General features: G+C 64.4%; 53 protein-coding genes and 1 tRNA gene (2 of these 54 only partly in view). 19 read left to right on the top strand and 35 right to left on the bottom strand.

Going from position 1 to position 56,009, the window contains the following annotated elements; genetic code table 11:
• Positions 1-126: the final stretch of a chromate resistance protein ChrB domain-containing protein gene (locus tag JJC00_RS18080; RefSeq protein WP_200473823.1), read on the top strand. Its footprint begins 693 nt before the window's first position; only the last 126 of its 819 coding nucleotides appear in the window; its start codon lies off the left edge, out of view; the stop codon is at positions 124-126.
• Positions 126-1,511: a chromate efflux transporter gene (gene chrA / locus JJC00_RS18075; protein ID WP_200473822.1), complete on the top strand. Its 1,386-nt coding sequence runs from the start codon at positions 126-128 to the stop codon at positions 1,509-1,511. The genes JJC00_RS18080 and chrA overlap by 1 nt, the downstream gene beginning before the upstream one ends.
• A 1,022-nt stretch (positions 1,512-2,533) precedes the next feature.
• Here chrA and parC read toward each other — a convergent pair.
• The 11 genes from parC to rpoZ all read right to left on the bottom strand — a co-directional run bounded on the left by parC (position 2,534) and on the right by rpoZ (position 13,387).
• Positions 2,534-4,792: a DNA topoisomerase IV subunit A gene (gene parC, locus JJC00_RS18070; RefSeq protein WP_200473821.1), complete on the bottom strand. Its 2,259-nt coding sequence runs from the start codon at positions 4,790-4,792 to the stop codon at positions 2,534-2,536.
• A gap of 60 nt (positions 4,793-4,852) precedes the next feature.
• Positions 4,853-5,131, bottom strand: coding sequence for a hypothetical protein (locus JJC00_RS18065; RefSeq protein ID WP_200473820.1), 279 nt, complete (start codon positions 5,129-5,131; stop codon positions 4,853-4,855).
• 113 nt (positions 5,132-5,244) lie between these two features.
• Positions 5,245-5,997 carry a DNA repair protein RecO gene (recO, locus tag JJC00_RS18060; protein ID WP_200473819.1) on the bottom strand — a complete coding sequence of 251 codons (753 nt, stop codon included), beginning with the start codon at positions 5,995-5,997 and terminating at the stop codon, positions 5,245-5,247.
• Between the two features lie 66 nt (positions 5,998-6,063).
• Positions 6,064-6,444, bottom strand: coding sequence for a hypothetical protein (locus tag JJC00_RS18055; protein WP_200473818.1), 381 nt, complete (start codon positions 6,442-6,444; stop codon positions 6,064-6,066).
• A 21-nt stretch (positions 6,445-6,465) separates the two neighbouring features.
• Positions 6,466-7,392 (bottom strand): GTPase Era, encoded by a 927-nt coding sequence (gene era / locus JJC00_RS18050; RefSeq protein ID WP_200473817.1) that lies wholly within the window; start codon positions 7,390-7,392, stop codon positions 6,466-6,468.
• A complete protein-coding gene (gene rnc, locus JJC00_RS18045; RefSeq protein ID WP_200473816.1) occupies positions 7,382-8,275 on the bottom strand; it encodes a ribonuclease III in 894 nt (297 codons plus the stop codon). The genes era and rnc overlap by 11 nt, the downstream gene beginning before the upstream one ends.
• Entirely contained in the window at positions 8,272-9,036 is a 765-nt protein-coding gene (gene lepB / locus JJC00_RS18040) for a signal peptidase I (RefSeq protein WP_200473815.1), read from the bottom strand. Before lepB ends, rnc begins: the two co-directional genes overlap by 4 nt.
• 249 nt (positions 9,037-9,285) lie before the next feature.
• Entirely contained in the window at positions 9,286-9,705 is a 420-nt protein-coding gene (gene acpS, locus JJC00_RS18035) for a holo-ACP synthase (protein ID WP_200473814.1), read from the bottom strand.
• Positions 9,702-10,454, bottom strand: a complete 753-nt coding sequence (locus tag JJC00_RS18030) for a pyridoxine 5'-phosphate synthase (RefSeq protein WP_200473813.1) — start codon at positions 10,452-10,454, stop codon at positions 9,702-9,704. Before JJC00_RS18030 ends, acpS begins: the two co-directional genes overlap by 4 nt.
• A gap of 45 nt (positions 10,455-10,499) precedes the next feature.
• Positions 10,500-12,785: a RelA/SpoT family protein gene (locus tag JJC00_RS18025; protein ID WP_200473812.1), complete on the bottom strand. Its 2,286-nt coding sequence runs from the start codon at positions 12,783-12,785 to the stop codon at positions 10,500-10,502.
• Between the two features lie 209 nt (positions 12,786-12,994).
• Positions 12,995-13,387 (bottom strand): DNA-directed RNA polymerase subunit omega, encoded by a 393-nt coding sequence (gene rpoZ / locus JJC00_RS18020; RefSeq protein WP_014494742.1) that lies wholly within the window; start codon positions 13,385-13,387, stop codon positions 12,995-12,997.
• 328 nt (positions 13,388-13,715) lie between these two features.
• On the opposite strand from rpoZ, the gene JJC00_RS18015 reads away from it, so the two are divergent.
• Positions 13,716-14,351, top strand: coding sequence for an NYN domain-containing protein (locus JJC00_RS18015; RefSeq protein WP_200473811.1), 636 nt, complete (start codon positions 13,716-13,718; stop codon positions 14,349-14,351).
• Positions 14,332-15,006 (top strand): uracil-DNA glycosylase, encoded by a 675-nt coding sequence (locus tag JJC00_RS18010; protein ID WP_200473810.1) that lies wholly within the window; start codon positions 14,332-14,334, stop codon positions 15,004-15,006. The genes JJC00_RS18015 and JJC00_RS18010 overlap by 20 nt, the downstream gene beginning before the upstream one ends.
• A gap of 19 nt (positions 15,007-15,025) precedes the next feature.
• Here JJC00_RS18010 and JJC00_RS18005 read toward each other — a convergent pair whose 3' ends face one another.
• The 4 genes from JJC00_RS18005 to dapA form a co-directional block, all read right to left on the bottom strand.
• Positions 15,026-15,607: a peroxiredoxin gene (locus JJC00_RS18005; protein WP_200473809.1), complete on the bottom strand. Its 582-nt coding sequence runs from the start codon at positions 15,605-15,607 to the stop codon at positions 15,026-15,028.
• A gap of 4 nt (positions 15,608-15,611) precedes the next feature.
• Positions 15,612-16,085, bottom strand: a complete 474-nt coding sequence (smpB, locus tag JJC00_RS18000) for an SsrA-binding protein SmpB (RefSeq protein WP_200473808.1) — start codon at positions 16,083-16,085, stop codon at positions 15,612-15,614.
• Positions 16,086-16,159: 74 nt separating this feature from the next.
• Positions 16,160-16,576, bottom strand: coding sequence for a large conductance mechanosensitive channel protein MscL (gene mscL, locus JJC00_RS17995; RefSeq protein WP_200473807.1), 417 nt, complete (start codon positions 16,574-16,576; stop codon positions 16,160-16,162).
• A 57-nt stretch (positions 16,577-16,633) separates the two neighbouring features.
• Positions 16,634-17,524, bottom strand: a complete 891-nt coding sequence (gene dapA / locus JJC00_RS17990; protein ID WP_200473806.1) for a 4-hydroxy-tetrahydrodipicolinate synthase — start codon at positions 17,522-17,524, stop codon at positions 16,634-16,636.
• A 296-nt stretch (positions 17,525-17,820) separates the two neighbouring features.
• Between dapA and JJC00_RS17985 the strand changes: the two genes are divergently transcribed.
• Positions 17,821-20,250 (top strand): lytic transglycosylase domain-containing protein, encoded by a 2,430-nt coding sequence (locus tag JJC00_RS17985; RefSeq protein ID WP_200473805.1) that lies wholly within the window; start codon positions 17,821-17,823, stop codon positions 20,248-20,250.
• A gap of 427 nt (positions 20,251-20,677) precedes the next feature.
• Here the strand turns inward: JJC00_RS17985 and JJC00_RS17980 are convergent, their stop codons facing one another.
• Positions 20,678-22,243 carry a porin gene (locus JJC00_RS17980; RefSeq protein ID WP_200473804.1) on the bottom strand — a complete coding sequence of 522 codons (1,566 nt, stop codon included), beginning with the start codon at positions 22,241-22,243 and terminating at the stop codon, positions 20,678-20,680.
• A gap of 674 nt (positions 22,244-22,917) precedes the next feature.
• Between JJC00_RS17980 and JJC00_RS17975 the strand changes: the two genes are divergently transcribed.
• A tRNA-Ser gene (locus JJC00_RS17975) sits at positions 22,918-23,010 on the top strand.
• Between the two features lie 264 nt (positions 23,011-23,274).
• Here the strand turns inward: JJC00_RS17975 and JJC00_RS17970 are convergent.
• From JJC00_RS17970 to JJC00_RS17930, 9 genes are all read right to left on the bottom strand, one after another.
• A complete protein-coding gene (locus JJC00_RS17970; RefSeq protein WP_200469653.1) occupies positions 23,275-24,480 on the bottom strand; it encodes an IS481 family transposase in 1,206 nt (401 codons plus the stop codon).
• A 516-nt stretch (positions 24,481-24,996) separates the two neighbouring features.
• Positions 24,997-25,263 (bottom strand): hypothetical protein, encoded by a 267-nt coding sequence (locus JJC00_RS17965; protein WP_200473803.1) that lies wholly within the window; start codon positions 25,261-25,263, stop codon positions 24,997-24,999.
• A gap of 1,587 nt (positions 25,264-26,850) precedes the next feature.
• Positions 26,851-28,329, bottom strand: a complete 1,479-nt coding sequence (gatB, locus tag JJC00_RS17960; RefSeq protein WP_200473802.1) for an Asp-tRNA(Asn)/Glu-tRNA(Gln) amidotransferase subunit GatB — start codon at positions 28,327-28,329, stop codon at positions 26,851-26,853.
• On the bottom strand, positions 28,326-28,628 hold the full coding sequence (locus JJC00_RS17955; protein WP_200473801.1) for a hypothetical protein: 303 nt from the start codon (positions 28,626-28,628) through the stop codon (positions 28,326-28,328). Before JJC00_RS17955 ends, gatB begins: the two co-directional genes overlap by 4 nt.
• Positions 28,619-30,094 carry an Asp-tRNA(Asn)/Glu-tRNA(Gln) amidotransferase subunit GatA gene (gene gatA / locus JJC00_RS17950; protein ID WP_200473800.1) on the bottom strand — a complete coding sequence of 492 codons (1,476 nt, stop codon included), beginning with the start codon at positions 30,092-30,094 and terminating at the stop codon, positions 28,619-28,621. Before gatA ends, JJC00_RS17955 begins: the two co-directional genes overlap by 10 nt.
• A complete protein-coding gene (locus JJC00_RS17945; protein ID WP_200473799.1) occupies positions 30,091-30,303 on the bottom strand; it encodes a hypothetical protein in 213 nt (70 codons plus the stop codon). The genes gatA and JJC00_RS17945 overlap by 4 nt, the downstream gene beginning before the upstream one ends.
• 18 nt (positions 30,304-30,321) lie before the next feature.
• Positions 30,322-30,609 (bottom strand): Asp-tRNA(Asn)/Glu-tRNA(Gln) amidotransferase subunit GatC, encoded by a 288-nt coding sequence (gene gatC, locus JJC00_RS17940; RefSeq protein ID WP_007611211.1) that lies wholly within the window; start codon positions 30,607-30,609, stop codon positions 30,322-30,324.
• Between the two features lie 91 nt (positions 30,610-30,700).
• Positions 30,701-31,777: an NAD(P)H-dependent flavin oxidoreductase gene (locus JJC00_RS17935; protein ID WP_200473798.1), complete on the bottom strand. Its 1,077-nt coding sequence runs from the start codon at positions 31,775-31,777 to the stop codon at positions 30,701-30,703.
• A 17-nt stretch (positions 31,778-31,794) separates the two neighbouring features.
• On the bottom strand, positions 31,795-32,772 hold the full coding sequence (locus tag JJC00_RS17930; RefSeq protein WP_246774249.1) for an NAD(P)H-dependent flavin oxidoreductase: 978 nt from the start codon (positions 32,770-32,772) through the stop codon (positions 31,795-31,797).
• 95 nt (positions 32,773-32,867) lie between these two features.
• Between JJC00_RS17930 and JJC00_RS17925 the strand changes: the two genes are divergently transcribed.
• Positions 32,868-33,758, top strand: a complete 891-nt coding sequence (locus tag JJC00_RS17925) for a LysR family transcriptional regulator (protein WP_200473796.1) — start codon at positions 32,868-32,870, stop codon at positions 33,756-33,758.
• On the opposite strand, the gene JJC00_RS17920 is transcribed toward JJC00_RS17925, so the two are convergent.
• Positions 33,745-33,960 (bottom strand): hypothetical protein, encoded by a 216-nt coding sequence (locus tag JJC00_RS17920; protein WP_128966660.1) that lies wholly within the window; start codon positions 33,958-33,960, stop codon positions 33,745-33,747. The two genes, JJC00_RS17925 and JJC00_RS17920, sit on opposite strands and share 14 nt — an antisense overlap.
• A 47-nt stretch (positions 33,961-34,007) precedes the next feature.
• Here JJC00_RS17920 and ruvX point away from each other — a divergent pair, with 47 nt between their 5' ends.
• Together ruvX and JJC00_RS17910 are read left to right on the top strand one after the other, a co-directional pair.
• The gene (gene ruvX, locus JJC00_RS17915; protein ID WP_200473795.1) at positions 34,008-34,499 is read left to right on the top strand and encodes a Holliday junction resolvase RuvX; all 492 of its coding nucleotides are present in this window, start codon (positions 34,008-34,010) and stop codon (positions 34,497-34,499) included.
• A gap of 3 nt (positions 34,500-34,502) precedes the next feature.
• Positions 34,503-35,426, top strand: a complete 924-nt coding sequence (locus tag JJC00_RS17910; RefSeq protein ID WP_200473794.1) for an AEC family transporter — start codon at positions 34,503-34,505, stop codon at positions 35,424-35,426.
• A 105-nt stretch (positions 35,427-35,531) separates the two neighbouring features.
• Here JJC00_RS17910 and JJC00_RS17905 read toward each other — a convergent pair whose 3' ends face one another.
• The 3 genes from JJC00_RS17905 to JJC00_RS17895 all read right to left on the bottom strand — a co-directional run bounded on the left by JJC00_RS17905 (position 35,532) and on the right by JJC00_RS17895 (position 38,813).
• Positions 35,532-36,299, bottom strand: coding sequence for a CPBP family intramembrane glutamic endopeptidase (locus JJC00_RS17905; RefSeq protein WP_200474150.1), 768 nt, complete (start codon positions 36,297-36,299; stop codon positions 35,532-35,534).
• 23 nt (positions 36,300-36,322) lie between these two features.
• Positions 36,323-37,966 carry an acyl-CoA dehydrogenase family protein gene (locus JJC00_RS17900; protein WP_200473793.1) on the bottom strand — a complete coding sequence of 548 codons (1,644 nt, stop codon included), beginning with the start codon at positions 37,964-37,966 and terminating at the stop codon, positions 36,323-36,325.
• Positions 37,967-38,063: 97 nt separating this feature from the next.
• A complete protein-coding gene (locus JJC00_RS17895) occupies positions 38,064-38,813 on the bottom strand; it encodes a M15 family metallopeptidase (RefSeq protein ID WP_200473792.1) in 750 nt (249 codons plus the stop codon).
• A gap of 183 nt (positions 38,814-38,996) precedes the next feature.
• On the opposite strand from JJC00_RS17895, the gene JJC00_RS17890 reads away from it, so the two are divergent.
• The 4 genes from JJC00_RS17890 (at position 38,997) to JJC00_RS17875 (ending at position 43,230) form a co-directional block, all read left to right on the top strand.
• Positions 38,997-39,944 carry an aspartate carbamoyltransferase catalytic subunit gene (locus tag JJC00_RS17890; protein ID WP_148754911.1) on the top strand — a complete coding sequence of 316 codons (948 nt, stop codon included), beginning with the start codon at positions 38,997-38,999 and terminating at the stop codon, positions 39,942-39,944.
• Positions 39,945-39,949: 5 nt separating this feature from the next.
• Positions 39,950-41,251, top strand: a complete 1,302-nt coding sequence (locus JJC00_RS17885) for a dihydroorotase (protein ID WP_200474149.1) — start codon at positions 39,950-39,952, stop codon at positions 41,249-41,251.
• Positions 41,252-41,283: 32 nt separating this feature from the next.
• Positions 41,284-41,880 (top strand): glycerol-3-phosphate 1-O-acyltransferase PlsY, encoded by a 597-nt coding sequence (gene plsY / locus JJC00_RS17880; protein WP_200473791.1) that lies wholly within the window; start codon positions 41,284-41,286, stop codon positions 41,878-41,880.
• A gap of 150 nt (positions 41,881-42,030) precedes the next feature.
• A complete protein-coding gene (locus JJC00_RS17875; RefSeq protein WP_200473790.1) occupies positions 42,031-43,230 on the top strand; it encodes a patatin-like phospholipase family protein in 1,200 nt (399 codons plus the stop codon).
• On the opposite strand, the gene JJC00_RS17870 is transcribed toward JJC00_RS17875, so the two are convergent.
• Complete coding sequence (locus tag JJC00_RS17870; RefSeq protein WP_200473789.1) at positions 43,222-44,466, bottom strand: amidase; 1,245 nt, start codon at positions 44,464-44,466, stop codon at positions 43,222-43,224. The two genes, JJC00_RS17875 and JJC00_RS17870, sit on opposite strands and share 9 nt — an antisense overlap.
• Before the next feature lie 90 nt (positions 44,467-44,556).
• Here JJC00_RS17870 and dprA point away from each other — a divergent pair, with 90 nt between their 5' ends.
• Positions 44,557-45,699, top strand: a complete 1,143-nt coding sequence (dprA, locus tag JJC00_RS17865) for a DNA-processing protein DprA (RefSeq protein ID WP_200473788.1) — start codon at positions 44,557-44,559, stop codon at positions 45,697-45,699.
• Here dprA and JJC00_RS17860 read toward each other — a convergent pair.
• A complete protein-coding gene (locus JJC00_RS17860) occupies positions 45,696-46,106 on the bottom strand; it encodes a winged helix-turn-helix transcriptional regulator (protein WP_200473787.1) in 411 nt (136 codons plus the stop codon). The two genes, dprA and JJC00_RS17860, sit on opposite strands and share 4 nt — an antisense overlap.
• Positions 46,107-46,189: 83 nt before the next feature.
• On the opposite strand from JJC00_RS17860, the gene JJC00_RS17855 reads away from it, so the two are divergent.
• Complete coding sequence (locus tag JJC00_RS17855) at positions 46,190-46,798, top strand: FMN-dependent NADH-azoreductase (RefSeq protein WP_200473786.1); 609 nt, start codon at positions 46,190-46,192, stop codon at positions 46,796-46,798.
• Positions 46,799-46,855: 57 nt separating this feature from the next.
• On the opposite strand, the gene JJC00_RS17850 is transcribed toward JJC00_RS17855, so the two are convergent.
• Positions 46,856-47,038 (bottom strand): hypothetical protein, encoded by a 183-nt coding sequence (locus tag JJC00_RS17850; protein WP_200473785.1) that lies wholly within the window; start codon positions 47,036-47,038, stop codon positions 46,856-46,858.
• 177 nt (positions 47,039-47,215) lie between these two features.
• Positions 47,216-47,989, bottom strand: a complete 774-nt coding sequence (locus tag JJC00_RS17845; RefSeq protein ID WP_200473784.1) for a glucose 1-dehydrogenase — start codon at positions 47,987-47,989, stop codon at positions 47,216-47,218.
• A gap of 121 nt (positions 47,990-48,110) precedes the next feature.
• Between JJC00_RS17845 and JJC00_RS17840 the strand changes: the two genes are divergently transcribed.
• A complete protein-coding gene (locus JJC00_RS17840) occupies positions 48,111-48,578 on the top strand; it encodes a winged helix-turn-helix transcriptional regulator (RefSeq protein ID WP_200473783.1) in 468 nt (155 codons plus the stop codon).
• A gap of 118 nt (positions 48,579-48,696) precedes the next feature.
• On the opposite strand, the gene JJC00_RS17835 is transcribed toward JJC00_RS17840, so the two are convergent.
• A complete protein-coding gene (locus JJC00_RS17835; protein ID WP_200473943.1) occupies positions 48,697-49,968 on the bottom strand; it encodes an IS110 family transposase in 1,272 nt (423 codons plus the stop codon).
• A 432-nt stretch (positions 49,969-50,400) separates the two neighbouring features.
• Positions 50,401-50,640: a hypothetical protein gene (locus tag JJC00_RS17830; protein WP_200473782.1), complete on the bottom strand. Its 240-nt coding sequence runs from the start codon at positions 50,638-50,640 to the stop codon at positions 50,401-50,403.
• A 226-nt stretch (positions 50,641-50,866) separates the two neighbouring features.
• Between JJC00_RS17830 and topA the strand changes: the two genes are divergently transcribed.
• The 3 genes in view from topA to JJC00_RS17815 are tightly spaced (at most 8 nt apart) and all read left to right on the top strand, a layout consistent with a single transcriptional unit that may run on beyond the window.
• The gene (topA, locus tag JJC00_RS17825; RefSeq protein ID WP_200473781.1) at positions 50,867-53,605 is read left to right on the top strand and encodes a type I DNA topoisomerase; all 2,739 of its coding nucleotides are present in this window, start codon (positions 50,867-50,869) and stop codon (positions 53,603-53,605) included.
• A gap of 8 nt (positions 53,606-53,613) precedes the next feature.
• Positions 53,614-55,959: a ribonuclease R gene (gene rnr / locus JJC00_RS17820; protein ID WP_200473780.1), complete on the top strand. Its 2,346-nt coding sequence runs from the start codon at positions 53,614-53,616 to the stop codon at positions 55,957-55,959.
• Positions 55,953-56,009 carry the 5' portion of a DUF983 domain-containing protein gene (locus tag JJC00_RS17815; RefSeq protein ID WP_200473779.1) on the top strand. 384 nt of this gene lie beyond the right edge of the window, so only the first 57 of its 441 coding nucleotides appear in the window; the start codon lies at positions 55,953-55,955; its stop codon lies off the right edge, out of view. The genes rnr and JJC00_RS17815 overlap by 7 nt, the downstream gene beginning before the upstream one ends.

Below are 56,009 nucleotides of genomic sequence, written 5' to 3'. Positions count from 1 at the left end.
CGGATGTACGACGACGATCTCGAACAACTCGAAGCCGGCATGCTGCTCTACGACGCGTTCTATCGCTGGTGCCGCGACGCGACCGGCGAGACCCATAACTGGCCGACCAACAAGGTGAAGGCGTAGTGGATATCCGTAACGCCCAAGCAAAAGCTGATGCCGGTCACGGCATCAGCTTCGGCGAAGCCTTTCGCGTCTGGCTCCGTGTCGCGTCCTTGAGTTTTGGCGGGCCCGCGGGCCAGATCGCTGTGATGCATCGCATCCTGGTCGAGGAGAAGAACTGGATCTCCGAGGGCCGCTTTTTGCATGCGCTGAATTACTGCATGCTGCTGCCGGGACCGGAGGCCCAGCAGCTCGCGACCTATGTCGGCTGGCTGATGCACAGGACCGCCGGCGGGCTGATGGCGGGCGGGCTGTTCATCTTGCCGGGCATCATCGCCATCATGGGCCTGAGCTACATCTATGCGGCCTACGGCAATGTCAGCTTCGTCGAGGCGCTGTTCTTCGGGTTGAAGGCGGCCGTGCTCGCCATCGTCGTCGAGGCCGTGGTCCGCGTCGGCAAGCGGGCGCTGAAGAACCGCATCATGATCGCGCTGGCGGCGATCGCCTTCGTCGCGATCTTCTTCTTCGCGGTCCCCTTCCCGATCATCATCATCGCCGCCGGCGTGATCGGCTATGCCGGCGCACGCGCCGGCCGTCCGGAATTCGCACCCGCCGGTCACGGCCATGGCGGCAGCAACGCGGCGATCGACAGCATGCTCGGCGAAGCCGTGCCCGAGCATGTCCGTCCCGACACGGCGCGCACGATCCGCGTCGGCGCGCTATGGCTGGCGCTCTGGCTAATACCAGTGATCGTGTTGTTGCTCGCTCTCGGGCAAGGCAATGTGTTCAGCCAGATCGCGCTGTTCTTCTCGAAAATGTCGCTCGTCACCTTCGGCGGCGCATACGCCGTGCTGGCCTATGTCGCCCAGCGGGCGGTGGAGCATTATCACTGGCTGAAGCCGCAAGAGATGCTCGACGGCCTCGGCATGGCCGAGACCACACCGGGCCCGCTGATCATGGTGCTCCAGTTCGTCGGCTTCATGGCCGCCTATCGCGACCCAAGCGGCCTCTCGCCGATGCTGGCGGCAACCTTGGGCGGACTGCTCGCGACCTGGGTCACCTTCACGCCCTGCTTCCTCTGGATCTTCGTCGGCGCCCCCTACATCGAGCGGCTGCGCGGCAACACGGGACTCGCCGGCGCACTCGGTGCGATCACCGCCGCCGTCGTCGGCGTGATCCTCAACCTCTCGATCTGGTTCGCGCTGCACACGCTGTTCCGCGAGACCGTGCCGGTGCACGCCTTCCCGCTGGATTTTGACAGGCCGGTGCTGACGAGCGTCGATGTGCCGGCGCTCGTGTTGTCGATCGCGGCGGCCACCGCGATCTTCCGGTTTAAGCTGGGGATGCTGACGGTGCTGGCGGGCAGCTGCGCGGCGGGTGTGGCGTTGCGGATGATGGGAGTGATCTAGGGCCTGTACTACTCGCGGGCTCGTCGCGTCTGGCTTGCCATCGGAAGCCGACGTTGACGCCCACAGCGCTGCCTCGCGCTCGTCGATTCATCGAGCAACGGGACCATGGGTCACAAGCGGTCGATGATGACCAAGCGGGCGCCTTCCGCTTTGCTCTTAGACGCTGCCGTTCATGAGGCCGTCCTCAAAGCAAACGCTCCTCACCGCGCCCCCGTCGACCGTTACCCGTCGGGCAAAACAGCCGCGATCGGGATGATCCCACGCGTCAAGCCCCACCGCGCAAAATATTCCACTTTACCGAAATTCGGATTTGTCGTACAAGCGAAACACCCTGGCCCGAGACAAGGGGCGGATCGCGATCGTCACGAACCGCGGGCTGGGTAGCGATGGACGCGACGGCGTCGGGTGCGAGCGGCATTGCAGGGCGGCTTCGGCCGTGAGCGATTGCTTCGCGCCGACGACACGGCGCTGACAGCGTCTTCGCATGGCTTCGGGCGCGAGCACACGCCAGCTCCCGAAGATGCATGCGAAGACGTGCGCGGACGAACAAGTCGTGTGGTCCTGACGCCCGGGGTCTGTGCGTCAAGTCCTGTGGTGATGCCCACTGCCCGACCGGGCGGAAGCATCAGCTATCCGCAGGGCGACGGGGGCAATAGTGCATCGCTCCCCGAGGAGAGCACGAAGGACACGTTAAAACCATCGCGCAGGGAAGGCCGGGCGATCGGCAACACCTGTGGTCCACCCCGTGTGCATTTCTATGGCGCACGGATCTCGGGTGCCAGCCGGCGCCCGGCCTTCCCTGCGCCCTTGTCTCAATGAGGGCGCACCGTGAAGCAAAGCTCGGGCGGACGACGCCGCGAGAACGCGAAGATGTGCCTGTTATCTGAAATGTGAATTGGAGAACGATGGCCGCACCGCTTGCTCCGTCATTGCGAGCGCCGCGAAGCAATCCAGAGTCTTTCCGCGGAGGGATTCTGGATTGCTTTGCTACGCTCGCAATGACGACGTGGAAGCGATTGGCCCTACCCGATCACCTTGCCGAACTTGTTCGACTTCGGGAAACCCTTCGGCGGCAGGCGGCCGGCGTCGGCGCGGGTGCCCTGCCACTCCGCGAGCTCCTTCATGGTCGCGGAGAATTCGCGGCCAGCGGAGTCCTTCCAGGTCAGGCCTGCCTTGGCTTCGAACACAGCGACGTCGGAGAGACCGCCGTCCTTGTACTTCTGCAACCGCACGCCGCGACCGCGGGCCATCTCCGGCACCTGGTCGAGCGGGAAGATCAGCATCTTGCGGTTCTCGCCGATGACCGCGACGGTGTCGCCAATCACCTCGGTGACCGTGCGCGCCTCGTTCGGCATGTCGACGTTAAGAACCTGCTTGCCCTTCTTGGTGGTGCCGACGCAATCGTCCTCGTTGACGACAAAGCCCTGGCCCTCGTGGCTCGCGACCAGGAATTTGCGACCGCCCTTGTTGACGAACAGTGCGACGGGCGCGGCCTCCTGCTCGAGGTCGATGAACAGGCGGATCGGCTCGCCGTGGCCGCGGCCACCCGGCAGCTTCGCGACGTCGAGCGAGTAGAACTTGCCGTTGGTGGCGAACAGCAGCAGCTTCGAGGTCGTCTCCGCGAAGAAGGCGAAGCCGAGCTTGTCGTCCTGTTTGAAGGCGAGCCCCGAGAGATCCTCGACATGGCCCTTCATGGTGCGGATCCAGCCCTTGTCGGAGACGACGACGGTCACCGGCTCGCGCTCGACGAGGGCTTCCTCCATCGCAGCGAGATCGTGCTCGGGCGCGTCCGCAAAGGTGGTGCGGCGCTTGCCGAGCGGCGTCTTCGGTCCGAACATGTCACGGACCTTGCCGACCTGCTCGCCGACCTTCTTCCACTGTTCGGGCTCGGAAGCGAGGATCGCGTTGATGCCCTTGAGCTCGGCACGGAGGTTCTTGTCCTCAGTGCGGATCTCCATCTCTTCGAGCTTGCGCAGCGAGCGGAGCCGCATGTTGAGGATGGCTTCGACCTGCACCTCGGTCAGCTTGAACGCCTTCATCAACGCTGGCTTCGGCTCGTCCTCGGTGCGGATGATCCTGATCACCTCGTCGAGGTTCAGATAGGCGATGAGCAGGCCGCCGAGAACTTCCAGCCGGTGCTCGATCTGCGCCTTGCGGTAATTGCTGCGGCGGATCAGCACGTCGCGCAGATGGTCGAGCCATTCGCGCAGGCACTCCGCGAGCCCCACCACCTTGGGGACGCGGCCCTTGATCAGCACGTTGAGGTTCAGCGGGATCTTGTTCTCGAGCTCGGTGAGCCGGAACAGCGACTCCATCATCAGCGCCGGATCGACGTTCTTCGACTTCGGCTCGATCACGATGCGGACGTCTTCGGCCGACTCGTCCCTGATGTCGCCGACCAGCGGCAGCTTCTTCTGGTCCAGCAGCTCGGCGACCTTCTCGATCAGGCGCGACTTCTGCACCAGAAAGGGGATCTCGGTGACAACGACGACCCAGGCGCCGCGCGCGCCCTCTTCCTGCTCCCACCTGGCACGAACGCGGAACGAGCCGCGGCCGGTCGTGTAGGCCTCAGCAATCGCCTGCTTGGAATCGACGCAGATGCCGCCGGTCGGGAAATCCGGTCCCTTGACCCACTTCAGCAGCGCCTTGGATTTCGCGTCGGGCTTCTCGATCAGATGCAGTGCGGCATCGCAGAGCTCGGCGGCATTATGCGGCGGGATCGAGGTCGCCATGCCGACCGCGATGCCCTGCGCGCCGTTGGCGAGCAGGTTCGGAAAGCCGCCGGGCAGCACGACCGGCTCTTTCGACTGGCCGTCGTAATTGGCGCGGAATTCGACGCCGTCCTCGTCGATGCCATCGAGCAGAAGCCGCGCGACATCGGTCATGCGAGCTTCGGTGTAACGGTAGGCGGCAGGGTTATCGCCGTCGATATTGCCGAAATTGCCCTGGCCGTCGACAAGCGGATAGCGCGACGAGAAATCCTGCGCGAGGCGCACCATGGCGTCGTAGATCGCCTGGTCGCCATGCGGATGGAACGAGCCCATCACGTCGCCGACGATCTTGGCGGATTTCTTGAACGCCGTGCCGGGGTCGAGCCTGAGCAGGCGCATGCCGTAGAGGATGCGCCGGTGCACCGGCTTCAGGCCGTCGCGCGCGTCGGGCAGCGCGCGATGCATGATGGTGGAGAGCGCATACGCGAGATAGCGCTCCTCGAGCGCTTCGCGCAGTGGCACCTCATGAATTTCGGCCGGTTCTTCCGGCGGAACGATTCGTTTTCCCATGCCGCCCGGTTAAACCGTGGAAGCGAATCGGGCAAGGATGGATTGGTTCCCTGTGGGCGGCTACTGACCCGCCCAGCCGGCCGTCACAGTTGGCTGGACCTTGGTCGGGGGCGTCGCCGGCACATTGGCTACACAGCGGCGGGCGGCCTCGATTTCGGCCTCGATTGCGCCATGAGATCGCGCCCATGTCTCTGCGGCCGCAGCCGAATATTTCGCGACATAGTACCTGACGACGGTACAGGAAGCCCGCCGAAAGACCCCCGTTTGCGGCTCACCAACCATGGCGTCCGGCGCCAGCGCGAGCAGCGCTGCCGACAGCACGAATCCTTTGATCAACATTTAGGCTGTCCCAGTTGTGGAACCTGCGGAACCTGCGCCGGGGCCAACTCAACCCCGCCGACTTGGTTCCGGGGGAACGCCATGTCATGGGGCAGAGCAGAGGCGCACTCAGATCATGGCGCAGAAAGCGCCGCTTTGGCCTGCTGCCGGATCAGGGCATTGATGAAGCCGGCGCGCGCGTCGGAATGGACCTGCCCGCGCGGCTCCAGCACATGGCGCAGCAGGAACAGGCCGGTCAGCCGAAAGCCGTCCTGGAGATCCTCATCGGTGAGATCGTTCGCGGCTTTGCCCTGGCGCAGGAACGGCGGCAACCGCAACAACCGATCGCGCCACGGATCGCCCGCGCCACGCGATACCGCTCCGCCGGATTTCGGCGAGACATAGATCAGGTCGGTGGTCTCCCCCGTGACCGCACAGTTGTCGAGCGCCAGCCGGAACCCGAGCTCGGAGAGCATTGCCAGCTCGAAATGAATGACATGCACGGCAGCGCTGCCGATGTCGTCGAAATCGTCGAGCGAATGTTCGAGCATCGCAAAGATGTCCTCGTGCGGATCGCGCTCCGGCAGCAGCCGCGCAATCGAGGCCAGATGGGTGACGCCATAGACGCCATGGGACGATCCCAGCAGCGTCGCCGCGCGCAGCTTCAATCCCTCGATCGCAAAGGTGCCAAGATGCTCGTCGAGCCGCGCCCGCCACACCGCGCTGACGCTGTTGCCGGGCTGCAGCAGCGGTCGCATCCGCGAGCCGGCGCCACCGCGCACGAGACCGAGATGCCGGCCGTGCTGGCGCGTCAGCAGCTCGACGATGGCGCTACTCTCGCCATGCCGCCGCACGCCCAGCACGATGCCTTCGTCGGTCCATTCCATGGGGCGAAGTGTAGCGCAATTCGAGCGCTCGTAGGATGGGCAAAGCGAAGCGCGCCGGGGAATATCTCACGCGTTGAACCAGCCCTGCGCGTCGCCGGTGAACGAGAAATACAGGCCGACCCCCGTCAGCACGCAGGAGACGATCTCGATGACGCTGTCGAGCTCGAGGCCCCGCTCGCCAAGGATCTGGCCGAGCGAGATCACGGACAGCACCAGCGCCGCCGCCAGCACCCAGCGCGGCCAGTTCTTGCGCCAGTGCGCAGCGAGCCACACGAAATAGACCAGCAGCAGGATCATCGCGCCGGCGAGCAGGGTCGCCGTCATGATCATCTGCTCGGTCATCTCCATGGTGGGCGTACGGTCCTGCACCGCCACCGACAGGGCGTCCAGCATCAGCGAGGCATAGAGCAGCGCTTCGAAACGCTGGACGTTACGGGGCACGCTCATCAAATACCGATCTGCTCTTGCTTATTCTTTGGGAAATTCCAGGCCCATCTCGCGGTAGCGATCGGGATCGTCACCCCAGTTCTCGCGCACCTTGACGAACAGGAACAGGTGCACCGGTACGCCCAGGATCTCGGCGAGCTCCTTGCGCGAGTCCGCGCCGATCGACTTGATGGTGGCGCCCCCTGCGCCGAGCACGATCTTGCGCTGGCTCTCGCGCTCGACGAAGATCGTCTGCTCGATGCGCACCGACTTGTCCTTGCGCTCCTCCCATTTGTCCGTCTCGACCGTGGACTGGTAGGGCAATTCCTGGTGCAGCTTGCGATAAATCTTCTCGCGCGTGATCTCGGCCGCAAGCTGCCGCATCGGCGCGTCCGACATCTGGTCCTCGGGATAGAGGAACGGCCCCGGCGGCACGATCTCGGCCAGTGTGTGCCTGAGGTCGTCGACACCGTCGCCCGAGATCGCAGCGATCATGAAGGTTTTCGCGAAGGCCATGCGCTCGTTCGCGGCCTGCGCCAGCGCCAGCAGCTTCTCACGCTGGACCAGGTCGACCTTGTTGATCACCAGGATCTTCTCATGCTTGACGCTGGCGGCCTTGCTGAGGATCGCCTCGGCCTCCTCGTCGATGCCGGCCTTGGCATCCAGCAGCACACAGACGAGATCGGCGTCATGCGCCCCGCTCCAGGCGGTCGAGACCATGGCGCGGTCGAGCCTGCGCTTGGGCAGGAAGATGCCGGGCGTATCGACCAGGATGATCTGCGCGTTGTTCTCGATGACGATGCCGCGGATCAGCGCGCGCGTGGTCTGCACCTTGCGCGAGACGATCGTGACCTTGGCCCCGACCAGCGCATTGACCAGCGTGGACTTGCCGACGTTCGGCGCGCCGATCAGCGCAACGAAGCCGCAGCGCGTAGCAGTGGGCGCCTCGCCGCTTGTTTCAGCCGTCATTGCTGCCGCCAACACCTTCACGTTCAATCATCACTGAAGCAGCCACCTTCTCCGCCGCGCGCTTGCTGCCGCCGATGCCTTCGGCCGGCGCGAGACCCGGCAGATCGACGGCGACGCGGAACTGCGGATCGTGATGCGGGCCGGTGCGTTCGACCTCGCGATAAACAGGCGTCGGCAGCCCCTTCCCCTGCGCCCATTCCTGCAGCACGGTCTTGGGATCGCGCAGCGGTCGCCGCGGCTTGTGCATGCGCTCGGTCCAGTTGCGTTTGACGAACTCGTCCGCCGCCGCATGGCCGCCGTCGAGGAAGATCGCGCCGATCACCGCCTCGCAGATATCACCGAGGATGGACTTGCGCAGGCGGGCATCGGCGCTGGAGCCGACCGAGCCGAGCTTGATGTCGTCGAGCAGACCGAGCGACTTGGCGACGTCGGCGCAGCTCTCCTTGCGCACGAGCTCGGCAAGCCGCTTGGACAACTCGCCCTCATCGGCATTCGGGAAGGCATGATAGAGCATGTCGGACACGACGAGCCCGAGCACGTGGTCGCCGAGGAACTCCAGCCGCTGATAGCTGTCGCCGCGCTTGCGCCCGGATTTCAACGCCGAGACATGCGTGATCGCCTGCATCAGCAGGTTCGGATCGGCAAAGCTGTGCCCGATGCGCGCCTCGAGCGCGGCATTCGCGTCAGCCGCCGCCTTGGCCTTGTCCTTGGCCTTGCTGCTCCGCGTCCGCTTCTTCGCAGATGGCTTGGCTTCAGGAGTCTTGGCTTCAGGAATCTTGGTATCAGGAGTCTTGGGCGCAAGCGTCTTGGTCGCAGCTTCGCCCTCACGAGCGGCTTGCGCCTCGATCGGTTGGGTCGCGATGTCCTTGGCTTCGTCTTTCATCGGACGATTTTGAAGAAGCGATTCCAGCGCACCGCCCACGGCCAGCGCCAGAACATCCAGGCGTGCTCGCCTTCGGCGATCGAGAAGAAGATCATCTGGGCGCGGCCGATCAGGTTCTCCTGCGGCACGTAGCCGACCTGGCCGAGGAAGCGGCTATCGGTGGAGTTGTCGCGGTTGTCACCCATCATGAAGAAATGGCCGGGCGGCACGGTGTAGACGTTGGTGTTGTCCATGTAGCCGTTGTCGGCGCAATCGAGCGTCTCGTAGGTTACACCGTTCGGCAGCGTCTCCTTCCAGCGCTTCACGCGCGAGATGCCGCCGCCTTCGGAGCCGCAGGGATCCTCGCCGACATACTCGCTCATGCGCTGGCGCTCGACCGGGGTGTCGTTGATGTAGAGCAGCCCGTCCTTCATCTGGACGTGGTCGCCGGGCAAGCCGATCACGCGCTTGATGTAATCGGTGGTGTCGTCCTTCGGCAGCCGGAACACGACGATGTCGCCGCGGTTCGGATCCGAGCCCCAGATCCGCCCCGAGAACAGCGGCGGCGAGAATGGGATCGAGTAGTGGCTGTAGCCGTAGGAATATTTCGACACGAACAGATAATCGCCGACCAGCAGCGTCGCCTTCATCGAGCCGGACGGGATGTTGAACGGCTGGAACAGGAAGGTGCGGATCACCAGCGCGATCAGGAGAGCATGGATCACGACCCGGATCGTTTCGCCGACGCCGCTTTCAGTTTTCGTTCCCGAAGTCACGCTCATTGCTCTCTCAATTCCGGCCGGCGATCACAGAACGCCCTCCTCCCGCGAACGGCCCACCGGCTCGCGGCCCAAGGAGATTGTCCTGATTCTGATAGTGAGGGCCAATTCCGGCGTAAAGCCGAATTCGCCCAGCCTGATTTGCGTCCGCGGACTTTTAGACGGTTGTCGCAGGCCGCGCAATCAAGGATCGCATTAAAAACAAATAAGATATTGATTTTTAACGCGAATTATAAAATGACCCGCAAACTTTCAGGGCTGGACCCGCGGCACGGCGGAAATGATCACGAAGGCCTGCGCCAACGGCCAGTCGTCGGTGATCGACAGATCGATCTGGGCCTCGAATCCCTCCGGCGTCAGGGCCTGGAGCCGGGCCAGCGCTCCCCCGGTCAGCCGCATCGACGGTTTTCCGCCCGGCAGGTTGACCACCCCCATGTCGCGCCACCAGACGCCGTGCCTGATGCCGGTGCCGAGTGCCTTGGAGCAGGCCTCCTTGGCGGCAAAGCGCTTGGCGTAGGTCGCCACCACCATCTTCTCGTTCTTGGCCCGCCGCTCCGCCTTGGCGCGCTCGGCCGCGGTGAAGATGCGGTCGAGGAAGCGCTCGCCGTGCCGCTCCATCACCTTGCCGACCCGGGTGATGTCGATCAGGTCGGAGCCGATGCCGATGATCATGCCCGGCTCCGCCCGGTATCCATCGCCGCACGCATCTTTCGTACCGTCTCGGCAAGACCAACGAACAGCGCCTCGCCGATCATGTAGTAGCCGATGTTGAGCTCCATGATTTCTGGCAGCGCGGCGATCTTCTCTGCCGTCGCGTAGTCGAGCCCGTGGCCGGCATGGACCTCGAGGCCTGCGTCCTTCGCGACCTTCACGCCCGCCACGATCCGCTGCCATTCGGCCTCGGCCTTGTCGGTGTGGCCGTCGACCACGGCGTCGCACCAGGCGCCGGTGTGGATCTCGATCACGGGCGCGTGCAGCCGCGCCGCCATCTCGATCTGCGCGGGGTCCGCGGCAATGAACAGCGAGACGCGAATGCCGGCATCGTTCAGCCGCGCGATATAGGGCGCGAGCGCATGGTGCTGACCGACCACGTCGAGCCCGCCCTCGGTCGTCACCTCCTGGCGCCGCTCCGGCACCAGGCACACCGCATGCGGCTTGGTGGCGAGCGAGATGCGCATCATGTCGTCGGTCGCCGCCATCTCGAAATTCAACGGCTTGGAGATCTCCGCCTTCAGCCGCGCCATGTCCTCGTCACGGATGTGACGGCGGTCTTCACGCAGATGCGCGGTGATGCCGTCGGCACCGGCCTCGATCGCAAGCAGCGCGGCGCGGACCGGATCGGGATGGCGGCCGCCGCGTGCATTACGGACGGTCGCGACATGGTCGATATTGACGCCGAGGCGGAGCGGAGATGCGGGCATTTCAGGACTCACGAGATCGGAGAAACAGGCGACTGCGACAGACGCCTATCCATTAACACGTTCGACTTTGGCAACGACCGCCTTGGCGCGCAGCTGGGCCAGGATCGCGCTCAAATGCTTGAGATCGTAGACTTCGAGATCGATCGTCGTCTCCGTGAAGTCGGGTGAGCGGCGCTGCATGCTGATATTGTCGATGTTGCCGTCGTGCTCGGCAATCACGGTCGCGATCTGCGCCAGTGCGCCGGGCTCGTTGACGTTCTCGACCTTGATGCGCGCCGGGAAGCGCTGCGGCGCGGAGTCCTCGATGTCCCAGCGGACGTCGAGCCAGCGTTCCGGCTCCTCCTCGAAATCCTTCAGCGCCGGCGACTGGATCGGATAGATCGTGATCCCCTCGCCCGGCGTGACGATGCCAACGATGCGATCGCCCGGCACCGCACCGCCGTTCGGCGCGAACTTCACCGGCAGGTCGGAATTGATTCCGCCAATGGGGATCGCCACCGGGCTGCGCGACGGCTCCAGCGCCTTCTCCTTGAGCTTGGCGGCGAGCCCCTTCTTGACGCCGTAGCGCGCAACGCGTTCCTCCTTGTAGTCGGGATACATCGCGCGCGCGACGTGAGACGCCTTGATCTCGCCCCGGCCGACCGCAGCCATGACGTCCTCGATCGAGGTGCGCGCCAGCCGCGGCAGCGCGCCCTTGAGCTTGTCATCGGCGTATTCGATCTTGGCGCGCTCGAACAGGCGCTCGACGATACGCCGGCCGAGACCGGCATATTGATCGCGCACCGCGGTGCGCGTTGCGCGCCGGATCGCGGCGCGCGCCTTGCCGGTGACCGCCAGCGTTTCCCAAGCCGAGGGCGGCGCCGACTGGGCTTCCGAGGTCAGCACCTCGACCTCGTCGCCGTTCTGAAGCTCCGAGGACAGTGGCGCGAACTGGCCGTTGATCTTGCAACCGACCGCGCTGTTGCCGACGTCGGTATGCACGGCATAGGCGAAGTCGATCACATTGGCATGGCGCGGCAGCGCGATCAGCTTGCCCTTCGGCGTGAAGCAGAACACCTGGTCGTGGAACAGCTCGAGCTTGGTGTGCTCGAGGAATTCCTCGGGGTTGGCGCTCTCCGAGAGGATACCGATAGTGTGACGCAGCCAGGCGAACGCGTTGGACTCGCGCTTGAGGAATTCGGTCGGCGAGCCCACGCCTTCCTTGTAGAAGACGTGCGCGGCGATGCCGCGCTCGGCGATCTGGTCCATCGCCTCGGTGCGGATCTGGAGCTCGACGCGCTGGTTGCCGGGGCCGATCACGGTGGTATGGATCGAGCGGTAGTCATTCTGCTTCGGCGTCGAGATGTAGTCCTTGAAACGCCCCGGCACGACCGGCCAGGTGGTGTGGACGATGCCGAGCGCGCGATAGCAGGCCTCGATGTCGTTGACGACGACACGGAAGCCGAAGATGTCGGACAATTGCTCGAAGCCGACCGACTTGCGCTCCATCTTGGTCCAGATCGAAAACGGCTTCTTGCGGCGGCCATAGACCCGCGCGCCGAGACCCCTGTGGCGCAGATTGTTGGAGAGCTGGTCTTCGATCTCGCCGATCAGGTTGCGATTGCGCTCGGCGAGCGCATCGAGCCGCTGCATCACCACCGAATAGGCTTCGGGATCGAGGGTGCGGAAGGACAAATCCTCCAGCTCCTCACGCATTTCCTGCATGCCCATGCGCCCTGCCAATGGCGCGTAGATGTCGAGCGTCTCCTCGGCAATGCGCCGGCGCGATTCCGTCGGCACGAAGTCGAGCGTGCGCATGTTGTGCAGGCGGTCGGCGAGCTTGACCAAGAGCACGCGGACATCGTCGGCAATGGCCAGCAACAATTTGCGCAGGTTCTCGGCCTGCTTGGCCTCGCGCGACACCAGCTCGAGCCGCTTCAGCTTGGTCAGGCCCTCGACCAGCGCACCGATCTCGGGGCCGAACAGCTGGTCGATCTCCGCCCGCGTCGCCTCGGTGTCCTCGATCGTGTCGTGCAGCAGCGCGGCGACGATGGTCGCGTCGTCGAGCTTCAAGTCGGTGAGAATCGCTGCCACTTCCAGCGGGTGCGAGAAATACGGATCGCCGGAGGCGCGGGTCTGCGAGCCGTGCGCCTTCATGGCGTAGACATAGGCGCGGTTCAGCAGGTCTTCGTTGGTGTTCGGATTGTACGACCGGACGCGTTCGACGAGGTCATATTGACGCATCATGCGCGCGCGCGGCTTCGATGGCCTTGCCACCGGCGCAGTCGGGGCTACGGCAACCGATTCGGTTGCGGCCTGCATCTGCGTGGGTCCGCGGCGTCGATAAACCATGCCGTCCTGCCTTCAAACGGACCATGAAACGGCCCGTTGCATACATCCTAAGCCCTGATCGCGGACACGGCCGGTCAATTCGGTGACAGGCGCGCGGCACGAACCGGCAACGCTATGGTAACCACGAAAACGCCAACAAAAGCAAAGGCCCGAACACGGGTTCGGGCCTCTGATAAGATCACAAGAAGTCGACGATCGCGATAGGACGACTACTCGTCCTCCTCGGGCTGCTCTTCCGGCGGCGCGAGGCCTTCGAGGCCCTTCAGGAGCTCCTCTTCGGTCATGCGCTCCACAGCGACCTCGGTATCGTCGGCATCGACGCTGGCGCCGGCGGAACCGATCAACGGCACCGTGTCCGGCTCGGGCTCGTCAACCTCGACGAACTTCTGGAGGGAGTGCACCAGCTCCTCGCGGAGGTCTTCCGGCGAGATGGTCTCGTCGGCAATCTCGCGCAAAGATACAACAGGGTTCTTGTCGTTATCGCGGTCAACCGTTAGTTGTGAACCGGACGAAATCATGCGGGCACGGTGGGCGGCCAGCAGGACCAGGTCAAACCGGTTGTCGACCTTGTCGATACAATCTTCTACGGTGACGCGAGCCATAGACTGTCGCTCCGTTGTGGGTGGGACGAAATATGTGGATGATTGGGGCTAGTTATAGGGGCCAGACCGGTTTCGCAAGGCAAATTTGTAATTTGGCCTCGCCAAACGCCTCTGCTACCTCCACATTAGGGCTGGGGTGGGTGGTTTGCCGGGCTGCCATTGAGGGCAGCGCCGGGTGTATGAGAGTCCGCCATAACTATACCTTGATTGCCCCGACTTCTCCGGATTTGCGGTTTCGACGGGTTTCGGCAGGACTTTGAACTGCGCGGCTTGCTGCCGCCGCGCCAACAATAAACGAATGATCACGAACACTACGCGAGCAAACTGAATGTCACCTTCCCCTACCAACAAGATCGCGCTCTTCATCGACGGGGCCAATCTTTACGCCACGGCGAAAACTCTCGGCTTCGACATCGATTACAAGCGCCTTCTGAAGGAGTTTCAGAGCCGCGGGACGCTGCTGCGAGCGTTCTACTACACAGCGATCATCGAGGATCAGGAGTATTCCTCGATCCGTCCGCTGATCGACTGGCTCGACTATAACGGCTACACCGTCGTCACCAAGGCGACGAAGGAGTTCATCGACGCCTCCGGCCGCCGCAAGGTCAAGGGCAACATGGACATCGAGCTTGCCGTCGATGCCATGGAGCTTGCCGAGCACATCGACCAGATGGTGCTGTTCTCAGGCGACGGTGACTTCCGCTCGCTGGTCGAGGCCGTACAGCGCCGCGGCGTGCGGGTCACGGTGATCTCCACCATCGCCAGCCAGCCGCCGATGATCGCCGACGAGCTGCGCCGCCAGGCCGACGTCTTCACCGACCTCGTCGAGCTGCAGTCCAAGCTTGGCCGCGACCCGTCTGAGCGCCCCGCCCCGCGCGATCGCGAGGCGCGCCACCACGCTCCGCAGTTCCTCCAGCGCGCGACCACGATGGCGCCGAGGGGCGATGACGACTTCGAGGAGTGAGGCGGTCCGGTCTAGCCGCCAGGCCCCCACCCTCGTTCCCGACCGTGACTGTCCGGTCTGCCCGCGCCTGGTCGCCTTTCGCGAGGCGAACCGCGCGCGCGAGCCGCTGTGGCACAACGCTCCGGTCCCGCCGTTCGGCGACATCACGGCGCGCCTCCTGATCGTCGGTCTCGCGCCGGGGATGCAGGGCGCCAACCGCACAGGCCGGCCGTTCACCGGCGACTATGCCGGCGACCTGCTCTACGCCACGCTGCTCGAATACGGCTTTGCCAAGGGCACCTATCAGGCCCGGCCCGACGACGGCCTGAAGCTGGTCGACTGCCGGATCGCCAATGCCGTGCATTGCGTTCCGCCGCAGAACAAGCCGCTGCCGGTCGAGATCAACACCTGCCGCCAGTTTCTCGCGGCGAACCTCGCGACGATGCCGAAGCTGCGCGCGATCGTCGCGCTCGGACGGATTGCGCACGACACGGTGCTCAAGCCGCTGAACCTGAAGGCCTCGCAAGCCCCCTTCGGCCACGGCGCGGTGCACCAGGCCGGCGCGTTCAAGCTCTACGACAGCTATCACTGCTCGCGCTACAACACGAACACTGGCGTGCTGACGCCGGACATGTTCCGCAGCGTGTTCGCGAAGGTGAAGGCCGAGCTCGATTAGCCCTTCAACTAGCGTTGGACTAGCCTTTGGCGGGATTGGCCTTCAGCCAGTCCAGCACATCGCCGGCGTTCCGGTCGGGCGGGAACACCGGGTAGAACACATGCGCGATTTTGGCATCGTCGATGATCAACGCCAGGCGCTTGATCAGCGTCAGGCCCGCGACCTCCATGGTCGGCAGATTGAGGGCACGCGTGAGCGCCAATTTCTCGTCCGAGAGCACCGGGAACGGCAGATGCAGCCGCGACGCCATCTCGGTCTGGTATTCGTTGCTCTGGGTCGAGAGACCGAACACGTGTGAGGCGCCGGCGGCCTTCAACTCGGCGAACAGATCGCGGAACGCGCAGGTCTGCGGCGTGCAGCCGCGCGCGCCCGGGATCAGGTCCCAATCATCGACCAGCGCGATCTTGCCGGGCTCGCCGGTGCGCGGATAAGCGAACACCACGGTGCGACCGGAGAGCGCCGACAGCGTCACTGACGTATCGTCAGTTGCGAGCAGGCTGATCGCGGGCAGCGTCAGGCCGGTCAGGTGCGCGGCGCCGCCGTCGTCGGCGGGTGCGGGAATCTGGCTCCAATCGACCTCTAGCAGGTTTCTCTGATTCATCTCGCTACCCCCTCGCCCGCATCAGCCGGCCCTTCTCCCGGCTCCAGTCGCGCTTCTTCTCGGACTCGCGCTTATCGTGCAGCTTCTTGCCTTTTGCAACCGCGAGCTGCACCTTGGCCCGCCCGCGCTCATTGAAGTAGAGCTTGAGCGGGATCAGCGTCATGCCCTCGCGGTCGACCGCGCCCATCAGCTTGTTGATCTGCCGGCGGTGCAGCAGCAGCTTCCGCGGCCGCTTGGGCTCGTGGTTGAAGCGGTTGCCCTGGAGGTATTCCGGAATGGTGGCGTTGATCAGCCAGATCTCGCCGTCTTTGGAGTCGGCGTAGGATTCCGCAATCGTGCTCTTGCCGTTGCGGATCGACTTCACCTCGGTTCCGGTCAGCGCAATGCCCGCCTCGACCGTGTCCTCGATCGCATAGTTGAAGCGGGCCTTGCGATTTTCCGCCATGACCTTGATAGGACGTTCGTTCTTATCGGCCATGACCTACAAAATCCGGGCAGCAAAACCTGATCGAGATACGTGCAGACGCTAACAGTTTGGATGAAGCGCGCGCGTCAAGACTTCTTGAGGAGGTCGCGGATCTCAGTCAGCAGCTCGACCTCGGCCGACGGCTTCGGCGGTTCCGCGGGCTTGACCTCTTCCTTGCGCTTGAACTGGTTCATGGTGCGGATCACCAAGAACAGTACGAAAGCAACGATGACAAAGTTCATGACCAAGGTGAAGAAGCTGCCATAGGCCAGCACCGCACCCTGCTTTTTGGCGTCGGCGAGATTGGTCTGCGTGACGTTTTTGGAGAGTCCGACGAAATAGTTGGAGAAATCCAGGCCGCCGGTGACTGCGCCAATGATCGGCATGATGATGTCGTTGACCATCGACGTCACGATGGCGCCGAAAGCGGCGCCGATGATGACCGCAACGGCGAGATCGACGACGTTGCCCTTCATCGCGAATTCGCGAAATTCCTTCAGCATGTCCGTCCCCTTTCTTCGGTGTCACGCACCGGATTGCCCAGCGCGAATCCCCAAATCTCAGTTGATCAGACCTGCATGCACCATGGCGCTGCGCACGGCAGCGCGGGTCGGCTCGGACACGGGCACCATCGGCAGCCGCAGCGTCTCGTCGAATTTACCGAGCAGCGACATCGCGTACTTGATCGGGGCCGGATTGCTCTCGATGAAGAGGTTGTTGTGCAGCGGCATCAGCTTGTCGTGGATCGCGAGCGCCGCCTTGGCGTCGCCCTTCTGCCAGGCTGCGTGGAACTCGGCGCACAGACGCGGCGCGACGTTCGAGGTCACCGAGATGCAGCCATGGCCACCATGCGCCATGTAGCCGATGATGGTGGCGTCCTCACCCGAGAGCTGGTTGAAATCTTCGCCGAGCGCCGCGCGCTGCTGCGACACGCGCACCATGCTGGCGGTGGCGTCCTTGACGCCCGCGATGTTCTTCAGCTCCCACAGCCGCTTCATGGTGTCGACCGACATGTCGATCACCGAGCGCGGCGGGATGTTGTAGATGATGATCGGAATCCCAATCGCATCGTTGATCGCCTTGAAGTGCTGGTACATGCCCTCTTGCGTCGGCTTGTTGTAATACGGCGTCACCACCAGCACGGCGTTGGCACCCGCCTTCTCGGCATGCTGGGCCAGCTCGATGGCTTCCTTGGTGGAGTTGGAGCCGGCGCCGGCGATCACGGGCACGCGGCCCTTGGCCTCCTCGATGCACCATTCGACGACCTTCTTGTGCTCGTCATGGCTCAGCGTCGGGCTCTCGCCGGTGGTGCCGACCGGGACCAGGCCGTTGGTGCCCTCGGAAATCTGCCAGTTGACCAGGGAGCGGAACGCCGCCTCGTCCAGCGAGCCATTCTTGAACGGCGTGACCAAGGCGGTGAACGACCCCCGGAATTTCGTCTTGGCTGCCATGGACTTCCTCCGTACGCGGCGAGATTTTAGAGCAAGCCCCATTCTTATCGGGTCTATCCCGCCGGTAAAAGGGCCGCATCCGTGCGACGCACCGTTTAAGCCGCGATTTTGCCGCGGTGATGGTGCAAACCCGGCGAAGGTAGGCGGCTGTTGGTATTTTGTCCGCATATTCAATCAAATACAGCCAGATCTTGTACAGATAGGTCTTGAGCCAATTGACTGATTCGGGGCGACGAACCTCCGTGACCTCCTTTCCTCGTGCCGCATGGCGATCCGCCGGTCTGGCCCTATGCCTGATGGCTGGCCTGTCGATCGGCTGCGTCGCCCTGGCGAAGTCCAATGAGACGGTCGAGGACACCGTAAAGGAACCCGCCAAGCCAGCTACCAAGGGAACTGCAAAGGGAGCTGCAAAGCCAGCCGCCCAACCAGCGACCAAGCAACCCGCTAAGGACGCAGCGAAGGGAGCCGCTAAAGGATCGGCCAAGGACGCAGGCAAAAAGGAAGCAGGCAAAGAACCAGCCAAGGGCGCGACCAAGGGAGCAACTCCCGCCCCCGCGAAGGATGCGACGAAGAAACCTGCCGGCAAGGATGCTGCGAAGGACAAGCCGAATCCCGCTGCCGCCGCCTCCGCGCCAAAAGCACGACCGGCCGCCAACGCTCCGGCCTCCCAAACCCCACCGGCCGTGACGGCCACCGTCAGACCTTCCGCTCCGGCTCCCGCCTCCGCCAGACCGGTCGCAACGCCGGTGCTGGCACCTGCGACCCGCCAGCACGCCGCGCCGCGCAAGCCGGTCATGCCGGCCGCGGTCGCTGCGACCTCGTCGACGTCACAAGCCGACAAGGACACGCTCGAGAACGTCATCGAGCTGGTGCGCAAGCGCAAGGCGGGCGACGCCAGCAGTTACGCAGATTCGATTTCGGACCCCGTTGCGCGAAAGCTCGCGGAATGGATCATCCTCCGTAGCGAGGACAATGGCGCGAGCGTCGAGCGCTACCGCGCCTTCCTCTCGGCCAATCCGAGCTGGCCGTCGCAGACCTTCCTGCGCCGGCGCCTCGAAGCTGCGATGTGGGACGACAGGCGCGACGATTCCGTTGGCTGGTCGTGGTTCGAGAACGAATCCCCTGTTTCGGCCAAGGGCCGCTTCGTGCTTGCCAAGGCGATGCTGGCGCGCGGCGACCGCGCCAATGCCGAGCGCCTCGTGCGCGAAGCCTGGCGCAGCGATCCGATGTCGGAGGATACCGAGAACAACGCGCTCGACCAGTTCGGCGCCTTGCTCACGCCGGGCGACCAGAAGGCGCGGATGGACACGTTGCTCTATGGCAGCGAGCACGAGGCGGCACTGCGCGCGGCAAAACGGCTCGGCGCCGGCTATGTCGCACTTGCCAAGGCCCGCATCGCCTCCTTCAGGAAGGCGCCGAACACGCGCGCGCTGCTCGAAGAGGTGCCGCGCGAGCTGCACAGCGATCCCGGCTTCATCTTCAGCAAGATCCAGCTGCTACGCCGCGAGGAGAAGTTTGCCGAAGCCGCCCAGCTCATGCTGTCGGCGCCGAAGGATCCGGGCCGGCTCTACAATCTCGACGAATGGTGGATCGAGCGGCGCCTGCTGGCGCGCAAGATGATCGACACCGAGGAATTCCGCAGCGCCTATCTGATCGCGCGCGATGCGGCGCTTCCCTCGCGCGACATCTACAAGACCGAGCAGGAATTCACGGCGGGCTGGATCGCGCTACGCTTCCTCAACGATCCCACGGCAGCCGCCCAGCACTTTGCCCGCATCGGCGTCGGCAGCGTCAATCCGACCACGCTGGCGCGTGCCGGTTACTGGCAGGGCCGCGCGGCCGAGGCCGCCGGTCGCCAGCAGGAGGCGCGCAACGCCTATGCCCGCGCCGCCGAGCAATCCACCAGCTATTACGGCCAGCTCGCGCGCGCAAAACTCGGGCTGCCGCAGATCGAGCTGAACAGCCAGCCACGCGGCCGCGGCGCCGAACGGCTGGAGATCGTGCGCGCGGCACAATTGCTCTACGAGCTCGACGAGCGCGAGCTCGCCGTGCCGATGCTCGCCGACATGGGCGAGAACGGCGATCCCGAGGCGCTGGCCGGCCTCGGCGAGCTGACCCAGCGCTACAGCGACGCGCGGGGCATGCTGCTGGTCGGCAAGGCCGCGCTCAATCGCGGCCTGCCGTTCGATTTCTACGCCTATCCCGTCAACGGCATCCCACAATTCACGCAGATCGGTCCCGGGGTCGAGCGCAGCATCGTCTACGCGATCGCGCGACAGGAAAGTGCATTCAACCCCTCAGTGGTCTCGCCGGCGCAGGCCTATGGCCTGATGCAGGTGACGCCGGACGCCGCGCGTTACGTCTGCAAACGGCATGGCGCGACCTACGACCTCTCACGGCTGAAGAACGATTCGTCCTACAACGCCACGCTCGGGGCGGCCGAGCTCGGCGGCTTGCTCGAGGATTATCGCGGCTCCTACATCATGACCTTCGCGGCCTACAACGCCGGCCGCGGCAGCGTGAAGAAGTGGATCGACCGCTACGGTGACCCGCGCGACGCCAAGGTCGACGCCGTCGACTGGGTCGAGCTGATCCCGTTCTCGGAGACGCGCAACTACGTGCAGCGGATCATGGAGAATCTCCAGGTCTACCGCGCCCGCTTCGGCGGCGGCACGCGCTTGCAGATCGAGGCTGATTTGCGCCGCGGCGCCGGCAGCGTGGAATAGCGACCTTCTCTCTCGCGCGTGTAAGAGGCTGCTCTCGCGATAAACAGGCGTGTGCGCCTCAGGCCGAAACGACCGTCGCCATCGCAGCCGCAATGAGCGCGAAACGCCATGCCATCGCACTGTTACCGCGACTTGATGCGGCGCCTGTAAACTCCAGGACGATCTTGAGCTACTGATCCCCGGACCAGCGCCGCCGTCGGCCCGTGTCCATCTCGGGCACTGCGCCTATCCGTTTTCGATGGCCGGGAGCGCATCGAACCAAGGGCATATCCAATCACTGGCCGGCGTTTGGGCGCTGCACGGCTCAGACCTATCGGGCCTGCCGATGCGATGACTTGTGCGTCACAAGGCCAGCATCGTATCGCTCAAAAGCAAGAGCCCCCGGCGGTTTCCCGCCGGGGGCTCTCAGTTGATCGATAAATCGATCTTAGAAGGTGCGCTGAGCGCGGAGGAGCAGAGTGAGCGAGTTCTGATCCTTCAGCTCATACACAGCGCCCGGCTTGGCGTTGGCAGCCCAACCGTTGGGGCTGGCCGGAGCAGCGATCGTGCCGGAGTACTTCTGGTCCAGACGCGAATAGCTCAGGTCCGCGGTGAACGCCAGGTTCTTGACCGGGGTCCAGACGGTGTTGACACCGATCACGCCGAAGTTGAAGTCCGGGTTGCAAGTCGCAGTGGCGGCACCAAAAGCTGCGGTGAAGTTCGCGCAGATCAGGGCCTTGCCCGTGGTGCCGTACTTCAGCTGAGCATAGCCACCGTAGATGGCGCTCACCCAGTTCGGGCTCCAGTTGTGGGTATAGCCACCGCGGAAGCCCCAGGTCTTGACGGTATCGATGCCGGTACCAGCTCCGAAGACGCCGTCAGCCAGGCCGGCGAAACCGACGCTCTGATACGCGCCAACGCCAGAGCCGCTGAACATGAAGAAGTTCTGCGGGAACAGGGTCTGGAAGTTGTACTTGGTTGCACCGTCGGTGTAGACGGCCTGCAAGTTGATCGAGTCACCCGCACCAGTCGGGATGTTCTTGATCGACAACGATCCCTGCACAGCCCAACCCCACTTGTCGGAGGGATGACCGGTGGGTTCCGTTGAGCCGTAGTAGCCGGCATGCAGATCTTTTGCGGCAACCGAGAACTGGGCAAGACCCCAAGCCTGGTCGACACGAACCGCACCGATGATATCCGGCGAGCGCGTTCCACCCCAATCGTTGGTGCCATACAGACCCTGGATGAGGGCGGCACCAGCGTTTGCAGCAGCAGAAGTCGTCACAATCGCGCCGGCGCCGCTGAGAGCACTGGAGGCCGCGAAACCACTGGTGTTAAAGAGGTTCGACTGACCGGAGGTCAGCGTCGTATCTTCTTCCAACGCCAGCGAGCCGGTGATGCCCTGGCCGAAGTCAGCGGTATAAGCGAACTGGTTCACACCGGTGACGTGGTTGGAGCCGCCCGGAATGGAGTCGGGACCGCCAGCCGGATAGCTCTGCCACGGGGCGTCGAAGATCGAGACCGTGCGGCCCATGGTGAAGCCAGCGAACTGGATGAACGCATGGTAGAGACCGAGCGAGGGGTTGCCGGTCGAGAACGCCGTGCCACCCGAGGCGGCGGTGACGTTGGACGTATCATAGCTGAAGATCATATCAGCGTAGGTACGAACCACACCGTATTCGGTCGCCGTGCGGGTATCGACGTTGAGGTCCATACGAGCGCGGGTGTAGTAGTAGTTGGTCAGACGGTTGTTCGAACCGCCGTTCACAGTCGCCGTGCTGTTATTGAAACCATAGTCGCCGGAGCCGCCGAGGACTGCGTCAGCGCGCAGGTAACCACCCAGCTTGATGCAGGTGTCGGTGCCCGGGATGTAGTAGAAACCCGCACCGTACAGGGAGCAGATCTTCACGTATTCGACCGCTTTGGCCTTCACGGGGAGATCGGCTGCCTGCGCTCCGCCCACGGCGATGAGACCCGCCGCTGAGCCGAGCAAAAGGCTCTTAACCAACTTCATGTTAAACCTCCAAGTTGCTCTTCAGGGAAGGTCACTGACCCGAATGGCCAATTCCCCAACCCCCTTTAAATCACCGCCTTGGCCGCCTTCGCGTCTTCGGACACACCCGCATGAACGCGAGGGACTTAAGCGAAAGACCTAAACGGGACGACCTTGGGATGCCCCCCTCCGTCGCCCGATCACAATTACCGAACGTCCTTGCACACACAACAAGAGAACGCTCCGAAGCGGGCCTATGGAGTGTGTTTTCCGGCGGGTGTTGCACAAATAACACGCAGATGTGATCGCGCTAGGCCTGTAACATATTGTTATTATTGATGTTTTTTTGTCGTTCCATTTGCCCCGGGGGGTTCCCGGTCTGGCGGCTGGTGCGCCGACTTACGCACATTCGCGGTTCTGAAGGGCCCGAATCGTAGAATCGGCACAAGCGCTCAACGGGGTGTATTGCGCCCGTAACGATCACTGATCCCTGGCGGAGCAGGTGCAGTCCAGGAGGCACCAGCGTGCGTGCCACAGACATTCTATAAGGCCGCCTATCAGGCCGCAGCCGCCCGGGGAGATCGGGGAATCAGGGCGGACACCCTGGGCTGGCGGAAATCGTTGGGAATATTCGAGCGAAAACACACGCTTCCAAATTGACCGGCCCAAGCAATTAGATGCATAAGGCTCGCACCGGAGAGGTGGCCGAGTGGCTGAAGGCAACGCTTTGCTAAAGCGTCATACGGTCTCAAGCTGTATCGAGGGTTCGAATCCCTCCCTCTCCGCCACCCAGCGGCATGTCCAGCCCGGAGACATAGGTAACAGGTCGTACCTAAGACATGGGTGACAACCTCGTGCCGAACGGGTTGTCGAAGGGTTGCAGGGTCACTCACTCCACGCATTCGTTGGCATGGCCATTATTGCTCGGCCCGCACTTTCGCCGTCAAGCCCGCGCGCCAAGGGCGCGCCCCCTACGGGGCTTCGGGGGTTGACGGCTCAGCGCGGCCAAGCCGGTGGCTGCCATGCCAAGAATGAGCAAGAGTGCATCTCGGTCAGAGCGACAATGTCGTACCGGGAACATCGGTGACGGGCTTCGGGCCGAATGGATTGTCGAGGGGTTGCAAGGTCTTTTGCTCGAGGTCGAAGTATCCCAGATCGTAGTGCATGAAGCTGACGAGCCAAATGCCATCGTCGACTTCCTTGATGCCGAGCTTCTGGCCGGCCAGCACGCTCGAGATGTTGATCCTCTTGCGATGCAGGCAGAGCCGTCCGCAGGCCGTGACGAGGACGTCGCGGTCATGGAATGGATAGGACAGTTCGGGCAAGCCGTCATAGTGGCGCGGTGAAGCCGCATACAATTCCGCCGGACACTTCATGTCGAGCGCCTCGTGCGGTCTTTCCGTGTTGAATTCGTGAACGAAGGCATCGAAGCGGTCTTGTTGTTGCAGAATATTCGAGCCTGGCGGCCGGGTCGCCTCCTTCTTCAGCGTCAGGTGCATGCGCTCGTGACGGCCATTCTGCTGCGGATGGCCAGGCTTGATGCGTTCGATGGCGATGCCGAGACGAAGCCACCAGACCGAGAGCCTTGACAGGTTGAACAGCGCATTGGGGCTGGCGAACGGTACGCCATTGTCGGAGCGGATCGACAGCGGCAGCCCGCGTTCGGCAAACAGCCGCTCGAACGCCGTAACTGCCAGTTCCTCTCGCGTCGACTCCAGAGCTTCGCACATGAGCAAGAACCGCGAAGCCTGATCGGTCACGGTGAGTGGGTAGCAATAGCGCCCATTGCCGAGCTTGAACTCGCCCTTGAAGTCGGCGCACCAGAGGTCATTGGGCGCAACCGCGGCCGACAACCGCGTGCCCTGCGCCGGGGTCTTCCGTTCACGGGCGCGCTTGACCAGGCCCTGGCGGTCGAGCACGGCATGGATGGTGCTCTTGGCCGGCACCCTGACGTCACCATCCAGCCGCCGGACCAGGAGCTCGCGGATTTTGCGGGCTCCCCAATGTGGCTTCTCGGTTTTCAGGCGTACGATCAGGCTTTCGAGCTGCTGCGGCAGCTGGTTGGCGTAGCGGACCGGCCGCCGCGACCGGTCCGTCAGGGCCTCAAGCCCGTGCTCCTTGTACCGACCAAAGATCTTGTAGCCGGTCTTCCGCGATATGCCGAAATCCCGGCATACGTCCGTCATTGCCTCGCCATCCAACAGCCGGGCAACAAACCGCAGGCGCTCCTCCATCACCGAACTCGCTTTCCACGGCATCCACACCTCCCGCAGAACAAAAGCGGAAAGTGTAACCCATGTGTCCGGTACGTTTTGTCACCTATGTCTCGGGCCGCTCAGCAGAATCCAGGTCTGTTCATCTGAAAAGCGATCGCCGCACGGCTGCGAAAGCCTGGCGCGAGGATTCGCGCGGCTGACTTCGGCCCGATTCGCGCCTCCTTATATATGTGTGCGCACGTCTAGATGCGGGATCGCCAGATCCGCCAATGCGAGGGCGAGATCAGCACCGCCTCGCCTGCCCAGACATTGAACCAGACGCCCGCCCAAGCGCCGGCACGGAAACGTCAGCGGCAGAATGCCGGTCTTGTGCGGCCGTCCGAGTTCCAGATCGCAATCGTCGGGCGCGATCTGAATCGGCAGCCACGGACTTCGTCCTGAGCATTCTTGTCGGGATCGCTCATGCCGCGTGGGTCTAATTGGCGGCACGACGCGGGAACTTGATTCAGCGCAACCAGATCGCCCCGTGAAACCGCGGGGCCGGATGCGTTTCACAATTCAGTGCGCGGACACCCACGCCCTCGCGTCACGCTGCGCGGCCGAAATCTCGGCCTCGGACATCTGGCCGGCCACTTCCTGGCGCAGCGCGACGGCGTCCTTGCGGCCCTTCAGGGCTGCGAGGTTGAACCATTTGTGCGCGGCGACGAGGTCGACCAGGCCCGAGCGGCCGCTCGCCCAATAGATCCCACGCTCGAACAGAACGTCGGACAGCGCGCTTGCATCGATCGGCGTTGCCGCATCGAGATCGAAAGTACCCTGAAACATAACGCATCCCCTTTTTCTTATGCCGCCTCGTTCCCCCGAGCGCGGCTCCCGTCCAACTCTGATTTGCGTGATCCTTCTGGATCGCGCGCCGTTCAACTCATCCCAGAGGCTTCTTGCCCGAGCCTTCTTGTCCAAGTCTTTTTGCCCAAGTCGTTTGCCGGCTTGTTGGAGGCGATGATGGCGGTCAAATTTGAATGGCAGTTTAAGTATCGCGATGAAGCAGACGTAAACGCCAGCGCGCGCCACGCCCGCGGGAAGTTCAAAAAACCTCTGTCTTGCAGGCACTTCTGCGATTCGTCAGATTCGGTTTACCTTGGGATTTTCGGACATCGATAACCATCGCGCGCGGTAGCACGTGTCCTGCGGTTACAATTTGTGGGAGCGGCGGCGGTGGACGGGTCGCAGGATCGCCTCGCGCTGCGAACGCTAACCCCCGGCCGTCATGCCGGCAGGACACGGAGGTCGAGACCCGGCGTCGGGCCGATGGCCTGGCATTGCGCCTGAGTAACCAGCATCGCGGCAACGAAACTTCGCCGCCCCCTCGCCTGCCTCAAGGCAGCACGGACACGGCAACGCGACAGCGCAGGATGACTGCGCCGCGGTCAGATCAACAATGTCGGGAAAGGAATGCCGGCAATACCCCGGCCTCAGGGAACGAGGGCGTCGGCGAACACGTCAGGATCAGATTCCAAATTGGCCCGAAGGCCGTCTGTGGAATTGCGGAGCCCTTATTCAAGGAGCCGCACCGAACGAAGAAAACTTGTTTCCTCTGCCGGACCGGACTTTGACGAGCGGGCTCGTGAAAGCTGACGATCCGACCGTTGACCTGATGTCTCGCCGACACCCTCTATCGTCGACCAGAACCTCTAGGAGGCGCTGATGACGTGCCGGCTCTCTAGGAGCCGGCAACTTCAGAAGCGAAGTTACTTCTTCTTGGCGACCTTGCGGGTCTTCTTCGCAGTCTTCTTCACTGCGCTCTTCGCCTTCTTCGCCTTCTTCGCCTTCTTTGCTTTCTTGGCCATGTTGCCCTCCGATGTGTGAGATGGCTTAATTGCTGCGCGCATTCGGGGATCGAATGCACTCACCCCGAATACACCAACACGACGAAAAAAACATCTTCTCACTTAAGGAAGTGTTGACGGCGCAGCGCGCGTGCGCCAGCCGCACTTGATTTGCCGACACGCAGAGACACGCGTCTGCGATTGCAAATGCTTCTCGCAGCATTGATCTCGACAACAGCGGCGATTGCAAGAATACCCTATGCAGCAAGTATTTTTCTGCGCGCGTACATCACGCGCGATCAGTGCGATGACGCGCGCCGCAAGGCGCGCGATGACGTCGTGGAGGCGAGTCGCGGACTCTGAGTCGCGAATTTTGGCAACGAAATTATTTTCATGCTTAACGGCGGAAGCGCTCGTCAGGGCGTGTGCAAGTCGCGGTTTTGCGCGAATCGCGCCACCGCGATTCGCATCTGCATCGTGACCTCAGCGGGATGAAGTCTACTGTCTGCGATGCGTGCGCGCGTCCCGTCTCGACGCCGCGCGAGGAGACGGCGAGCGTCTCACCGTCTCGTCCGAACGCGTGACGTCAGATGCCGAGCTTGGACTTGAGCAGGTCGTTGACGCTCTGCGGGTTCGCCTTGCCGCCGGATGACTTCATCACCTGGCCGACGAACCATCCGAGCGACTGCGGCTTGTCCTTCACCTGCGCGGCCTTGTCGGGATTGGCCGCGATGATGTCGTCGACAACCTTTTCGATCGCCGAAAGATCCGTGACCTGCTTCATGCCGCGGCTTTCGACCAGCGCACGAGGGTCGCCGCCCTCCTGCCAGACGATCTCGAACAGATCCTTGGCGATCTTGCCGGAGATCGTGCCCTCGCCGATCAGGTCGATGATCGCAGCGAGCTGCTCAGATGACACCGGCGAGCCCGCAATATCCCGGCCTTCCTTGTTGAGACGGCCGAACAGCTCGTTGATCACCCAGTTCGCCGCCATCTTGCCGTCGCGGGCGCGGTTGGCGAGCCTATCGAGCACCGTTTCATAGAACACCGCGCTCTCGCGCTCGGCAACAAGCACGCTCGCATCATAGGCCGACAGGCCGAAGTCGGCGACAAAGCGCGTCTTCTTCTGGTCCGGCAGCTCGGGGAGCTCAGCCTTCAGCGCGTCGACGAAGCTTTGCGAGAACTCCAGCGGCAGCAAATCCGGATCAGGGAAGTAGCGGTAGTCATGCGCCTCTTCCTTCGAGCGCATCGAGCGCGTCTCGCCCTTGTTGGGGTCGTAGAGCCGCGTCTCCTGATCGATCTGGCCACCATTCTCGAGGATTTCGATCTGGCGGCGCGCTTCGTACTCGATCGCCTGGCCGATGAAGTTGATCGAGTTCATGTTCTTGATCTCGCAGCGGGTGCCGAGCGGCGCGCCCGGCTTGCGCACGGAGACGTTGACGTCGGCGCGCAAGCTTCCCTTCTCCATGTCGCCGTCGCAGGTGCCGAGATAGCGCAGGATCGAGCGCAGCTTGGTCACATAGGCCTTGGCCTGCTCGGCATCGCGGATATCAGGCTTTGAGACGATCTCCATCAGCGCCACGCCGCAGCGGTTGAGGTCGACATAGGACATGGTCGGCGACTGGTCGTGCATTAGCTTACCGGCATCCTGCTCCAGATGCAGCCGCTCGATGCCGATGGTGACGCTGCGGCCGCCGTCGAGTTCGACCAGCACCTCGCCCTCGCCCACGACCGGCGACTTGTATTGGCTGATCTGATAGCCCTGCGGCGAGTCCGGATAGAAATAGTTCTTGCGATCGAACACCGAACGCAGATTGATCTTTGCGTTGAGGCCGAGCCCGGTCCGGACAGCCTGCCTGACGCATTCCTCGTTGATAACGGGCAGCATGCCCGGCATTGCGGCATCGACCAGCGACACGTGGCTGTTCGGCTCGCCACCGAACGTGGTCGACGCGCCCGAGAACAGTTTCGAGTTCGACGTCACCTGGGCATGGATTTCCATACCGATGACCATCTCCCAATCACCGGTGGCGCCCTTGAGAAGCTTGTGCGTGGCCGTGCTCATGTCCTGCTCCCGAGCAGCGTGGTAGCGATCCGCTCCCACTCCGCTTCCAATGAATCCTTTGCCGCGGGCTGGCCGGCCTGGCGATACCAATAGCCGGCATTGCCGAGATCGCCTTCGACGCGATGCAGATAGGCGTGCACCCAAGCGGCGTCGCGGCCCTGGTCGTCCTGGACGATCCTGTGCGCCTGGTCCCAGTCGCCTTTCGCGGCCCACCAGAGACCGGCAAGCGGCGCGGTCAGGTCCGGCGCGGGCGCCGCGCCGTCGAGGCTCGCGATGAAATCAGCGACATTCACCACCACCTCGCGGGCGTGAAGCGGCCGGCGGCCTGTTCGATCACCTCGCCGAGCGAGAACAGCGTCTCCTCCTCGAAGGGACGGCCGATCAGCTGCAGGCCGAGCGGGAGGCCTTGGCGGTCCTTGCCGGCGGGCACCGCGATGCCCGGCAGGCCCGCCATGTTCACGGTCACCGTGAAGATGTCGTTGAGATACATCTCGACGGGGTCGGCGCCGCCCTTCTCGCCGATGCCGAAGGCAGCCGACGGCGTCGCCGGGGTCAGGATCGCGTTGACGCCCTTGGCGAAGCAATCCTCAAAGTCCTTCTTGATCAGCGTGCGCACCTTCTGGGCGCGCAGGTAATAGGCGTCGTAATAGCCGGCCGAGAGCACGTAGGTGCCGATCATGACGCGGCGGCGCACCTCGGCGCCAAATCCTTCGGCGCGGGTGTTCTCGTACTGCTCGATGATGTTCCTGCCCTGCTCGCGCAGGCCATAGCGGACGCCGTCGTAGCGCGCGAGGTTGGAGGAGGCTTCCGCCGGCGCCACGATGTAATAGGCTGGCAGCGCGTATTTGGTGTGCGGCAGCGACACCTCGACGAGCTCGGCACCGGCCGCTTTCAACCACGCCGCGCCCTCGCTCCAGAGTTTCTCGATCTCGGCCGGCATGCCGTCGAGACGATACTCCTTGGGAATGCCGATCTTCATGCCCTTCACGGACTTGCCGATCGCGGCCTCGTAATCCGGCACGGGGATGTCGACCGAGGTCGTGTCCTTCGGATCGTGCCCGGCCATCGAGCGCAGCAGCATCGCGGCATCGCGCGTGCTGCGCGCGATTGGTCCGGCCTGGTCGAGCGACGAGGCAAAGGCGACGATGCCCCAGCGCGAGCAGCGGCCATAGGTCGGCTTGATGCCGACGGTCGCGGTGAACGCGGCCGGCTGGCGGATCGAGCCGCCGGTGTCGGTCGCAGTCGCGCCCATGCAGAGCAGCGCCGCCACCGCCGAGGCCGAGCCACCGGACGAGCCGCCCGGCACCAGTGTCGTGTTGCTTCCCTCACGCCGCCAGGGATTGCCGACGGGACCGAAGCACGAGGTCTCGTTCGCCGAGCCCATCGCGAACTCGTCATTGTTGAGCTTGCCGAGCATCACCGCGCCATCACGCCAGAGCTGCGAGGTGATGGTGGACTCATAGGTCGGCACGAAATTGCCGAGGATCTTCGAGCACGCCGTGGTGCGAACGCCCTTGGTCGCGAACAAGTCCTTGATGCCGAGCGGGATGCCGGCGAGCGGACCGGCATCGCCCTTGGCGATCTTCTCGTCCACGGCCTTCGCCATGTCACGCGCGCGATCGGGCGTCTCCATGACGAAGGCATTGAGCACGCGCGCGGCTTCGATCGCGGAAAGATGCGCGTCGGTCAGCTCGAGTGACGTGAAAGTCTTGGCCGCGAGACCCTTGCGGGCCTCGGCGAGCGTCAGCGATGTCAAATCGGTCATTTATTGATCGGGCTGCAGAAGAAAGGAGACAGGGTCTTGTCGTTGGCCGGGTCGTCTTTTTTGGCGGCCGCATTCGCGGCGGCCTCGAGCTCGTCGAGCACGGCATTGACGGCGACGTTGGGATCGGCAGCCTTGCCCTGCCGGTCCATCTTGTCGAGATAGTTCATATAGGCCTGATAGGCCTTCTCATCGTCGCATAGCAGGCACATCGGACCACGTCCTAAGGATTACTCGACGACTTTGGGCACCAGGAAAAAGTGACCTTCGGTCGCGGGCGCGTTGGCAACGATATCGTCGGCGATCTCGCCGTCATTGACCACGTCTTGCCGCTTCTTCATCTGCATCGGGGTGACCGAGGTCATGGGCTCCACGCCCTCGACATTGACCTCCGAGAGCTGCTCGACAAAGGCGAGCATGGCGTTGAGCTCGCCCTGCAGATGCGGAACCTCGCCCTCGGAAACCGCAATGCGCGCCAGATGCGCGATGCGGCGGACGGTAGCGGCGTCGACGGACATTATATAAGGCCTCTCACGGCAAAACCTACAGGGCAAAACCCATGTGCCGTATAGCAGAGGCCGGTTTTGCGCCGCAACCGGCGTGGCTGGCCTAGCCGGCCAGCGCCTTCATGCGGGCCAGTGCCGATTTGGCAAGATCCCGGGTCAATTCGGCGGCGGGGACCTCGCGGCCGAGCGCGATGGCCTGTCCAGCCCAGAGATTGGTAAAATCCACCCGGCCCTGCTTTTCGGCAGCCGTCTTCAGCGGCCCCAGCGCGGTTGCGGCATGGGGAAACGGCGGCGCATCCGGGGAGATCGGGCCGGCCTCGCGCATCAGGCGGTTCTGGACACCGCGCGCCGGGCGTCCGGTCATGACGTTGGTGATGACGGTGGAATCGTCCCGCGCCTCGGCGAGCGCCTTGCGGCCGCCCGCGCTGACCTTGGACTCCGGACAGCGCAAGTAAGCGCTGCCGATCTGCACGCCGGAGGCCCCGAGCGCGAAGGCCGCAGCAATGCCGCGCGCGTCGGCGATGCCACCGGCCGCGATCACCGGCACCTTCACGGCATCGGCGACCTGCGGCACCAGCGCAAACGTGCCGGGCTGCTCGGAGATCTTCTCGGTCAGGAACATGGCGCGGTGACCGCCGGCCTCGGCGCCTTGCGCGATGACGGCATCGACGCCGCGCTGTTCCAGCCAGACGGCTTCCTTCACCGTCGTTGCGGACGAGATGACGAGACATCCGGCCGCCTTGACGCGCGTGAGCAGCGCCGGCTCCGGCAGACCGAAATGGAAGCTGACGACCTCCGGCTTCAACTCCTCGACGACCTCGCAGAAAGAGGCGTCGAACGGTGCGCGGTTCGCCGCATTGATCGGCGCGGCGGGATCGAGGCCATGCTCGGTGTAATAGCCAGCGAGCCGCTGCTTCCAGCGCGCCTCGGCCTCGGCCGTGAGCTCGATCGGCGTGTGGCAGAAGAAGTTCACGTTGATCGGGGCCGCGATGCGCTGGCGCATGATGTTGACCTGATCGCGCGCCTTCTCTGGCGATACCATCGCGCAGGCCAGCGAGCCGAGCCCTCCGCCTTCCGCGACGGCGATCGCAAGATCCTGATCTGTGACGCCGGCCATCGGCGCCAGCACGATCGGGAATTCGGTCTTGAAGAGATCGATCAGTCGACGGTCAGGCCACATGGTGTGTCTCTCTTGGTTCAGGCGAGCGATGCGATGGAATTGCGCCGGCCGGCAAGAAGTTGCTCGGCCTCAGTCGCAATCCGTTCGACGATCTCGGCCGCCGGTGGAATATCATGGATCAGGCCGGCTGCTTCTCCCGCAAACACGGCCGCGACTTCGAAATCGCCCGCCATTTTCGCCGCGGCGTACTCCTCGGCGACTTCGTCCGCGCGCTGCATCAGCTCGATCTCACGGCCGGTCCAGCTCTTGATATGGTCGTTGACCAGCGTGCGTGCGGTGAACGGCGCCGGCCAGAACAGCTTCCGCGACCAGTCGGGAATGACGCCGCGCACGGTGCCATTGCCGTCGGCTGTGCGAATGCGCTCCTTGGCCTCGGCAGCGCCATTGGCCTCCACGCTTGCACAGAAGCGCGTGCCGACCAGCACGCCGGATGCACCGAGCATCATCATTGCCGCCAGACCGCGACCATCGGCGATCCCGCCGGCCGCGACGACAGGCACGCGCCCGGCTGCGAGATCGACGATCGCAGGCACGATATCGACCGTGGTGCGCGACGCGCCGTGGCCGCCCGCCTCCGTCCCCTGCGCGACCAAAATCTCCGCACCGGCATCGAGCGCCTGTTTCGCCATGTCCTCGCTCTGGACCTGGCAGATCAATCGCGCACCGCTTGCCTTGATCTGCGGCGCGAACGGCGCGGGATCTCCGAACGACAGCATGATGGCCTGTGGTCGCGCGGCGAGCGCGATGTCGAGAAGCTCGGGTTGTTTTGCCAGGCTCCAGGTGATGAAGCCGATGCCGAACGGTGCAAAGCCTTTCAGCTCGGCAGCCTCAGCCTGAAGTCGGACGCGGTCGCCGTAGCCACCACCGAGGATCCCGAAGCCGCCAGCTTCGCTGACTGCGCGGGTCAGCCGGCTGCCCGCGATCGTGTCCATGGGCGCTGACAGGACCGGATGCCTGATCCCGAGAAGCTCCGTCAGCGGCGTGACGATCGGCATAGGTTCTCCACTCTGGACAGGAACACTAGGCGGAATTAGCATTCTCGAAAAATGAATTGTTGCAAACGCTGCCATCACAAAAGCGAAACGATGCCATGGAACTAAGTGACATCCAGACCTTTGCCGCGGTCGCCCGCACCGGCGGCATCACCCGCGCCGCCGAAGAGCTCAACACGGTGCAATCCAACGTCACCCAGCGCATCAAGGCCTTGGAGGCCGAGATTGGCACGCCGCTGTTTGAGCGCCATAGCCGCGGCATGGCGCTGACCGGCGCAGGCAAGCGCCTCCTCCCCTACGCGCAACGAATGACGGCGTTGTCGCGCGAGGCCGTGCTCGCGGCGCGCGACGATGGCGAGCCGAAGGGGCCGCTTTCGATCGGCTCGATGGAGACAACGGCTGCGGTGCGACTGCCGCCGCTGCTCGCCGATTTCCACCGCCGCTTCCCGGCCGTGCGCCTGAGCCTGCGCACGTCGCCGACCGCCGATCTCGTCGCCGGTGTGCTCGAAGGCACGCTGGACGGCGCTTTCGTCGCTGGTCCCATCGCGCATGCTGACCTCACCGTAACAAGCGCGTTCCGCGAAGAACTGGTGCTGGTCAGCGCGCTGCGCTGGTCCTCGCTCGCCGAGCTGCGCGCCGGCACGCCGGAATCGGGCCCGACCGCGCTGGTGTTTCGCACCGGCTGCACCTACCGCCAGCGGCTCGAACAGATATTTGTGGAATTCGGCTGGCCCTCCGCAGTGCGCTTCGAGCTCGGCACGCTCGACGGCATGATCGGCTGCGTCGCCGCCGACATGGGCGTGACGCTGTTGCCGCGCGCGGTGGTCGAGCGCAGCGCGATGACCGGCAGCGTGACGATGCACGCGCTGAGCCCGTCGCATGGCCGCGTCGAAACGCTGTTCATCCAACGCCGCGCCGGCCATCAATACAGTGCGCTTCAAGGCTTCCTGTCCTGCCTGACGAGGGAGGAGGAAATCATCGCGGCCTAATCCACCACCGCCGCAGCGCAACGAACGCCCAGATCGCCTCGACCAGACCGAACGGCCAAGCCCCCTGCAGGAAGCCGTAAGCCGAGCCGAGCGCACAGGAGGCGGCGAACAGCAGCACGAACCAGTGGCTGCGGTCTTCGAGGGCATAGCAGACCAGCATCGCCGTCACGGCAAACAGGCCGAATAGTGTCAGTGCATCCATCGTTCAGGGTTCACTCCGCGGCGCGACGCATGATATGCGCTAGTGCCATGCCGGCTCTTATCCTGCCCCTGATCGATGCTGCAACCCACTGGCCCGAACGCGGCGGGTTGATCGGGCTTGACCTCGGCACCAAAACCATCGGCGTTGCCGTGTCCAATCCGGACCGCCGGCTTGCGACCGGTGTCGAGACGATCCAGCGCAAGGCGTTCAAGCAGGACGCGGCGCGGCTGCTCGCCATCGCCACTGAGCGCAAGGTCGTCGGCTTCGTGCTCGGCCTGCCCATCAACATGGACGGCAGCGAGGGCCCGCGCGCCCAGTCGACCCGCGCCTTTGCCCGCAATCTCGCCAACCTGACCACGCTCCCCATAGGCCTGTGGGACGAGCGCCTCTCGACCGCAGCGGTCGAGCGCGAGCTGATCGGCATGGATGTCAGCCGCGCCAAGCGCGCCGAGGTGATCGACGAGCACGCCGCGATCTTCATCCTGCAGGGTGCGCTCGACCGGCTCGCCAATCTGCGCACGGCAGCGGGGAATAGCTGATCCATGGCGGTCGTGATCGCGGCGCTGCTGCCGGTCTTCATCCTCATCGTGCTCGGCGTGGTGCTCCGCCACAGCCTGATGCGGCTCGACACGCAATGGCACGGGCTGGAGCGGCTGACCTATTTCGTGCTGTTTCCGATGCTCTTGATCCAGACCCTGGTGAAGGCCGATCTCACAAAAGTGCCGGTCGCCGGCGTCGGCGGTGCGCTGCTGCTGTCGGCGCTCGCGATGTCGCTACTGTGCCTCGCGCTCCGCCCGGCCCTGTCGCGCCTCGACATCGACGGCCCCGCCTTCACCTCGATCTTCCAGGGCGCGACGCGCTGGCAGACCTATGTGGCGCTCTCCGTCTCCGCCAATCTGTATGGCGATGTCGGCCTGGCCCTGGCCTCGGTCGCCATGGTCGCGATCATTCCGCTGGTCAACGTGTTCAGCGTTGCCGTGCTCGCGCACTACGCGTCACCCGAGAAGCAGTCGGCGCGCGCGATCGTCATGACGGTGATCCGTAATCCCCTGATCTGGGCCTGTGCGATCGGCCTCTTCATCAATGTCATTCATCTGCCCCTGCCAAAGATCTGGCATGAGGTTGCCGATGCGCTCGGCCGCTCCTCGCTCGCCATCGGCCTGCTCGTCACCGGTGCCGGCCTCCAGCTGAAGGGCCTGCTCCGCCCGAGCATGGGCGCGACGATCGGCGTGGCGTTCAAGCTGGCGCTAATGCCCGTGCTCGCGCTGGCGCTCGCGGTCTGGTTTGGCCTGTCAGGTACCAACCTTGCGATCGTCGCGATCTGCGCGGCAGTGCCGACCTCGCCGAGCGCCTATGTGCTGGCCCGCCAGATGGGCGGTGATGCGCCCCTGCTGGCGCAGATCATCACGCTGCAGACGATTTTGGCGGCGATCACGATGCCGATCGCAATCGCGCTGGTGGCCTGAGGCCTAGAGCCATTTCCGTTCCGATGGAATCGGAACGGGGCTCTAGATTCTTGTTTTGACGCGTTTTCTTGACGCGAACCGGTATCCACTTCGCTCGAAAACGCTCTAGCCACCCAGCCACATCGTCAGCACCACCGCGGTCATGTTGTTCAGCGCATGCAGCACGATGGTGAGCCAGAGCGAGTTGGCGCGGTGGCGCATGTAGCCGAACCAGAGGCCGATGGAGAAGACCTCGGCGAGGAAGTACAAATCGTATTGCAGATGCACCGCCGTCCACACCAGGGACGACAGGATGATGGCGCCGGGCACGCGCAGGAAGCTCGCCGACCAGCCGCGGAGGAGGAAGCCGCGCGCGAGCACCTCTTCCGACATCGGCGCCGCCACGCTGAAGGCGAACAGGAGGAGCAACGCTGCGCCTTTGTCGCGGCCGGATTTCAAGAGATCGGTCATGAAGCCCGGCGTGGCCTCGCGCCCGAGGGATCGCGACACCACCTCCCAGGCCATCACGGTCACGATAAGCCCGGCGGCGCCGAGTAAAAATTGCCTCCAGGTCGGCCAGCGCAACGCGAGGTAATCGACGAAGGAGGCCTTCTTGATGCGGATGGCGAACCACACCGCCGCGAGCGTCGCGGGTAGGCCCATGATGACCGACAGCGCCAGCGCCTGCGGCTCGCGGCCGACAGACTGGATCGAGGCCATGTCGAGCGGCAGCCCGCGCATCGCCACCAGCAGCAGGATCGCCCCGACCTGGCCGACGAACATCGCGACGAAGACGAGCAGGCCCCACAGCGCCGTGCCCCAGAACTTCCAGACGCGCAGCAACGGCGCAGGCCTAACGATCAGCGGCGGATGATCGGGATTGAGGGAATCCATCAGGAGGCTTTCGGTTGGCAGGCTCACGGCAGCGCCCGCTCCAGCAGGCCACGCACGTCGCCGCCCTCGATCTCGACCGCGCCATACATGCTGGCGTGATTGGCGGCAAGGCGCGTGGCGGCGAACAATTTAGCGTGGTGGGACGAGACGCCGTTGAGTGCGGCTGCGGCGGCCAGCAGCGCCAGTTTCTCGACCGCGAGCCGCGCGACGCGCTCGCCATCGGCGCGGCGGAAGGTTTTTCCGATGAATGCGACCGCCTCGCCCGCCCCAGGCAGATCTTTCGTCTCGGCCGCAAGCGATTGCAGCACCGCCATCGCCGCATCCGGCTCGCGCGAAAGCGCGCGGAGCACGTCGAGGCACATCACATTGCCAGAACCTTCCCAGATCGCGTTGACCGGCGCCTCCCGATAATGGCGTGCCAAAATGCCATCCTCGACATAACCGTTGCCGCCGAGACACTCCATCGCCTCGTAGAGGAAGCTCGGCGCACTCTTGCAGGTCCAGTATTTGATCGCCGGCGTCAAAAGCCGCATGGAGGCGGCCTCCGCCGGTTCGTGGGGCGTACGGTCGAAGGCGCGGCAGAGCCGCATCACCAGCGCTGTGCTCGCCTCGACATGCAGCGCCATGTCGGACAGCACGGCCTGCATCAAGGGCTGATCGGCGAGATGCTTTTGAAATACGCTGCGGTGACGGGCGTGATGCAGCGCATGCGCGAGGCCTGAGCGCATCAGGCCGACCGACGCAATCGCGCAATCCTGCCGCGTCAGCTGCACCATCTGGATGATGGTGCGGATGCCCTTGCCCTCCTCGCCCACGGCTTCCGCGTAGGCGCCTGCGAATTCGACCTCGGAGGATGCATTGGAGCGGTTGCCAAGCTTGTCCTTCAGTCGCTGGAACTGGATGGCGTTGACCGATCCATCCGGCGCGAAGCGCGGCATGAAGAAGCAGGTCGGCCCTGCCTCGGCCTGCGCCAGCACGAGGAACGCATCGCACATCGGCGCCGACATGAACCATTTGTGGCCGGTGATGCGGTAGGAGCTGCCGTCGCGCACCGCGCGCGTCATGTTGGCGCGCACGTCGGTGCCGCCCTGCTTCTCGGTCATGCCCATGCCGAGCGTCATGCCGCGCTTGTCCCACCACGGCGCGAAGCTGGGATCGTAGCTCTTCGTCGACAGCACCGGCATCACGCGCGCGAGCAGGTCCGGCTGCATCGCCAGCGCCGCGACGGAGGCCCGTGTCATCGTGATCGGGCAGAGATGCCCGGTCTCGACCTGCGACGCCATGTAGAACTTTGCAGCGCGAATGACTTCAGCAGCATCGCCTGCAGGCTTGCCATCCGCAGTCCATGTCGAATTGTGCACGCCGGCATGCGCGCTGTGCGCCATCAGCTCGTGATAGGCGGGATGAAACTCGACCTGGTCGCGGCGATTGCCCTTGGCGTCGAAGCTACGAAGTTTCGGCGTATTCTCGTTCGCCGCGCGCCCGCGATCGGCCATTGCGGCCGAACCCCAATGCTTGCCGAACTGGGAGAGCTCCCGCTCCGCCGCAGCGCCGCCATTGGCTTTCACGGCGTCGACCAGCGGCCGATCCACGGCAAACAGGTCGATGTCCTCGAATGGCGGCGACTGGTTGAAGACCTCGTGGGTCGCGAAGCTCGGCTGGGTCATATGCGCTTCCGATCACATCTGTCTCGGCACGGACGGTGCCACCTCTCCCCTTGGGAGAGGTAATCCGACTCGCGGCTGCTTCCACCTCAATTTAACTCTACCTCGTCCGCGGTTGGATCGGGAAATCATAGGCCGCCCCGCCCGCCCCCGGCAGGGAAAAATGCCACCACTCCTTCGAATAGTTCACAAAGCCTTGCTTCGCCATCGCAGTCACCAGCCCCTTGCGCCAGGCGCGCTGATCCGGATTGATCGACGTTACAGCGGTATGCCCTTTCGCATCGGTGCAATCATAGCCGGTCCCCATGTCGACGCTGCCTTCCGGCAGCCGCGCCTCGACCGGCGCCGTGCAGTCGGCGTAGGATTTTGACGGATCGATCCTGGCGGAATTGTCAGCCTTGAGATCGACCAGCGTGAGGTCGAGCGCCGCCCCCGTGGAATGCTGCGAGCGGCTCGCGATATAGCCGAGGCGGAACAGCTCGGTCTTGGGGATTCGCGGATTGTAGCGCCGATCGGCGGCGGTCTCGTGGCCGTTCTGCGACCACTTTACCATGTCGAGCGAGGCGCGCGCCGGCCGGTAGCAGTCGAACATTTTCAGCGACAGGTTCTGTGCCGCCAGATCCTGCTGGACCGCCTTGAGCCGCAGCCCCACCTCCCGCTTCACCACGCATTCGCCGGCGCCGTAGCCGGCGAGCGGACGGCCGACGAAATTGTTCGGCGTCGCGTAGCGGATGTCCTGGATGATGGTGGGGTCGACGTCGCGCAAATAGACGAAGCCGCCGGGGAGCGATTGGGCCTGGGCTGATGAAATGGCGATGATTGATACAAATGCAGCAAGAATTGATTTCATGATGCTTCCTTGTCCGTCAGCGTCATTCCGGGACGATGCGAAGCATCGAAATCTCGAGATTCCGGGTCTGGCGCTCGCGCGCCATCCCGGAATGACTGAGCGGGAGACAGATCAGGGGATAAGTCCCCACCCCGGCATTGGCCCTTGCTCCCCCCGCCATCCGCGCCTATAGCTCTCGCTTTAATGACATCGAAATCGACCTTCGTCCTCGGCCACCGGCATTTGCTGGGCATCGAGGGCCTTTCCGCGGCCGACATCAGCGGCCTCCTCGACCTGTCCGAAGAATATGTCGAGCTCAACCGCCAGGTTGACAAGAAGCGCACCGTCCTGCGTGGACGGACGCAAGTAAACCTCTTCTTCGAAGCCTCGACCCGGACCCAGTCTTCGTTCGAGCTCGCCGGGAAACGCCTCGGCGCCGACGTCATGAACATGTCGGTGTCCTCCTCGTCCATCAAGAAGGGCGAGACGCTGGTCGATACCGCGATGACGCTGAACGCCATGCATCCGGATATATTGGTAGTGCGCCATCACGCCTCCGGCGCGGTGGAACTGCTGGCCCGCAAGGTTGACGGTTCCGTGATCAATGCCGGCGACGGCGCGCATGAGCATCCGACCCAGGCGCTGCTCGACGCGCTCACCATCCGCCGCAACAAGGGCCGGATCGAGGGGCTCGTGGTGGCGATCTGCGGCGACGTGCTGCATTCGCGCGTGGCCCGCTCCAACATCATCCTGCTCAACGCCATGGGCGCCCGGGTCCGCGTCGTCGGCCCCTCCACGCTGCTGCCGCCCGGCATCGAGCGGATGGGCGTCGAGGTCGCGCGCGACATGCGCGAGGGGCTCAACGGCGCGGATATCGTCATGATGCTGCGGCTGCAGCGCGAGCGGATGAACGGCTCCTTCGTGCCGTCGACCTCCGAATATTTCCACTATTTCGGGCTCGACCAGAAGAAGCTCGCCTACGCCAAGCCCGACGCACTGGTGATGCACCCCGGCCCGATGAACCGCGGCGTCGAGATCGACACCGCGGTCGCCGACGGCGCTCAGTCCCTGATCCGCGAACAAGTGGAGATGGGCGTGGCCGTGCGCATGGCGGTGCTGGAAGCGCTCGCCCGTAACCTGCCGAACGCGTGATGCTCATGCTGATTGACCGCCGCCCCATCCTGCTCGCCAACGCCCGCGTCGTCGATCCCAGCAGGGATTTCGACGGCCCTGGCGACGTCCTGATTGCCGACGGCATCATCCGCGAGACCCGCCGCGGCATCGGTGCGGCCGGCGTCCCCGAGGGAACCGACGTCGTCAATTGCTCCGGCAAGATCGTCGCGCCCGGCCTGATCGACATGCGCGCCTTCGTCGGCGAGCCCGGCTTCAGCCATCGCGAGACCTTTGCCTCCGCGAGCCAGGCGGCCGCGACCGGCGGCATCACCACTATCATCTGCCAGCCCGACACCTCTCCGGTGATCGACAACTCGGCGACCGTCGATTTCGTGATGCGGCGCGCGCGCGATACCGCGATCGTCAACATCCAGCCGATGGCGGCGCTGACCAAGGGCATGCGCGGCGAGGAGATGACCGAGTTCGGCCTGCTCAAGGCCGCCGGCGCCGTGGCCTTCAGCGACGGCGACCGCAGCGTGACCAATGCGCAGGTGATGCGCCGCGCGCTGACCTACGCCCGCGATTTCGGCGCGCTGATCGTGCATCACACCGAGGACCCCGATCTCGTCGGCGAAGGCGTGATGAACGAAGGCGAGTTCGCCTCGCGCCTCGGCCTGATGGGCATCCCGAAGGCCGCCGAGGCCGTGATCCTCGAGCGCGACATGCGCCTGGTCGCGCTGACCGGCGGCCGCTATCACGCCGCTTCGCTGTCCTGCATCGAGTCGCTCGAGATCTTGAAGCGCGCCCGCGACGCCGGCCTCGCCGTCAGCGCCTCGGTTTCGATCAACCATCTTGCGCTGAACGAGAACGACATCGGCCCCTACCGTTCCTTCCTGAAACTGTCGCCGCCGCTGCGCACCGAGGACGATCGCCGTGCGCTGGTGGAGGCCGTGGCCTCCGGCCTCGTCGACGTCATCATGTCCGATCACAATCCGCACGACGTCGAGATGAAGCGCCTGCCGTTTGCAGAAGCGGCCCCAGGCGCCATTGGCCTCGAGACCATGCTGCCAGCGGGCCTGCGGCTGGTGCACAATGACGAGCTCGACCTCAAGACGCTGATCCGGGCGATGTCGACGCGGCCGGCCGAACTGCTCGGCCTGCCGGGCGGAACCCTGCGCGTCGGCAGCCCAGCCGACGTCGTCGTGATCGACCCCGATGTGCCCTGGGTGGTCGACCCCGCCGACCTCAAATCGCCCTGCAAGAACACCCCGTTCGACGAAGCCCGCTTTACAGGCCGCGCTATCAGGACCATCGTCGGCGGACGAACGGTTTACGAGCATGTCTAATGGGCGCTGGCTATGTCAGCCATGGAGACACGATGGGGCTTGATGCATTCCTGCCGGTCGCCTTCGTCATCGGCTATTTGCTCGGCTCGATTCCGTTCGGGCTGGTGCTGACCAGGCTCGCCGGCACGCAGGATATCCGCTCGATCGGTTCCGGCAGCATCGGCGCCACCAACGTGCTGCGCACAGGGCGCAAGAGCCTTGCCGCGGGCACCCTGCTGCTCGACGCGCTCAAGGGCACTGCAGCGGTCTTGATCGCGTTTCACATCGCTGGACTGGACGCTGCAATGCTGGCCGGGTTCGGTGCCTTTCTGGGCCACCTCTTCCCGGTCTGGCTCAAATTCAAGGGCGGCAAAGGCGTCGCCGTCTATATTGGAATCCTGCTCGGCCTGTTGCCCGCCGCAGCGCTGGTGTTCTGCCTGCTCTGGCTCGCAACCGCTTTTACCACCCGCTACTCCTCCCTGTCTGCGCTGGTCGCAGCCTTCATTACGCCGCTGTTCCTGTGGTGGTTCAGCGACCCCAAACTAGCCTCGCTGGCCGTGGTGCTGACGCTGATGCTGTTCTACGCGCATCGCGAGAACATCAAGCGCTTGCGAGCGGGCAAGGAAAGCCGGATCGGCGAGAAAGCGTAAAGCCGGAAAAAGTACGGATACCGCCGCAGGGTCTCCGCATTATCTGCCAAATCCTGTTCGCAACTCCGATCCGACACACGGCAGGGTGTGGCGAACGGTTCCCATGCCTGTCATCCTGAAAGAAGACATGGCGTTACGCGGTAGCTCAGAATGAGCGAGAAGATTGACGGCACGCATGATGAACGCGGCTCGCAGGGCACCGCGGCAAGCCGGCTGCTCTCGTCGACCAACATCTGGTCCGATCCGCCCCCACCGCCCCCATCGCCTGCGCCAAAGCCTGTCGCCGTTCCCCCGCCTGCATCGCAGCCTGATCCCATCGCGCAAGTTCGGCCGCCGGTCGAGGTCGTAACCACCGCCTCGCCTGCTGCGCCCGTACAGGCCCGCGCCGAACCATGGCCGCCGCGAAAGCTTTCACTGGCGCTTCAGGGCGGCGGGACTTTTGCCGCCTTCACCTGGGGCGTGCTGGAACGGCTGCTCGAAGAGCCGTCCATTGAGTTCGATACGATCAGCGGCGCCAGCGCCGGCGCCATCAACGCGCTGCTGCTCGCCGGCGGCCTTGCCGAAGGCGGCCGCGAAGGCGCGCGCAGCCGGCTGAACCGATTCTGGGTCCGGCTGATGCACGAGGCCTCGTTCCGCTCGTTGATGCTGATCGGCGGCTTCTCCCCGCCGGGAAGCTCGGTCGCGTTCGGGCCGGCGCTGCGCTCCGGCCAGTTCGATCCGTTCGATCTCGATCCGCTGCGCCTGGCGCTGTCGCGCGACATCAATTTTGCGGCCTTGCGCGATGCCAAATGCCCAAAGCTTTTGATCGCGGCGACGCGAATCCGCGACGGGCAGCAGCAGATTTTTGACAACGACGCGATCACTGCCGACGTCGCGCTGGCCTCGACCTGCCCGCCGCTGGTTCACTGTGCCGTCGAGATCGACGGCGAGGCCTATTGGGACGGCGGCTTTGGCGGCAATCCGCCGCTGATCAAACTGGCGAAGGAATCGGCAACCGCCGACCTGCTGCTGGTCCAGGTCACGCCCACGCGCGACAGCTATGTGCCGATCACGCTCGCCGCGATCGACCGCCGCCTCGACCAGATCGCCGCCAATGCCGCGCTCAAGGCCGAGATCGCGGCGATCGCATGGGCGCAGTCGCACGCAGCACCCGCGCTGCGGCTTACAAAAATCGCGGCAGAAGACTCGATCGAGGGTCTGGCGCAGCGCTCGTCGGCCGATCTCGGCCGCGGCTTCATTCGCCTGTTGCACCGAAGCGGCCGCGCAGCCGCCGAGCGCTGGCTCGGGCAAGGCGCTGATGGCGCCGAGCCCCAACGCACCCTGCCCGTGGCCGAGCCCGCGCTAGCCTGATTTGGCCAGCGCGTTTTCCAAAAACCACGCCGCCGCCAATGCGCCCGGATCGTTGCCGAAGCGTGCGATCACCTGCACGCCGATCGGGAGGCCACCGATCTTCATCACCGGCACGTTGACGCAAGGGTTGCCCATCAGCGTCCACAGCCGGTTGTAGCGGGGCGAGCCGGTCGAGGCGAGCTCCTTGGCCGGCGCAGTACCCGGCGCCGAATAGGTGAGCAGCACGTCGAAACCTTCGAACAGCTCGCCAAGCTCGCGACGTCCGCGGCGGGCGATCCGGCGAGCGTCGTCATATTCCTGCGGCGTCAGTCCGACGGTCTCATCGAGGCTGGCGCGCAGCATCGGCGCGATCTCGTCGTGGCGCGCGTCAAATTCCCAGGCGAGCGCGCGATGCGCCTCAAAATCCTGGATGATCGGATGGATGCGCCAGGCCTCCTGCACTGCCTCGGGCAGATCGATGGTCTGCACGCTGGCGCCGGCCTTCTCGGCCGCCTTGATGGCAACCTGCAAGCCCTCCTCAGCCGCCGGCTCCACGGCCTCGGCGAACTCCTGCCGGACCACGCCGATACGCGGCGCCTTCGCCGCGACAATGCCGGAGAATTCGGTGCGGCCGGTCATCGCCAACAGGCCGCGCGCGAGATCTTCCGCGCGCGATCCGAACAGGCCGACTGTGTCCAGCGCCCACGAGTAGCATTTCACGCCCACCGTCGGCAGCATCCGGAACGACGGTTTTATCGCAGCAGCACCGCAATAAGCCGCGGGGCGGATCACCGAGCCGCCAGTCTGCGTGCCCAGCGCAAGCGGGATCATGCCGGCGCCGACAGCCGCCGCCGAGCCCGAGGACGAGCCGCCCGGCGTATGGCCGACATTGTGCGGATTGAGCGTCGGCGTCGGATCGCGCGAGGCGAACGCCGTGGTCGTGGTCTTGCCGATGATGGTGGCACCTGCCCGCTTCAGCATCATCACCACAGGCGCGTCCGAGCGCGGCTGCCAGCCGCGATAGATCTCCGAACCCATCTCGGTCGGCAGATTGGCGGTGTCGATGATGTCCTTGATGCCGACCGCAATACCCCGCAGCGGGCCGGAGGCCTGCGCCTTTGCCGACTTGTCGTGACGAACGAAGGCGCGGACGTCCTTCTCTTTGGCTTCGATCGCCGCATGCGACTGGGCGATGGCGTCATCGGGCGAAAGCTCCCCCGCTTCAATGCGGCGCTGGAGGTCGGCGAGTGAGATCATGGCAAAATCCTTCTTATTGGGATCGCTTTTAGCATCGCGACGAGGCCGCGCAAGCGCACGCCCCTGTTGCTCACGCCCTCAGGTTGTTCCATGCTGGCCCCACAAGGAGATGCCGTGGACGCCATCCACCGAAACGCAGAGCTGACCGAGGCTGACAGGGTCGACCGGCTGCGGCTGATCCGCTCCGACAATGTCGGGCCGCGTACCTTCCGTTCGCTGGTCGATCACTTCGGCACCGCGCGTGCCGCGCTAGAGCGGCTGCCGGATCTGGCACGCCGCGGCGGTGCGTCGCGATCGGGGCGGATTTGTAGTGTGGATGAAGCGAAAGGTGAGCTCGCCGCAAGCCGCAAGTTCGGCATCGCCTGGCTCGCGCCCGGCGAGGACGGCTACCCGGCACGGCTCGCGACGCTCGACGATGCGCCACCGCTGCTCGCCGTGCGCGGCGACAACGCGACGCTGATGCGTCCGATGATCGCGATCGTCGGCTCGCGCAACGCTTCCGGCGCTGGGCTAAAATTCGCCGGCCAGCTCGCGCGCGAGCTTGGCGAAGCCGGCTTCATCATCATCTCGGGGCTTGCCCGCGGGGTCGACCAGGCCGCACATCGCGCGAGCGTCGAGAGCGGCACGATCGCGGTGCTCGCCGGCGGGCATGATTGCATCTATCCGCCCGAGCATGGCGACCTGCTCGCCGCGATCCTCGATCATTCGGGCGCGGCGATCTCCGAAATGCCGCTCGGCCACGACCCGCGCGCCCGCGATTTTCCCCGCCGCAACCGGCTGATCTCGGGCGCCGCGCTCGGCGTGGTCGTGGTGGAGGCCGCGCACCGCTCGGGCTCGCTGATCACCGCGCGCATGGCCGCCGAACAGGGCCGCGAGGTGTTCGCGGTCCCCGGCTCGCCGCTCGATCCGCGCGCCGCCGGCACCAACGATCTGATCAAGCAGGGCGCAACGCTGGTCACCGAAGCCGCCGACATCATCAACGCCGTCGCGCCGATCATGCAGCGACCGCAGATGCATCCCGCAGGTGAGCTCGACAGCGAGCCGTTCGAGGGCGATCCGCAGGGGCATGACCGCGACCAAATCACCGGCCTGCTCGGCCCCGTCCCCATCTCGATCGACGATCTCGTGCGGATGTCCGGCGCCTCACCCGCGATCGTGCGCACGGTGCTGCTGGAACTCGAGCTCGCCGGCCGGCTCGAACGCCACGGCGGCGGACTGGTGTCGCTGCTTTAAGAGCCGTTGCGCTCGTCGAAGCGCGTGCGTGCCGCCGCGATCTGCTCCTGATGCGCGATCGCCCATTCGCCCAGCGCCTTCACCGGCTGCTGGAGCCCGCGGCCGAGATCGGTCAGCTCGTAATCGACGCGCGGCGGAATGGTCGGGAAGATGGTGCGCGTGACGAGGCCGTCGCGCTCGAGCCCGCGCAAGGTCAGCGTCAGCATCCGCTGCGAGATGCCATTGATCATGCGCTTCAGCTCGTTGAAGCGCTTGGGCCCGTCGCTCAGCATCATGATGACGAACACGCTCCATTTGTCGCCGACGCGCGACAGGATCGAGGCCACGCCACGGCAGTCGGGATGGTCGGGGTCCGGCACCCGCGGTGCAGGCAAATCGGTGTGCGCAGGTCTCAAAGATGTGCCCATGGCTCAAAAAAGTGCGTTCTTGCGGGGAATTCCACAGTCACTCATGTAGTGCGGGTTACAAATCTATACCACGGGTGACCCAAATGAAACTCCTCCATATCGACTCCAGCGTGCTCGGCCCCCACTCCGTCTCCAGGCAGGTTTCCGCCGCCGTCGTCGACCGGCTGCGGCAGGCCACGCCCTCGCTCGACCTCGTCTATCGCGACCTGACCCAGACTCCGCTTGCTCACCTCACCGGCTCGCATCTTGCGGCAGCCCAGGGCGCGCCTGCGCCCGCGGAACTCGCACCCGATCTCGCGGCGAGCGCGGCCGTTCTGAACGAGTTCCTCGATGCCGACATCGTCGTGATCGGCGCGCCGATGTACAACTTCACCATCCCGAGCCAGCTCAAGGCCTGGATCGACCGCATCCTCGTGGCGGGGAAGACCTTCAAGTACGGCGCGAACGGGCCGCAGGGTCTTGCCGGCGACAAGCGCCTGATCGTGGCGATCTCACGCGGCGGCTATTACGGCGCCGATACGCCTGCCGCGCTCGGCGAACATCTCGAAACCTACCTGCGCTGGGTGTTCGGCTTCATCGGCATCACCCATCCCGAGTTCATCCTCGCCGACGGCATCAAGGTCGGGCCGGATCATCGCGAGAAAGCGCTAGCCGGCGCGCTTCAGGCCGCCACCAGCTTGCGTGCGGCGTAAGGCGCATGCCGAAACAGCCGCTGCCGAACTCCGGCGGCGGCTGACAGATCGACCAGACTAAAACCAGGAGCCCTGCACGCCGAGGATCACGGCAGCGAGCGAAATGAGCAGGCCGATGCCGGAAAAGATGGCGACCCCGATGAACTCCGACGTGTCGGAGCGTTTGGAGGGAACTGAGGAACGTTCGGTGTAAATACGCGGTGCTGAAATCGGAGAATAAATGCGGGCTGCCTTTGGCATCACGGGCTCCCTTAAAAATGAGTCTTATGACCCCCTACGCGTAAGAGTGTCTTTGCAGCGCCAGCGAAGGTTCAATGCTTCACGCAAAGGTTCAGAAAATACGCCTCGCAAGACGATGGAACCATCCGGCGCAACTTGCGTGCCGCACCGGATGGATTCAATTTGGGCGTGATTCGATCAACCGCGATAGATCGGCGCGCCGCTCGGCGAGGCCACTGCGCCGCCATCGACGAAGATCTCCTGGCCCTGGATGTGCGCGGCATCGTCCGACGCAAGGAACAGCACCGTCTTCGAGATGTGATCTGGTTCACCAATGCGCCCGAGCGGCGTCGACAGCCCGATGCGCTTCTCGAACGCCTTCTCCGCCTCCGGTGTTGCGATCGCCGCGCCCCAGATCGGCGTGCGGATCGCACCCGGCGCGACCACGTTGACGCGAATGCCGCGCGGCGACAGTTCCGAGGCCATGATCCGCGCCATCGCGCGCACGCCGGCCTTCGCCGCGCCATAGGCCGAGTAACCGGGAATGCCGAGCACGGAGATCACCGAGCCGTTGAGGATGATCGAGGCGTTGTCGTTGAGATAAGGCAGCGCAGATTGAACCGTGAAGAACACGCCGGTGAGATTGGTGCTGATCACCTTCTCGAAGGTCTCGAGCGTCGCCGACCCGAGCGGCGTGCTGCCGGGAATGCCGGCATTGGCAAACACGATGTCGAGCTTGCCGAACTTTTCGGCGCCCTGCTTGATCGCAGCCTCGGTCGCGGCGATCTCCGTGGCGTCGGCAGCAAGCGCGAGTGCGTTCGGACCGAGCTCCTTCGCGGCGGCCTCCAGCGTCTCCTTGTTGCGCCCGGTGACGATCACCTTGGCGCCCTCGGCCACGAATACCTTGGCCGTCGCCAGTCCAATGCCGCTGTTGCCGCCGGTAATCAGTGCCGTCTTGTTCTTCAACCTCATGCTCGCCTCCAGTGGTTGCATAATGAAACTCAGTTGCCATTTAGGGCAGTTGGTTTTATAATGCAACCACACAAGGGCGTGATCGGTGCCAGGATCGGGCGAACACGACAGGACCAGGACAATGGTGAAACGAACGAGTTTTGAGGGCGACGGTTGCCCGGTCGCGCGGTCGCTGGAGGCGATCGGCGACTGGTGGACACTCCTGATCATCCGCGAAGCGATGCTCGGCCTTTGCCGCTTCGGCGAGTTTCAGAGCAAGCTCGGGATGGCTAAGAACATTTTGTCGGCCCGGCTGCGATCGATGCTCGACCACGGCATTCTGGCGATGGTCCCCGCCTCCGACGGCAGCGCCTACCAGGAATATGTGCTGACGCCGAAAGGACGCGGCCTCTTCCCAATCCTGGTCGCGCTGCGGCAATGGAGCGAGGAGTTCGACGACACGCCCGAGGAGATCGACACCATCATGGTCGATCTCGCGAAAGGCCGCCCGGTAAAGAAGCTCGAGCTGCACGCCGAGGATGGACGGTTGCTCAGTCTGGCCGATATCACGCTGAAGCCCCGGCCAGCGCCGCGGCGGCGATCGGCTTGATAGGACGAAACTGTCGCCGCACTGTCATTGCGAGCGGAACGAAGCAATCCAGAGTCTCACCGCGGAGGGATTCTGGATTGCTTCGCTCCGCTAGGAAGAAACGGCTGATGGTTTAGCGTCAGGCGGCCTCCGCGATGGGCTGGAGTTGGACGGTGAAGCCCAGCTTTTTGAGGCGCGCGACGAGGCGGCTTGCTTGGACCTCCGTGGGCCGGCGGTCGAAGTAAGCAGCGCCGAGGTCGCGGTGCTCCGTGCCGTCTTTGAGGATGTGGTAGATTGCGGTGAGGATCGAGGCAGCGACGGCGCAGATAGCCTTTTGCGGCCCGCGCTTGGCCTGCAAGCGGAAGAACTGCGCCCGGTAGTAGCTGTTCTTTGTGCGCTTGGCAGCCCAGGCACATTGAATGAGCATCGTCTTGAGCCACGGCGCGCCCTTGCGCAGGCGCGAGGACTTGCGCTTGCCGGCGCTCTCGTTCTGTCCGGGACACAGTCCGGTCCAGGCGACGAGATGGCCAGCGGTCTGGAAGCGGCTCATGTCGGCGCCGATCTCGGACAGAATGGCCGGCGCCGCCACCGCGCTGACCCCGGGAATGGTGGTCAACAATCCGATCAAGTGGCGAAAGGGGATCTTGCCACCGTTGACCTCCGCTTCCATGCACTCGATCCGCTGAGCGATTTCGACATCAAGCTTGCGAATCGTCTCATCCAGGCCATCCCGCTGCTGCAGATGAAGCGCGAGCAGAAAGCGGTGGTGATCCGTCAGCCGCCCGTGCAACGCGTCGTAGAGCTCCTTCGGCGAGGCCTTGATCTGCTTGCCGGCTAGCTCGGCCAGCTTGTTGGGCTGCCGCACGCCCTCAATCATCGCCTGGATGATCCGCCGGCCGCTCGCGCCCATGATGTCGGAGATCACTGAGCCAAGCTTGATGTTGGCTTCTGCCAGCGTCTTCTCGATCCGCTGCACGTGCCGCGTCTGCTCGCGAACCAGCTGCTTGCGCGTCCGCGTCAGCGCGCGCAACTCCTGAACCTCCTCCTCCGGAATGAAGCTGCCCTTGATCAGCCCGCAGGCCAACAGATCGGCGATCCACATCGCATCGTTCATGTCGGTCTTGCGTCCCGGCACATTCTTGATGTGCGCGGCATTGGCGACGATCAGTTCAAAGGCGCCTTCGCCCAGGATTCGGAACACTGGCATCCAGTAGACGCCCGTCGCCTCCATCGCCACATGCGTGCACCGGCTTTCTTCCAGCCACCTTCGCAGCTCCCCAAGCTGTTCAGTCGCGGCTGCAAAGGTCCGGCACTCCCGCTGCGCCTTGCCGTCGACCATGATCCGCACACAGGCCACGACCGTGTCCTTGTGCACATCCAGGCCAGCCACCCGCTCGTACAGAATATCCATGCTGCTCTCCTCAACAGTTCGCGCCGGCGGCATAGGCGCCTGTCAGAAAAGAATGCTAGGAAGCGTGCTCCAGGGCCATGTTGCCCCTCCGCGCCAGTGTGGGTCATCCAGGCAACCCGGGTCCAACTCGCAACCGGGCTCTCACGCACCAGAGAGTAATCGACCTCTTTGCCGACGGCGCCCCAATCTACCGCCTCTCTCCACCCCCGAAAAGTTTCATCCAGCGCGCGTCAGCCCCTCAATGCTGGTCCCAACTCGCAATGACGATCGTTGAAGCAGCGCGCTCAAATCTAGCACCGTCACCCTGAGGTGCTCGCCTCTTCGGCGAGCCTCGAAGGGCGACGGCCCGGCTGCATCGCGGCCGTTCATCCTTCGAGGCTCCCTGCGTGATGCTTCGCATCGTGCCACTCGCGCCTCAGGATGACGGATCCCTCACGACAGCTTACGCTTGCTCCGCAGCCGAAGGTGCTCGTCAGCCTCTAGCTTGGTCATGCCCAAGAGATAATGCAGCACGTCGAGCTTGTGGCGCTCGGCGAGCTTGCGCAATGCGCCCACCTGCTCGGCGATGAAGGCCACGGCTTCATCGACGCCGCCCTCCCCCGGTTCCTCGTTGCGCGAGCCTCCCCGCGCGCCTCTTGCGGCGCGCGCCCGTTTCTTACCCGGCCTTGCCACCAGCCCCACCCGAATCCATGCCCCGCGGGAACATTACGCCGACATCGGCCACAACTCCAAGGTGGTATTTCGCAACTTTCTCGATATGAAACTTTTCCCATCTCGCAGGCTTTCAACACCCTTCGATTTGACAGCGGAGGCCTCACCACCCATGTTCGGGACGAAACGGCCGAACCGAATCTTGTCGACTCAGGCCTAGAATTTCCCCGTAAGTTACTGGAACTACATGAATATCGTCATTGTGGAGTCGCCGGCGAAAGCCAAGACGATCAACAAGTATTTGGGCTCGTCCTATGAGGTTCTGGCCTCGTTCGGCCATGTCCGGGACTTGCCGGCGAAGAACGGTTCCGTCGATCCCGACGCCAATTTCAAGATGATCTGGGAGATCGATCCCAAGGCGGCCGGCCGGCTCAACGACATTGCCAAGTCCCTGAAGGGTGCTGACCGCCTGATTCTGGCAACCGACCCTGATCGCGAGGGCGAAGCCATTTCCTGGCACGTGCTGGAGGTGTTGAAAGAGAAGCGGGCGCTGAAGGATCAGAAGATCGAGCGCGTCGTGTTCAACGCCATCACCAAGCAGGCCGTCACGGACGCGATGAAGCATCCGCGCCAGATCGACGGCGCGCTGGTCGATGCCTATATGGCCCGCCGCGCGCTCGACTATCTGGTCGGCTTCACCCTCTCCCCCGTGCTGTGGCGCAAGCTGCCGGGCGCCCGCTCGGCCGGCCGCGTGCAGTCGGTGGCGCTGCGGCTCGTCTGCGACCGCGAGCTCGAGATCGAGAAATTCGTCGCCCGCGAATATTGGTCGCTGATCGCGACATTGCTGACGCCGCGCGGCGATGCCTTCGAGGCGCGCCTTGTCGGCGCCGACGGCAAGAAGATCCAGCGCCTCGACATCGGCACCGGCGCGGAAGCCGAAGACTTCAAGAAGGCGCTGGAAACGGCTGCCTATGCCGTGACCGCGGTCGACGCAAAGCCCGCGCGCCGCAATCCGCAGGCGCCCTTCACCACCTCGACCTTGCAGCAGGAAGCCAGCCGCAAATACGGTTTTGCGCCGGCGCATACGATGCGGATCGCGCAGCGCCTTTATGAAGGCATCGACATCGGCGGCGAGACCACCGGACTCATTACTTATATGCGTACCGACGGCGTGCAGATCGATCCGTCCGCGATCACGCAGGCGCGCAAGGTGATCGGCGAGGACTACGGCAACGCCTATGTGCCGGACGCCCCGCGCCAGTACCAGGCCAAGGCCAAGAACGCCCAGGAAGCGCACGAAGCGATCCGCCCGACCGACATGTCCCGCCGTCCCGACAGCATGAGCCGCAAGCTCGATGCCGACCAGGCGCGGCTCTATGAGCTGATCTGGAAGCGCACCATCGCGAGCCAGATGGAATCGGCCGAGCTCGAGCGCACCACCGTCGACATCACGGCGAAGGCAGGTGCCCGCACGCTGGAGCTGCGCGCGACCGGCCAGGTCGTCAAGTTCGACGGCTTCCTCGCGCTTTACCAGGAAGGCCGCGACGACGAGGAGGACGACGATTCCCGCCGCCTGCCCGCGATGAGCCCGAACGACGCACTGAAGCGGAAGTCGCTCGCCGTCACCCAGCATTTCACCGAGCCGCCGCCGCGCTTCTCGGAGGCCTCGCTGGTCAAGCGCATGGAAGAGCTCGGCATCGGCCGGCCCTCGACCTATGCCTCGATCCTCCAGGTGTTGAAGGACCGCGGCTACGTCAAGCTGGAGAAGAAGCGCCTGCACGGCGAGGACAAGGGCCGCGTCGTGGTCGCGTTCCTGGAGAGCTTCTTCAACCGCTACGTCGAGTACGACTTCACCGCCAATCTCGAAGAGCAGCTTGACCGCATCTCCAACAACGAGATCTCCTGGCAGCAGGTGCTGAAGGATTTCTGGACCGGCTTCATCGGCGCCGTCGATGAGATCAAGGATCTGCGTGTCGCCCAGGTGCTCGACGTGCTCGACGAGATGCTGGGGCAGCACATTTATCCGCCCCGCGCCGATGGCGGCGACATCAGGCAGTGTCCGAGCTGCGGCAATGGCCGGCTCAATCTGAAGGCCGGCAAGTTCGGCGCCTTCGTCGGCTGCTCGAACTATCCGGAGTGCCGCTACACCCGTCAGCTCGCCGCCGACAGCGAGACCACCGCCGACCGTTCGCTCGGCCAGGACCCTGATACGGGTCGCGATGTCTGGGTCAAGGCCGGCCGCTTCGGGCCCTATATCCAGCTCGGCGAGCAGAAGGATTATGAGGAAGGCGAGAAGCCGAAGCGCGCAGGGATTCCCAAGGGCACCTCTCCGAGCGATGTCGAGCTCGAGCTTGCGCTGAAACTGTTGTCGCTGCCGCGCGAGATCGGCAAGCATCCGGAGACCGGTGAGCCGATCACCGCGGGCCTCGGCCGCTTCGGGCCGTTCGTGAAGCACGAGAAGACCTATGCCAGCCTGGAGGCCGGCGACGAGGTCTTCGACATCGGCCTCAATCGCGCGGTGACGCTGATTGCCGAGAAGGTTGCGAAGGGCCCGAGCCGGCGCTTCGGCGCCGACCCCGGCAAGGCGATCGGCGATCATCCGACGCTCGGCACCGTCACCGTGAAGGGCGGCCGCTACGGCGCCTATGTCACGGCTGGCGGCGTCAACGCGACGATCCCGAGCGACATCGAGAAAGACGCCATCACGCTGCCGCAGGCGATCGCGCTGATCGACGAGCGCGCTGCCAAGGGCGGTGGCAAGAAGCCGAAGAAGGCGGCGAAGCCGGCCAAGGCCAAGAAAGCTGCCGTGAAGGCCGGCGACGAGGCCGTGCCAAAGACGAAAAAACCGGCCGCGAAGAAGGCGGCCAAGCCCAAATCCGAATCCACCAGCAAGGCGCGCGCAGCCGTGTCGTCGACCGCCAAGACGTCGCCGACCAAGGCGTCCGCCGCCAAAGCTCCGGCCAAGAAAAGTGCCGGCACGACTTAAGAGGTTAAGTGAAACGCAAGAATGACCATGGCTTTCCCGACAGGAGCGCCATCGTCGCCTTCATCAAGGCACATCCAGGAAAGGTCGGGACCCGCGACATCGCGCGCGAGTTCGGCCTGAAGAACGCCGATCGCATCGAGCTCAAGCGCCTGCTGCGCGAGCTCGCCGACGACGGCACCATCAAGAAAAAGCGCCATACGGTCTCAGAGCCGGACAGCCTGCCGCCGACGCTGGTCGCCGACATCACCGGCCGCGACTCCGATGGCGAATTGATCGCTTCTCCAACCGAATGGGACGAGGTCGAAGGCGGCGAGCCCCCGAAAATCCGCATCCAGATGCCGCGCCGGCCGAAGCCGGGTACTGTTGCCGGCGTCCGCGATCGCGTGCTGCTGCGCGTCGAGCCGAGCAACGAGATCGAAGGCCCGGCCTATCGCGGCCACATCATCAAGGTCTTCGACAGGGCCAAGAGCCGCATCCTCGGCGTGTTCCGCAGCCTGCCGGAAGGCGGTGGACGGCTCGTTCCCGTCGACAAGAAGTCCGCCGACCGCGAGCTTAACATCGCCGCGGCTGACACGAACGGCGCGCAGGACGGCGACCTCGTCAGCGTCGACATCGTCCGCACGCGCAGCTTTGGTCTGGCGTCAGGCCGGGTGAAAGAGAAGCTCGGTTCGGTCAAGTCGGAGAAGGCGATCAGCCTGATCGCGATCTACGCCCACGACATCCCGCTGCAATTCTCTTCCCCCGCCGAGCGCGAAGCAGAAGCGGCGGAGCCCGCCAACCTGAAAGGGCGAGAGGACTGGCGCGACGTCCCGCTCGTCACCATCGATCCACCGGACGCCAAGGATCACGACGATGCGGTGCATGCGCAAGCCGATCCCGATCCGAACAACAAGGGCGGCTTCATCGTCGACGTCGCCATCGCCGACGTGAGCTTCTACGTCCGTCCGGGCACCGCGCTCGACCGTGACGCGCTCGACCGCGGCAACTCGGTCTATTTCCCCGACCGCGTCGTGCCGATGCTGCCCGAGCGGATCTCCAACAATCTCTGCTCGCTGGTGCCGGGCGAGCCGCGCGGCGCGCTCGCGGTGCGAATGATCATTGCCCCGGACGGACGCAAGCGTTCGCACTCATTCCATCGCATCCTGATGCGCTCGGCGGCGAAGCTGAACTACGCGCAGGCGCAGGCCGCGATCGACGGGCGGCCGGACGACACCACCGGCCCCCTGCTCGATCCGATCCTGAAGCCGCTCTATGCCGCTTATGCCTGCGTCAAGCGCGCGCGCGACGAGCGCGATCCGCTCAATCTCGATCTGCCCGAGCGCAAGATCCTCCTGAAGAGCGACGGCACGGTTGATCGTGTCGTCGTGCCTGAGCGTCTCGACGCGCACAAGCTGATCGAGGAGTTCATGATCCTCGCCAACGTCGCGGCAGCCGAGATGCTGGAGAAGAAGTCGCTCCCGCTGATCTACCGCGTGCACGACGAGCCGACGCTGGAAAAAGTCCACGCGCTCGCGGAATTCCTGGAGACGCTCGACGTCCCCTTCGCGAAAGGCGGCGCGCTGCGCCCCGCTCTGTTCAACCGCGTGCTGGCGCAGCTCGAAGGCCACGACCATTTCCCGCTGGTCAGCGAGGTGGTGCTGCGCGCCCAGGCGCAGGCCGAATATTCGTCCGAGAATTACGGTCATTTCGGGCTGAATTTGCGCCGCTACGCGCATTTCACTTCGCCGATCCGCCGCTATGCCGACCTCGTCGTGCATCGCGCGCTGGTCCGCGCGCTCGGGCTCGGCGAGGGTGCCCTGCCCGACAGCGAGACGCCGGAGAGCCTCGGCGAGGTCGCCGCGCATATTTCGCTGACGGAGCGGCGCGCGATGAAGGCGGAGCGCGAGACCGTCGACCGCCTGATCGCGCATCACCTCGCCGACCGCATCGGCGCGAGTTTCCAGGGTCGCGTCTCCGGCGTTACGCGCGCCGGGCTCTTCGTCAAACTCGCTGAAACTGGCGCCGACGGATTGATCCCGATCCGGTCCCTCGGCGCGGAATATTTCAACTATGACGAGGGCCGCCACGCGCTGGTCGGCACGCGCAGCCGCACCATGTACCAGCTCGGTGACGTCGTTGACGTTCGCCTGATCGAAGCAGCCCCCATCGCAGGCGCTCTTCGTTTTGAGCTGCTGTCGTCATCCAGCGAGACCGCGCCGCGCGACCGCAGACAAGCTGGTCCGCAACGCCGCCCGTCGCTCAAGGCTCATCCGGGACGTAGTCCGGAGAGAAAAAGCAAGCCGCCGAAGCCGAAATCCGGCAAACCGAAGAAGGGCAAGGGAAAGAACAAAGGCAAGAAGGGCAAGGCATGGTGACCATGAGCACAGCCCCAAAAATCTGGACACGCGAGACCGGCCTCGTCGAG

Origin of the sequence: Bradyrhizobium diazoefficiens, assembly GCF_016616885.1 — a bacterium.
GTDB lineage: Bacteria > Pseudomonadota > Alphaproteobacteria > Rhizobiales > Xanthobacteraceae > Bradyrhizobium > Bradyrhizobium diazoefficiens_F.
This window is presented reverse-complemented; position numbering and strand designations above follow the sequence as displayed.

Bases quoted from the DNA above. Each gene is read 5' to 3' on its own strand.
- plsY (WP_200473791.1), top strand. From the start codon at position 41,284: ATGGGGCTTGATGCATTCCTGCCGGTCGCCTTCGTCATCGGCTATTTG.
- JJC00_RS18025 (WP_200473812.1), bottom strand. From the start codon at position 12,785: ATGGTTTATCGACGCCGCGGACCCACGCAGATGCAGGCCGCAACCGAA.
- gatC (WP_007611211.1), bottom strand. From the start codon at position 30,609: ATGTCCGTCGACGCCGCTACCGTCCGCCGCATCGCGCATCTGGCGCGC.
- JJC00_RS17855 (WP_200473786.1), top strand. From the start codon at position 46,190: ATGAAACTCCTCCATATCGACTCCAGCGTGCTCGGCCCCCACTCCGTC.
- JJC00_RS17860 (WP_200473787.1), bottom strand. From the start codon at position 46,106: ATGGGCACATCTTTGAGACCTGCGCACACCGATTTGCCTGCACCGCGG.
- acpS (WP_200473814.1), bottom strand. From the start codon at position 9,705: ATGATCATCGGCATCGGCTCCGACCTGATCGACATCACCCGGGTCGGC.
- JJC00_RS17935 (WP_200473798.1), bottom strand. From the start codon at position 31,777: ATGTGGCCTGACCGTCGACTGATCGATCTCTTCAAGACCGAATTCCCG.
- era (WP_200473817.1), bottom strand. From the start codon at position 7,392: ATGACGGCTGAAACAAGCGGCGAGGCGCCCACTGCTACGCGCTGCGGC.
- smpB (WP_200473808.1), bottom strand. From the start codon at position 16,085: ATGGCCGATAAGAACGAACGTCCTATCAAGGTCATGGCGGAAAATCGC.
- JJC00_RS17985 (WP_200473805.1), top strand. From the start codon at position 17,821: ATGGCTGGCCTGTCGATCGGCTGCGTCGCCCTGGCGAAGTCCAATGAG.
- JJC00_RS17845 (WP_200473784.1), bottom strand. From the start codon at position 47,989: ATGAGGTTGAAGAACAAGACGGCACTGATTACCGGCGGCAACAGCGGC.
- parC (WP_200473821.1), bottom strand. From the start codon at position 4,792: ATGGGAAAACGAATCGTTCCGCCGGAAGAACCGGCCGAAATTCATGAG.
- JJC00_RS17890 (WP_148754911.1), top strand. From the start codon at position 38,997: ATGACATCGAAATCGACCTTCGTCCTCGGCCACCGGCATTTGCTGGGC.
- lepB (WP_200473815.1), bottom strand. From the start codon at position 9,036: ATGAGCGTGACTTCGGGAACGAAAACTGAAAGCGGCGTCGGCGAAACG.
- gatA (WP_200473800.1), bottom strand. From the start codon at position 30,094: ATGACCGATTTGACATCGCTGACGCTCGCCGAGGCCCGCAAGGGTCTC.
- rnc (WP_200473816.1), bottom strand. From the start codon at position 8,275: ATGAAAGACGAAGCCAAGGACATCGCGACCCAACCGATCGAGGCGCAA.
- dprA (WP_200473788.1), top strand. From the start codon at position 44,557: ATGCTGGCCCCACAAGGAGATGCCGTGGACGCCATCCACCGAAACGCA.
- JJC00_RS18065 (WP_200473820.1), bottom strand. From the start codon at position 5,131: ATGTTGATCAAAGGATTCGTGCTGTCGGCAGCGCTGCTCGCGCTGGCG.
- JJC00_RS17895 (WP_200473792.1), bottom strand. From the start codon at position 38,813: ATGAAATCAATTCTTGCTGCATTTGTATCAATCATCGCCATTTCATCA.
- JJC00_RS18015 (WP_200473811.1), top strand. From the start codon at position 13,716: ATGTCACCTTCCCCTACCAACAAGATCGCGCTCTTCATCGACGGGGCC.
- mscL (WP_200473807.1), bottom strand. From the start codon at position 16,576: ATGCTGAAGGAATTTCGCGAATTCGCGATGAAGGGCAACGTCGTCGAT.
- JJC00_RS17930 (WP_246774249.1), bottom strand. From the start codon at position 32,772: ATGCCGATCGTCACGCCGCTGACGGAGCTTCTCGGGATCAGGCATCCG.
- JJC00_RS17910 (WP_200473794.1), top strand. From the start codon at position 34,503: ATGGCGGTCGTGATCGCGGCGCTGCTGCCGGTCTTCATCCTCATCGTG.
- JJC00_RS17875 (WP_200473790.1), top strand. From the start codon at position 42,031: ATGAGCGAGAAGATTGACGGCACGCATGATGAACGCGGCTCGCAGGGC.
- JJC00_RS17870 (WP_200473789.1), bottom strand. From the start codon at position 44,466: ATGATCTCACTCGCCGACCTCCAGCGCCGCATTGAAGCGGGGGAGCTT.
- ruvX (WP_200473795.1), top strand. From the start codon at position 34,008: ATGCCGGCTCTTATCCTGCCCCTGATCGATGCTGCAACCCACTGGCCC.
- JJC00_RS17980 (WP_200473804.1), bottom strand. From the start codon at position 22,243: ATGAAGTTGGTTAAGAGCCTTTTGCTCGGCTCAGCGGCGGGTCTCATC.
- JJC00_RS17840 (WP_200473783.1), top strand. From the start codon at position 48,111: ATGGTGAAACGAACGAGTTTTGAGGGCGACGGTTGCCCGGTCGCGCGG.
- JJC00_RS17920 (WP_128966660.1), bottom strand. From the start codon at position 33,960: ATGGATGCACTGACACTATTCGGCCTGTTTGCCGTGACGGCGATGCTG.
- JJC00_RS17900 (WP_200473793.1), bottom strand. From the start codon at position 37,966: ATGACCCAGCCGAGCTTCGCGACCCACGAGGTCTTCAACCAGTCGCCG.
- JJC00_RS17885 (WP_200474149.1), top strand. From the start codon at position 39,950: ATGCTGATTGACCGCCGCCCCATCCTGCTCGCCAACGCCCGCGTCGTC.
- JJC00_RS17835 (WP_200473943.1), bottom strand. From the start codon at position 49,968: ATGGATATTCTGTACGAGCGGGTGGCTGGCCTGGATGTGCACAAGGAC.
- JJC00_RS17905 (WP_200474150.1), bottom strand. From the start codon at position 36,299: ATGGATTCCCTCAATCCCGATCATCCGCCGCTGATCGTTAGGCCTGCG.
- JJC00_RS18005 (WP_200473809.1), bottom strand. From the start codon at position 15,607: ATGAATCAGAGAAACCTGCTAGAGGTCGATTGGAGCCAGATTCCCGCA.
- JJC00_RS17970 (WP_200469653.1), bottom strand. From the start codon at position 24,480: ATGCCGTGGAAAGCGAGTTCGGTGATGGAGGAGCGCCTGCGGTTTGTT.
- JJC00_RS17945 (WP_200473799.1), bottom strand. From the start codon at position 30,303: ATGTGCCTGCTATGCGACGATGAGAAGGCCTATCAGGCCTATATGAAC.
- rpoZ (WP_014494742.1), bottom strand. From the start codon at position 13,387: ATGGCTCGCGTCACCGTAGAAGATTGTATCGACAAGGTCGACAACCGG.
- JJC00_RS17850 (WP_200473785.1), bottom strand. From the start codon at position 47,038: ATGCCAAAGGCAGCCCGCATTTATTCTCCGATTTCAGCACCGCGTATT.
- recO (WP_200473819.1), bottom strand. From the start codon at position 5,997: ATGGAATGGACCGACGAAGGCATCGTGCTGGGCGTGCGGCGGCATGGC.
- gatB (WP_200473802.1), bottom strand. From the start codon at position 28,329: ATGAGCACGGCCACGCACAAGCTTCTCAAGGGCGCCACCGGTGATTGG.
- JJC00_RS18030 (WP_200473813.1), bottom strand. From the start codon at position 10,454: ATGCCCGCATCTCCGCTCCGCCTCGGCGTCAATATCGACCATGTCGCG.
- topA (WP_200473781.1), top strand. From the start codon at position 50,867: ATGAATATCGTCATTGTGGAGTCGCCGGCGAAAGCCAAGACGATCAAC.
- JJC00_RS18055 (WP_200473818.1), bottom strand. From the start codon at position 6,444: ATGAGCGTGCCCCGTAACGTCCAGCGTTTCGAAGCGCTGCTCTATGCC.
- JJC00_RS17965 (WP_200473803.1), bottom strand. From the start codon at position 25,263: ATGTTTCAGGGTACTTTCGATCTCGATGCGGCAACGCCGATCGATGCA.
- dapA (WP_200473806.1), bottom strand. From the start codon at position 17,524: ATGGCAGCCAAGACGAAATTCCGGGGGTCGTTCACCGCCTTGGTCACG.
- JJC00_RS18010 (WP_200473810.1), top strand. From the start codon at position 14,332: ATGACGACTTCGAGGAGTGAGGCGGTCCGGTCTAGCCGCCAGGCCCCC.
- JJC00_RS17925 (WP_200473796.1), top strand. From the start codon at position 32,868: ATGGAACTAAGTGACATCCAGACCTTTGCCGCGGTCGCCCGCACCGGC.